The sequence below is a fragment of the Faecalibacterium intestinale genome, assembly GCF_040096575.1.
Lineage (GTDB): Bacteria > Bacillota > Clostridia > Oscillospirales > Ruminococcaceae > Faecalibacterium > Faecalibacterium intestinale.
In genome coordinates this window covers 172,277-229,947 of sequence record NZ_JBBMEN010000004.1, presented here as the reverse complement: position 1 = coordinate 229,947, position 57,671 = coordinate 172,277, and the positions used below count along the sequence as shown (strand labels likewise).

General features: G+C 56.5%; 49 protein-coding genes, 1 tRNA gene and 2 other annotated features (2 of these 52 running past the window's edge). Of the genes, 35 read left to right on the top strand and 15 right to left on the bottom strand.

Annotated elements, in window-relative coordinates; genetic code table 11:
• The 4 genes from WMO20_RS05515 to WMO20_RS05500 form a co-directional block, all read left to right on the top strand.
• Nucleotides 1-360, top strand: the final stretch of a protein-coding gene (locus tag WMO20_RS05515) for a glycoside hydrolase family 88 protein (protein WP_207666267.1). It extends 768 nt beyond the left edge of the window; 360 of the gene's 1,128 nt are visible here — the last part of the coding sequence; the start codon falls outside the window, past its left edge; its stop codon occupies nucleotides 358-360.
• Between the two features lie 32 nt (nucleotides 361-392).
• Nucleotides 393-1,202 (top strand): gluconate 5-dehydrogenase, encoded by an 810-nt coding sequence (locus tag WMO20_RS05510; protein WP_120021037.1) that lies wholly within the window; start codon nucleotides 393-395, stop codon nucleotides 1,200-1,202.
• Nucleotides 1,203-1,217: 15 nt separating this feature from the next.
• Nucleotides 1,218-2,039: a sugar phosphate isomerase/epimerase family protein gene (locus WMO20_RS05505; RefSeq protein WP_120021036.1), complete on the top strand. Its 822-nt coding sequence runs from the start codon at nucleotides 1,218-1,220 to the stop codon at nucleotides 2,037-2,039.
• 193 nt (nucleotides 2,040-2,232) lie between these two features.
• Entirely contained in the window at nucleotides 2,233-4,830 is a 2,598-nt protein-coding gene (locus WMO20_RS05500; protein WP_133303653.1) for an exo-rhamnogalacturonan lyase family protein, read from the top strand.
• A gap of 79 nt (nucleotides 4,831-4,909) precedes the next feature.
• Here WMO20_RS05500 and WMO20_RS05495 read toward each other — a convergent pair whose 3' ends face one another.
• Nucleotides 4,910-6,235 (bottom strand): MATE family efflux transporter, encoded by a 1,326-nt coding sequence (locus tag WMO20_RS05495; RefSeq protein ID WP_120021034.1) that lies wholly within the window; start codon nucleotides 6,233-6,235, stop codon nucleotides 4,910-4,912.
• 2 nt (nucleotides 6,236-6,237) lie between these two features.
• Nucleotides 6,238-6,789, bottom strand: a complete 552-nt coding sequence (locus WMO20_RS05490) for a TetR/AcrR family transcriptional regulator (protein WP_120021033.1) — start codon at nucleotides 6,787-6,789, stop codon at nucleotides 6,238-6,240.
• Between the two features lie 323 nt (nucleotides 6,790-7,112).
• Here WMO20_RS05490 and WMO20_RS05485 point away from each other — a divergent pair, with 323 nt between their 5' ends.
• A complete protein-coding gene (locus tag WMO20_RS05485) occupies nucleotides 7,113-7,736 on the top strand; it encodes a winged helix-turn-helix domain-containing protein (protein WP_120021032.1) in 624 nt (207 codons plus the stop codon).
• 189 nt (nucleotides 7,737-7,925) lie between these two features.
• Here WMO20_RS05485 and WMO20_RS05480 read toward each other — a convergent pair whose 3' ends face one another.
• A complete protein-coding gene (locus tag WMO20_RS05480; RefSeq protein ID WP_120021031.1) occupies nucleotides 7,926-8,258 on the bottom strand; it encodes a helix-turn-helix domain-containing protein in 333 nt (110 codons plus the stop codon).
• Between the two features lie 549 nt (nucleotides 8,259-8,807).
• Here WMO20_RS05480 and WMO20_RS05475 point away from each other — a divergent pair.
• The 6 genes from WMO20_RS05475 (at nucleotide 8,808) to WMO20_RS05450 (ending at nucleotide 13,494) form a co-directional block, all read left to right on the top strand.
• A complete protein-coding gene (locus tag WMO20_RS05475; RefSeq protein WP_120021030.1) occupies nucleotides 8,808-9,299 on the top strand; it encodes a sigma-70 RNA polymerase sigma factor region 4 domain-containing protein in 492 nt (163 codons plus the stop codon).
• A 356-nt stretch (nucleotides 9,300-9,655) separates the two neighbouring features.
• Nucleotides 9,656-9,883, top strand: a complete 228-nt coding sequence (locus WMO20_RS05470; RefSeq protein ID WP_015565159.1) for a hypothetical protein — start codon at nucleotides 9,656-9,658, stop codon at nucleotides 9,881-9,883.
• Nucleotides 9,884-10,016: 133 nt separating this feature from the next.
• Nucleotides 10,017-10,688, top strand: a complete 672-nt coding sequence (locus tag WMO20_RS05465) for a type II toxin-antitoxin system PemK/MazF family toxin (protein ID WP_120021029.1) — start codon at nucleotides 10,017-10,019, stop codon at nucleotides 10,686-10,688.
• Nucleotides 10,679-11,500, top strand: coding sequence for a DUF6551 family protein (locus WMO20_RS05460; RefSeq protein ID WP_120021028.1), 822 nt, complete (start codon nucleotides 10,679-10,681; stop codon nucleotides 11,498-11,500). The genes WMO20_RS05465 and WMO20_RS05460 overlap by 10 nt, the downstream gene beginning before the upstream one ends.
• 126 nt (nucleotides 11,501-11,626) lie before the next feature.
• Nucleotides 11,627-11,875, top strand: a complete 249-nt coding sequence (locus tag WMO20_RS05455) for a helix-turn-helix domain-containing protein (protein WP_120021027.1) — start codon at nucleotides 11,627-11,629, stop codon at nucleotides 11,873-11,875.
• A gap of 122 nt (nucleotides 11,876-11,997) precedes the next feature.
• A complete protein-coding gene (locus WMO20_RS05450) occupies nucleotides 11,998-13,494 on the top strand; it encodes a tyrosine-type recombinase/integrase (RefSeq protein WP_120021026.1) in 1,497 nt (498 codons plus the stop codon).
• A gap of 204 nt (nucleotides 13,495-13,698) precedes the next feature.
• Here the strand turns inward: WMO20_RS05450 and WMO20_RS05445 are convergent.
• Nucleotides 13,699-13,782 (bottom strand) — tRNA-Leu (locus WMO20_RS05445).
• Nucleotides 13,783-14,081: 299 nt separating this feature from the next.
• Here WMO20_RS05445 and WMO20_RS05440 point away from each other — a divergent pair.
• The 6 genes from WMO20_RS05440 to WMO20_RS05415 all read left to right on the top strand — a co-directional run bounded on the left by WMO20_RS05440 (nucleotide 14,082) and on the right by WMO20_RS05415 (nucleotide 25,002).
• A complete protein-coding gene (locus WMO20_RS05440; protein WP_181573048.1) occupies nucleotides 14,082-15,182 on the top strand; it encodes a response regulator in 1,101 nt (366 codons plus the stop codon).
• Between the two features lie 297 nt (nucleotides 15,183-15,479).
• Nucleotides 15,480-16,622, top strand: a complete 1,143-nt coding sequence (locus WMO20_RS05435; RefSeq protein WP_129872303.1) for a ribose-phosphate pyrophosphokinase — start codon at nucleotides 15,480-15,482, stop codon at nucleotides 16,620-16,622.
• Between the two features lie 333 nt (nucleotides 16,623-16,955).
• Entirely contained in the window at nucleotides 16,956-18,863 is a 1,908-nt protein-coding gene (locus WMO20_RS05430) for a CE1 family esterase (protein ID WP_256266317.1), read from the top strand.
• 196 nt (nucleotides 18,864-19,059) lie between these two features.
• The gene (locus WMO20_RS05425; protein ID WP_005927166.1) at nucleotides 19,060-19,764 is read left to right on the top strand and encodes an ABC transporter ATP-binding protein; all 705 of its coding nucleotides are present in this window, start codon (nucleotides 19,060-19,062) and stop codon (nucleotides 19,762-19,764) included.
• Nucleotides 19,758-23,036: an ABC transporter permease gene (locus tag WMO20_RS05420; protein WP_349186068.1), complete on the top strand. Its 3,279-nt coding sequence runs from the start codon at nucleotides 19,758-19,760 to the stop codon at nucleotides 23,034-23,036. Before WMO20_RS05425 ends, WMO20_RS05420 begins: the two co-directional genes overlap by 7 nt.
• A 676-nt stretch (nucleotides 23,037-23,712) precedes the next feature.
• Nucleotides 23,713-25,002 carry an O-acetylhomoserine aminocarboxypropyltransferase/cysteine synthase family protein gene (locus WMO20_RS05415; protein ID WP_349186067.1) on the top strand — a complete coding sequence of 430 codons (1,290 nt, stop codon included), beginning with the start codon at nucleotides 23,713-23,715 and terminating at the stop codon, nucleotides 25,000-25,002.
• Nucleotides 25,003-25,180: 178 nt separating this feature from the next.
• On the opposite strand, the gene WMO20_RS05410 is transcribed toward WMO20_RS05415, so the two are convergent.
• Both WMO20_RS05410 and ftsH read right to left on the bottom strand, forming a co-directional pair.
• Complete coding sequence (locus WMO20_RS05410; protein ID WP_349186066.1) at nucleotides 25,181-25,795, bottom strand: transcriptional regulator, IclR family protein; 615 nt, start codon at nucleotides 25,793-25,795, stop codon at nucleotides 25,181-25,183.
• A gap of 173 nt (nucleotides 25,796-25,968) precedes the next feature.
• Nucleotides 25,969-27,819: an ATP-dependent zinc metalloprotease FtsH gene (gene ftsH, locus WMO20_RS05405; protein ID WP_349186065.1), complete on the bottom strand. Its 1,851-nt coding sequence runs from the start codon at nucleotides 27,817-27,819 to the stop codon at nucleotides 25,969-25,971.
• A 250-nt stretch (nucleotides 27,820-28,069) separates the two neighbouring features.
• Nucleotides 28,070-28,336 (top strand) — a binding site (T-box leader).
• 215 nt (nucleotides 28,337-28,551) lie between these two features.
• On the opposite strand from ftsH, the gene WMO20_RS05400 reads away from it, so the two are divergent.
• The 4 genes from WMO20_RS05400 to leuB all read left to right on the top strand — a co-directional run bounded on the left by WMO20_RS05400 (nucleotide 28,552) and on the right by leuB (nucleotide 33,503).
• Nucleotides 28,552-30,204, top strand: a complete 1,653-nt coding sequence (locus WMO20_RS05400; protein WP_349186064.1) for a 2-isopropylmalate synthase — start codon at nucleotides 28,552-28,554, stop codon at nucleotides 30,202-30,204.
• A gap of 183 nt (nucleotides 30,205-30,387) precedes the next feature.
• A complete protein-coding gene (leuC, locus tag WMO20_RS05395; protein WP_349186063.1) occupies nucleotides 30,388-31,647 on the top strand; it encodes a 3-isopropylmalate dehydratase large subunit in 1,260 nt (419 codons plus the stop codon).
• Between the two features lie 18 nt (nucleotides 31,648-31,665).
• A complete protein-coding gene (leuD, locus tag WMO20_RS05390; RefSeq protein ID WP_349186062.1) occupies nucleotides 31,666-32,148 on the top strand; it encodes a 3-isopropylmalate dehydratase small subunit in 483 nt (160 codons plus the stop codon).
• 281 nt (nucleotides 32,149-32,429) lie between these two features.
• The gene (leuB, locus tag WMO20_RS05385) at nucleotides 32,430-33,503 is read left to right on the top strand and encodes a 3-isopropylmalate dehydrogenase (RefSeq protein WP_308563044.1); all 1,074 of its coding nucleotides are present in this window, start codon (nucleotides 32,430-32,432) and stop codon (nucleotides 33,501-33,503) included.
• Between the two features lie 232 nt (nucleotides 33,504-33,735).
• On the opposite strand, the gene yfbR is transcribed toward leuB, so the two are convergent.
• Entirely contained in the window at nucleotides 33,736-34,323 is a 588-nt protein-coding gene (gene yfbR / locus WMO20_RS05380) for a 5'-deoxynucleotidase (protein WP_349186061.1), read from the bottom strand.
• 138 nt (nucleotides 34,324-34,461) lie between these two features.
• Between yfbR and WMO20_RS05375 the strand changes: the two genes are divergently transcribed.
• From WMO20_RS05375 to WMO20_RS05360, 4 genes are all read left to right on the top strand, one after another.
• Complete coding sequence (locus WMO20_RS05375) at nucleotides 34,462-36,864, top strand: YfhO family protein (RefSeq protein ID WP_349186060.1); 2,403 nt, start codon at nucleotides 34,462-34,464, stop codon at nucleotides 36,862-36,864.
• A gap of 426 nt (nucleotides 36,865-37,290) precedes the next feature.
• Nucleotides 37,291-38,391 carry an ABC transporter substrate-binding protein gene (locus WMO20_RS05370; RefSeq protein ID WP_349186059.1) on the top strand — a complete coding sequence of 367 codons (1,101 nt, stop codon included), beginning with the start codon at nucleotides 37,291-37,293 and terminating at the stop codon, nucleotides 38,389-38,391.
• A gap of 305 nt (nucleotides 38,392-38,696) precedes the next feature.
• Nucleotides 38,697-39,635 (top strand): ABC transporter permease, encoded by a 939-nt coding sequence (locus WMO20_RS05365; RefSeq protein ID WP_118658701.1) that lies wholly within the window; start codon nucleotides 38,697-38,699, stop codon nucleotides 39,633-39,635.
• Nucleotides 39,636-39,642: 7 nt separating this feature from the next.
• Nucleotides 39,643-40,455, top strand: a complete 813-nt coding sequence (locus WMO20_RS05360; RefSeq protein WP_305146330.1) for an ABC transporter ATP-binding protein — start codon at nucleotides 39,643-39,645, stop codon at nucleotides 40,453-40,455.
• 53 nt (nucleotides 40,456-40,508) lie between these two features.
• On the opposite strand, the gene WMO20_RS05355 is transcribed toward WMO20_RS05360, so the two are convergent.
• Nucleotides 40,509-41,168 (bottom strand): GntR family transcriptional regulator, encoded by a 660-nt coding sequence (locus tag WMO20_RS05355; protein ID WP_117929601.1) that lies wholly within the window; start codon nucleotides 41,166-41,168, stop codon nucleotides 40,509-40,511.
• Nucleotides 41,169-41,544: 376 nt separating this feature from the next.
• On the opposite strand from WMO20_RS05355, the gene WMO20_RS05350 reads away from it, so the two are divergent.
• Together WMO20_RS05350 and asnB are read left to right on the top strand one after the other, a co-directional pair.
• The gene (locus WMO20_RS05350; RefSeq protein WP_129872827.1) at nucleotides 41,545-42,030 is read left to right on the top strand and encodes a Fur family transcriptional regulator; all 486 of its coding nucleotides are present in this window, start codon (nucleotides 41,545-41,547) and stop codon (nucleotides 42,028-42,030) included.
• A 13-nt stretch (nucleotides 42,031-42,043) separates the two neighbouring features.
• Nucleotides 42,044-42,306 (top strand) — a binding site (T-box leader).
• Between the two features lie 62 nt (nucleotides 42,307-42,368).
• On the top strand, nucleotides 42,369-43,955 hold the full coding sequence (gene asnB / locus WMO20_RS05345; protein ID WP_316544922.1) for an asparagine synthase B: 1,587 nt from the start codon (nucleotides 42,369-42,371) through the stop codon (nucleotides 43,953-43,955).
• A 265-nt stretch (nucleotides 43,956-44,220) separates the two neighbouring features.
• Here the strand turns inward: asnB and dusB are convergent, their stop codons facing one another.
• From dusB to WMO20_RS05320, 5 genes are all read right to left on the bottom strand, one after another.
• Complete coding sequence (gene dusB / locus WMO20_RS05340) at nucleotides 44,221-45,240, bottom strand: tRNA dihydrouridine synthase DusB (RefSeq protein WP_316539373.1); 1,020 nt, start codon at nucleotides 45,238-45,240, stop codon at nucleotides 44,221-44,223.
• 410 nt (nucleotides 45,241-45,650) lie between these two features.
• Nucleotides 45,651-47,465 carry an arginine--tRNA ligase gene (argS, locus tag WMO20_RS05335; protein WP_349186058.1) on the bottom strand — a complete coding sequence of 605 codons (1,815 nt, stop codon included), beginning with the start codon at nucleotides 47,463-47,465 and terminating at the stop codon, nucleotides 45,651-45,653.
• A gap of 35 nt (nucleotides 47,466-47,500) precedes the next feature.
• Nucleotides 47,501-47,977: a YwiB family protein gene (locus WMO20_RS05330; protein WP_236131825.1), complete on the bottom strand. Its 477-nt coding sequence runs from the start codon at nucleotides 47,975-47,977 to the stop codon at nucleotides 47,501-47,503.
• Between the two features lie 14 nt (nucleotides 47,978-47,991).
• Nucleotides 47,992-48,816, bottom strand: coding sequence for a glutamate racemase (gene murI, locus WMO20_RS05325; protein ID WP_055187013.1), 825 nt, complete (start codon nucleotides 48,814-48,816; stop codon nucleotides 47,992-47,994).
• Entirely contained in the window at nucleotides 48,809-49,903 is a 1,095-nt protein-coding gene (locus WMO20_RS05320) for a D-alanine--D-alanine ligase family protein (protein WP_349186057.1), read from the bottom strand. The genes murI and WMO20_RS05320 overlap by 8 nt, the downstream gene beginning before the upstream one ends.
• Before the next feature lie 309 nt (nucleotides 49,904-50,212).
• Between WMO20_RS05320 and rpmG the strand changes: the two genes are divergently transcribed.
• The 7 genes from rpmG to rplL all read left to right on the top strand — a co-directional run bounded on the left by rpmG (nucleotide 50,213) and on the right by rplL (nucleotide 53,760).
• Nucleotides 50,213-50,362: a 50S ribosomal protein L33 gene (gene rpmG / locus WMO20_RS05315; RefSeq protein WP_005920501.1), complete on the top strand. Its 150-nt coding sequence runs from the start codon at nucleotides 50,213-50,215 to the stop codon at nucleotides 50,360-50,362.
• Between the two features lie 17 nt (nucleotides 50,363-50,379).
• On the top strand, nucleotides 50,380-50,631 hold the full coding sequence (secE, locus tag WMO20_RS05310; protein WP_005920499.1) for a preprotein translocase subunit SecE: 252 nt from the start codon (nucleotides 50,380-50,382) through the stop codon (nucleotides 50,629-50,631).
• Between the two features lie 30 nt (nucleotides 50,632-50,661).
• A complete protein-coding gene (gene nusG, locus WMO20_RS05305; RefSeq protein WP_270193166.1) occupies nucleotides 50,662-51,213 on the top strand; it encodes a transcription termination/antitermination protein NusG in 552 nt (183 codons plus the stop codon).
• 136 nt (nucleotides 51,214-51,349) lie between these two features.
• Nucleotides 51,350-51,775, top strand: coding sequence for a 50S ribosomal protein L11 (gene rplK / locus WMO20_RS05300; protein ID WP_005920496.1), 426 nt, complete (start codon nucleotides 51,350-51,352; stop codon nucleotides 51,773-51,775).
• Nucleotides 51,776-51,832: 57 nt separating this feature from the next.
• Nucleotides 51,833-52,525 (top strand): 50S ribosomal protein L1, encoded by a 693-nt coding sequence (gene rplA, locus WMO20_RS05295; protein ID WP_005920494.1) that lies wholly within the window; start codon nucleotides 51,833-51,835, stop codon nucleotides 52,523-52,525.
• 274 nt (nucleotides 52,526-52,799) lie between these two features.
• Complete coding sequence (gene rplJ / locus WMO20_RS05290) at nucleotides 52,800-53,315, top strand: 50S ribosomal protein L10 (protein ID WP_112090439.1); 516 nt, start codon at nucleotides 52,800-52,802, stop codon at nucleotides 53,313-53,315.
• A 70-nt stretch (nucleotides 53,316-53,385) separates the two neighbouring features.
• Nucleotides 53,386-53,760 carry a 50S ribosomal protein L7/L12 gene (gene rplL / locus WMO20_RS05285; RefSeq protein ID WP_005920491.1) on the top strand — a complete coding sequence of 125 codons (375 nt, stop codon included), beginning with the start codon at nucleotides 53,386-53,388 and terminating at the stop codon, nucleotides 53,758-53,760.
• A gap of 232 nt (nucleotides 53,761-53,992) precedes the next feature.
• Here rplL and WMO20_RS05280 read toward each other — a convergent pair whose 3' ends face one another.
• Entirely contained in the window at nucleotides 53,993-54,862 is an 870-nt protein-coding gene (locus tag WMO20_RS05280) for a patatin-like phospholipase family protein (protein ID WP_349186056.1), read from the bottom strand.
• 365 nt (nucleotides 54,863-55,227) lie between these two features.
• On the opposite strand from WMO20_RS05280, the gene WMO20_RS05275 reads away from it, so the two are divergent.
• Nucleotides 55,228-55,821, top strand: coding sequence for a xanthine phosphoribosyltransferase (locus WMO20_RS05275; protein WP_005920489.1), 594 nt, complete (start codon nucleotides 55,228-55,230; stop codon nucleotides 55,819-55,821).
• A 651-nt stretch (nucleotides 55,822-56,472) separates the two neighbouring features.
• On the opposite strand, the gene WMO20_RS05270 is transcribed toward WMO20_RS05275, so the two are convergent.
• Nucleotides 56,473-57,671, bottom strand: partial view of a peptidoglycan D,D-transpeptidase FtsI family protein gene (locus WMO20_RS05270; RefSeq protein ID WP_349186055.1) — the 3' portion only. It continues 685 nt past the right edge of the window; only the last 1,199 of its 1,884 coding nucleotides appear in the window; its start codon lies beyond the right edge, outside the window; it ends in the stop codon at nucleotides 56,473-56,475.

The window sequence follows — 57,671 nt, the reverse complement described above, 5'->3', positions numbered from 1 at the left end:
ACCTACAAAGCACAGGTTCGTGCGCTGCGTGACCTGCAGGGCGAGGACGGCCTGTGGCACACCGTTCTGGACGACCCCACCAGCTACGAAGAAACTTCCGGTTCTGCTGCCATCACCGCTGGCATCCTGAAGGGCATCCGCATGGGGATTCTGGATGATTCCTACCTGCCTTGCGCCCAGAAAGCCATCCGCGCCATCCTCAAGAACATCGACACCGATGGTACGGTGCTGAAAGTGTCCGGCGGCACCGGCATGGGCTATGACCGCGACCACTACAAGAACATTCTGATTGCTCCCATGGCATACGGCCAGTCGCTGACCATCCTTGCACTGGTGGAAGCACTGGAAACCTTTGAATGATATTTCACTGACCTTTATGGAGGACTACTATTATGGCTATCTGCACTCCCAAATCCTTTGACCTGACCGGCAAGGTCGCACTCATTACCGGCGCATCCTACGGCATCGGCATGGCCATTGCAAAGGCACTGGCCGCGAATGGTGCGACTATCGTGTTCAACGACATCAAGCAGGAACTGGTGGACAATGGCATCGCTGCTTATGAAGAAGCCGGCATCAAGGCTCACGGTTATGTCTGCGATGTTACCGACGAGGACGCCGTCAACGCCATGGTTGCCAAGATCACCGAGGAAGTCGGCCACATCAACATTCTGGTCAACAACGCCGGCATCATCAAGCGCATCCCCATGACTGAGATGAGCGCAGCACAGTTCCGTCAGGTCATTGATGTTGACCTGAACGCGCCCTTCATCGTGGCAAAGGCCATCATCCCTGACATGATCGCACAGGGCGGCGGCAAGATCATCAACATCTGCTCCATGATGAGCGAACTGGGCCGCGAAACGGTTTCTGCTTACGCTGCCGCAAAAGGCGGTCTGAAGATGCTGACCAAGAACATTGCTTCTGAGTACGGTGCTTACAACATCCAGTGCAACGGCATTGGCCCCGGCTACATTGCTACCCCGCAGACCGCACCTCTGCGCGAAATTCAGCCCGATGGAAGCCGTCATCCCTTCGACCAGTTTATCGTGGCCAAGACCCCTGCAGGCCGCTGGGGTGAAGCCGAAGATCTGGGTGGCCCTGCCGTGTTCCTCGCATCCGAGGCATCCGATTTTGTCAATGGCCTGATCCTGTACGTTGATGGCGGCATCCTCGCTTACATCGGCAAGCAGCCCCAGTAAAGAAAGGCACCTGCTATGAAGATTGGCTGCCGTGCCCACGATTATGGCAAGCACCCGGCGCAGGAACTGGCATTGATTCTGCACAACGCTGGTTATCAGGCTGCACAGGTCGCTGTGCCAAAGGCCATTGAGGGCATCAACGATTATCAACATATCTCGCCGGAACAGTTGGAAACCCTTCGGAGTGGTTTTTCCGCCCATCAGGTCGAGATCTCTGTGCTGGGCTGTTATCAGGACTTGAGCGACCCGGACGCAGAAAAACGTGCCGCTGCTGTGCAGAATGTCTGCCGTGTTCTGGGCTGGCAGCATCTTGCAGGCGGTCACTGCGTCGGCAGTGAAACGTCCTATCTGCATCTGGATGCAGAAGAACGCGCCGCACGGCGCGAATGGATGTTCGACAGCATTCTTCGCATCGTGGAAGCTGCTGCAAAAACAGACGCCATCTTTGCGGTAGAGCCGGTCTACTGGCATCCGCTGGACAGTCTGGAGGTGGTGCAGCAGCTCATCGACCATGTGGCCGACCCGGAGCATCTGCACTTCATCTTCGACCCGGCCAATGTGCTGGAAAACCACAACATCCCCCATCAGGCAAAGCTGTGGAATGACTGGCTTTCTCTGATCGGTTCCCGCGTGGATGCCATTCACATCAAGGACTTCACCTACGGTTCTACGGGGACTGACGATACTTATGGGCCTTGCCCGCTGGGAAAAGGCTGCATCCAGTATGATGCCATCTCCAAATGGCTGCACCAGCAGAATCGGGACATTCCGCTCCTTCGGGAAGAAGTCATCCTGAGCTGCGCCGCAGAGGACATTGCTTTTATGTCAGCCCTCTGAACCACATTTCAAACCCATCCGCAATTTGCTTTCTTCATTTTCTCCTTCATCATGCGCCCTCCCCTTTGTGGGAGGGCGTCTTTGTTTTTATCTGCCTGTGATTCTTGATAGAATGAAAAATTATTGATATAGACGCTGGGAAAAGCGGCTTCTATAATGGAGCCAGAAAGAACTTCGGAAGGGAGAATACAGCATGAAAGTACATTGCTTACAAGGACGGACGGCAAGCGGCTTTGTTACCTTCGGCGGTGTCTGGGAAAAAGGCGAGGTCCCGGCTGCATCGTTCCAGCTGACAGCACCAGACGGAAAAACACTGCCATTGCAGAGCAAGCCTATGGCGTTCTGGCCGGATGGAAGCATCAAATGGAGTGCGCATACCACCGATGCGGCACTGCTGAAAGAGGGTGCAGAACTTTTGCCAACTCCAAAAGAGCAGCCGGACAGCGGAATTCAGATCATAAAAGGCCCGGATGCCTGTACACTGGATACCGGCGTACTCCGGCTGACCGTTCCTCTGGGAGAAAACCTGCACTGTGATTTTCTGGTGCAGGATATTTCTGTTTCCGGGCGAAAGGCCGCACACAAGGTCTACCCGGTCTTTCTGCTGGAACGCCGGAACGAAACGGAAGATGTGCTGGAAACACGGGTGCAGAAGTTCCACGGCGTGGTTCAAAAGGCTGTTCTGGAAGAAGCAGGCCCTTTGCAGGCGACCGTTGCATTTTACGGAGAGAACACACACGGCGAGTGTTGCTCCATGCCTTTTGTGATACGGCTCTCGGTCTGGAAGGTCAGCGCAGAAATGCGCTTTGTCCACACCTTCCTGTTTGACGGTGTGGAACAGCGGGATTTCCTCAAAGGAATGGGCATCCGGTTTGAAACGGAGCTTTCCGGTGCGGTATACACCCGCCATGTGCAATATCTGCAAGAGGACAAGGTGTTCCATGAATGTCCGCAGAATCTGGATTCAAGGTTTCCACATCTTGGGCCGAAAGTCTGTCAGGCACAGCTGAACGGCGAGATTTCTGCTGCAAATGCGTCAGAGGATATGAAACAGGCCTCACAGGATATTCCCATCTGGCGGCAGTATCATCTGGTGCAGGACAGCAACCGACATTATGCCATTTTTAAGGCGACCCATACTGCGTGCTGCCGCATCCGCGCACAGGAGGGTGCAAGGGCACCGGGCGTTATGGCACTGACCGGAGAAAATGGCGGCGTGATGGCAGGCATCCGGGATTTCTGGCAGAAATATCCCGGTGGTCTGGCCGCAAATGCGTTGGATCAGGAAAATGCACAGTTGTCCTTGTGGTTCTATTCGCCCTTGCAGGAAGCCTATGATTTCCGGCACTATGACACCAAAAGTCATCCCATGACCTGCTATGAGGGGTTTGAAGATTTACGCCCCAGTGCCTACGGCATCGGAGTGACCAGCGAATGCCGGGTGCAGTTCACGGACAGCCTGCCCTCCGAACAGCAGCTCCGGCAGTTTGCCGACCGACTGCAAAAGCCGCCGGTCGTTGTGGCAGACCCGGCGTATTACCACGAAAAACGTGCATTTGGCTATTGGGGGCTTCCACATCCTGAAACAAAGGCCGGGGAGCAGCTGGAAACCGCTCTTGACCGGGCGTTCTCGTTCTACCAACGCGAGGTGGAAGCGCGGCATTGGTACGGCCTGTTTGACTACGGCGATGTAATGCACACCTACGACCCGATGCGCCATTGCTGGAAGTACGATGTTGGCGGCTATGCGTGGCAGAATACCGAACTGGTGCCGACCTACTGGCTGTGGCTCTATTTCCTGCACACCGGGCGTGAGGATGTTTTCAGCCTTGCCGAAGCGATGAGCCGACACGCATCCGAAGTGGACACCTACCATTTCGGCCCACTCAAGGGGCTGGGTTCCCGCCATAATGTACGGCACTGGGGCTGCTCCTGCAAAGAACCACGCATCGGCATGGCGGGACACCACCGTTTCCTGTTCTATCTGACCGGGGACGCACGGCTTGGCGAGGTCATGGAAGACGTGAAAGATGCCGACGTTTCCATGAGCCAGAACCCGCACAGCATGGAAAAGCGGCCGGATGGCGTTATTGTTCCCTCTGCTCGCAGTGGGCCGGATTGGTCGAGTTATGTGTCGAACTGGATGACCCACTACGAGCGGACACTGGATGAAGCCTACCGGCGCAAAATTGAGACCGGCATCCGTGATATTGCTGCCACACCATACGGCTTTGCATCCGGGCCGGATTATTACTATGACCCGGAAACCGGGCATCTGATCTACCACGGCGAGATTGAGAACACCCCCAACCAGCATTTGCAGATCTGCATGGGCGGGCCGCAGATCTGGCTGGAAACTGCCGATCTGCTGGAGGATGATACTCTGAAAACGCTGCTGACCCGGCTGGGCAAGTTCTATTATCTTCCGGCAGAAGAAAAGACCAGACGGACCCACGGGCAAATCGTGAACCGTCCTTTCAGCTGGCCAATGTTTGCCACGGCAGTTTCGGCATTCAGTGCGGCAAACACCCATGATGCGGAACTTGCAAAGAAAACATGGGCTGTCCTGATGGAAAGTGTTCCGCAGAACGCTGGAACAGATGCCTTTGCACCCCATTCCTATGTGAACGGTTTTGCCGCCGATGGCCCGTATCAGGAGATTCCCGGCATCTCGACGAACTGGGTATCGCAATGGTGCCTGAATACGTTGATGTGTCTGGAATTTATCCCGGATGCAATGCCGCAGGACGGTTTTATAGAACTGAAGTCGCCTGTTTCCTCCAAAAAATAAGATGAAAAAATCCCATGTCCAGACCAAAATATGGTGTAGGACATGGGATTTCTCGTAGATGCACTCGGATAGAAATAGCTTATATCAACTGAAACCTTGTCCACTTCTGAGATTTATAACGCCAAATGAAAATCGCACCGCGGAATACAAGATCCATGCTCATACCTATGGCAACTCCGATAACACCCCAGCCGAAATACAGACCAAACAGGGCCGAGAAAAGCAGCCGTGCGCCAATCGTCAACGAAATGGAAACGACCATCGTAAAGGTGACATCACCTGCTGCGCGCAGGCCATTGCCTAAGCTCCCGGCAAAAGGATAGGCAAGACCGTTAAAGATGTTGTTGATAAGTACCAGCCAGATGACCAGCGACTTTGCCTCCGGCGAAATAGCCGAATACCGCACGATGAGCGGTGTCAGGGCGAACACAAAGGCGTTCCACAAAATCGACAGTACCAGCGTGATACGATTCAGCTTTTTGAAATAAAAATTGGCGGCATCAATATCCCGTGCGCCCATACACTGCCCAATGACCGTGGTATACACGGGAGCCATTGCCAGCCCCATAATAGATGCTAGCGACCAGATACTTTGCGCCACACCGTTTGCTGCGATCTGGTAGGTGCCGAACAATGCAACCATGCTGGAAAGGGCTACCTTGACCAATTGATGCACCCCGTTTTCCAGACCGTTGGGCAGTGCAATCCCCATGATTTTCTTCTGCGTACCGCCATCCCATGCCAGAATATCCGGGCCGTGATACTGCACAGCGTTTGTCTTCTGAAAGCAGAAAGCGGTAACGGCTACCGCTGAAAGGGTGCGAGAAATGAGCGATGGCCAAGCCACACCAGCCGCTCCTAGATGCAGTCCGAACACACCCACGCAGTTGCCCACCACATTGATGATATTGGTCACAAGGGAGATATACATGGTCACATTGGTCTTACCAATGCTGCGGCAGAGGGCGGCACCAGCATCATAAACCGCCAAGGCTGGAAGCGACAGTGTGGTGATAAACAGATAGGATTCGCAAGCCGCCATGACATCCGGCTCGATCTGCCCGAACAGAAGCCGCAGGAGCGGCTTGCGGAAACACAGGATGAGTATGGTCAAGGTCGCTGAAATCAGGCAGGAAATCGTCAGCAGCTGACCGGCAGCTCTGGACGCCATCTTTTTATCGTCACAGCCGATATACTGGCTGATAATGACCGCACCGCCCGCCGAAAGAGCCGTAAACAGGAAAATCATCACCGTGTTAAAGGACGTCACCAGCGATACGCCCGAAACATCCGCTTCGCTGGAAAAGCTGACCACAAAAGTGTCCGCGATTCCCACGAACATCAGAAGAAACTGTTCAATGAACAGTGGAAAGATCAGATTTCTTAAATCCTTGTTGGAAAACATTTTTACGCCTCGTATTCCCTCACAAGAGCTTTCTGGCAGCGGTTCAGCATCCGCTGAGCCTTGCTCATATCCCAATCGCAGTAGTCTGTCGCAATCATGGCTGCGATACCATGGGTGTGCATCCAAAGCTGGTCGTGCAGTTCATCGGCGGCGGCTCGGTCAAGATGGTACTGCTCCATCAGTTCGTCTATGGTACGGTCAATTATGGGCAAAAGCACCTGTTTCATTTCGGCAAATGCCTGTGACCTCATGAATAAGAACCGGAACAGTTCCGGCTGCTGCCTGGCAAGACAAATGTACTCGATGCCGTACAGATGCACCCGTGTTGAACCGCACTCTTTCTGCATCAGTTCGACAAACTTGTTCACTGCTGTTGGAATCAGTTCTTTGCGCAGTGCATCCATATTGTCAAACGACAGATAAATCGGCTGGGTAGAGCATCCCAGTTCTGCGGCAAGGCTTTTTACATTGACAGCTTCCGTTCCGCCTTCCATCAGCACCCGGAGGGCTGCACCAAGGATCATTTCTTTTGTCACCTGTTTCTTTGCAGGCATTGTTCTGTCACTTCTTTCGATAAATCAATTTATCAATAACTGCATTTATTTTATTCTTCTGCTGGATTTTGTCAAGAGGTCTGTATAGCGTTTACGGTTCCGTATGCCAACCTCGCAATCATAGATTCAATAATGTAAATATTAAGTTTGTTCCATATAACCTTTCTGCAATATTTGATAAAATGCAAACTTATTAAAATTGACGGTGACGGTGGTAGCGTTTATACTTATAAAAGATTATTTATCTAAAAGTATTTAATTTGAAGGGCGGTGAATCTCCTAAAATAGCAGCATTATCAAAAGAACCCGGAGGTTAAAAGCAAATGGCATCTCATGTATTGGGAATTGGATATACACAAAGTACGGCCACCATCGCCAAAATCGGCATTTGGAAACAGCTTGGACTGGAACTGGACTGCACAGATGATTTTGATCACGCAGTTTGTATGCTCAGCAACAGGAATTATATCTGTGTTGCGATCTGTACAAGGGCGGTTTCAGAGGAACAGATTGAAACGCTGCAGAAAATCCAGACGATTCCAATCATTGTTACTTCTCCTGATATAATTTGTAACTATGTGCAGCCTACGGAGAGCGAAGTGCGCATTCCCGAAGAATGTCCGTTGCAATGCGAACACAAATCCACTGTGATCAAGGTCAAAAATCTGCAAATCTGCCTTGAACAGCGTTCGGTGAGCATTGATGGCGTGGCTGTTGACCTGACGGAAAAAGAGTTTGATATTCTGGCATTGCTTCTGCTGAACCAGAAGCAGGTATTCACGCATGAAATGATGATGGATGCCATCTGGCATAACGATTCTGCTTTTTACTCTCGTAATGCACTGTCCAGCCATATCAGCAACCTTAAAAAGAAACTGAAACATTTCTCGGATGTTGCAGACCTGATTAAGAGCATCCGTGGCATCGGCTATAAATTTGAACCGTAAGAATTTTCTTGGGCAAACCTTATGCAAGACTAAACCATATCGAAGAATTCATTTGGTATCATCTACCTGAAAATGGGGAGAGTTTTTCCTAATTCACATGATGATACGCCAAGAGCAGCGAAACGTCATGTTTCGCTGCTTTTTTCTTTGCAAAAAGAAAGACACCAGATGCTCACAGCATCCGATGCCTTACTTTGCATGATTCAGTTCGTCGATTCGCCGACAGATGTCGATCAGCTTTTCGGCTTCGCTCTCTGTCTTTCCGCGAAAGAAGTCATAAACACACTTTGGCACTGCATTCGGCGTTGCCGTTTCTGGGAACACGAGTGCATCCAAACTGATGTTCAGTTCCTTTGCCAGAAGAATGACCGTTTCCATCTTTGGATTGCTGCGGCAGATCTCCGCCTGCATAACAGTGCGGTGACTCATGCCCAATTTTTCGGCAAGCTGCTTCTGGGTCAGACCTCTGGCTTCTCGCTCTGCACGAACTTTTGCACCAAACTCATCCAGTGGATTGTTCATCAAAGCTCACCTCATATTCATTCTAATTCGTTCCGGTAGTTTGATAAATCACCACAAGAGTGACTTGAAGTGATCTCAAGATTACTTGCTAAACACGGGCAACCCAAAAAGAGGTGACAAAGGTGAAAATCTGTATAGATTGGATATTTAGGTTCTGCAAAGAACCGAGCAATATTCACATTAAAAATATCTTATGACGGTAAGCTGCAGCTCTTGAAGTGAGTTGCAGCTTATTTATTTGCTATCAAAACTCACACAAAAAATATCGAATGCCTGAGATGCATTAAGGGCTGAGGATACTTATACCGCTTTCCATCTTCGGATGGAAAACAGTGTCGGTACCCTTTTCTTTAGTGCATCTCTTTTTTGTTGCCAAGAAAAGCCCGCAAACTGTCCTGCAGTGAAGTGTCCTCAACCTCCGCATCCGGCGGAAAGGACACTTCATGTTTCTTTTTGCCCGTTTTTCGTGGCTGGAACTGGCCGCACGGTATCCCTAGCAACTTCGAATTTTCGACTTTTCACGTTTTATCGAAAATTTGGAGGTTTAACATGGGCTTCAACTATGGCCTGGAAAAAAAGAACTTTGACCGTCAGTGGACTATCATTCGCAAACAGTATGAGGACGCTGGCATGAGCAGCGAAGCAATTCAGGCAATGTATGAGTATGACTGGTCTGTTTTCAATGCTGCGCGTTCTTACCAGAACCATACGCAGGAGATTGCTGCCCCTTCCTTTGAGCAGGGCGAAGAATCCTATTCGCCCCTTATGAACAAGTATAAGGAAGCCATTTCCATTACCGAACACTACCACGAAACTAAGAGCCGCTTTACATGGATTGGAGGGATTGAAGATGAAAAATTACTCTTTGCTCTCGAAAACCTGAACGATGAGGACTTGGAAATTTTAACCTTGTATGTTTATGAAGGTTATAACACTGTTGAATTATCGAAAGCATATCGCATTGCACAGCAAAATATAAGCAAGCGAATTTTGAAAATCACTAAATTTTTGAAGAACTTTTATTTTCAGGGTGTAGAATGACCATTTTCGATGCCTACCAAGTGAGGGGACAATTTCAAAAGCGGCTCCCACTGCTGGCAAAATGTCCACACTCACGAACCTTGAAAATTGAAGAGTTCAGTTGTTCGGTACTTCGATAATGATACTTCCGTAATTCGCGGCCCGGTCAGAATGTAGGCGGGGTGGCTGAAATGCCAATGAAGCGGTACAAGTCCGCTGCCGAATGATTCCCCACTCGCAGGGAGCCGAGGGCGAATATGCGAGACCTTAACATATTTTATCAGGAGCGGCCGAATGCTGTTTTTGGTCTTCGGTCACTCCTGTTCTTTTACATATTTATCCGCCATTCACTTTTTCAAACACGGAGGACTACTCAAATGGATGAGTTGAATCCTACGGTGCGCGAACAGGAGATATACGAGGAGATGGAACTGACCCCGGAAATGATCAAGTCCATCCGAACCCTCTGTGCGACCTGTCTGCGGCATTTCGTAGAGGCTAAGGCTTTCAAAATCGCTCTTGTGCCGAGCGCAGACAAGAGCATGGATGTATGCACCGTCTGCCAGACCCGGCGCGGTCACGATTACGTTGTCATGCACCGCTGATGCGGGTGCTTCATTCCAATCACCGGGGAGGTGATTCGTACCGTATAAATAAAACCGCTTTCATATTTTAACAGAAGCCCGCTGCCTAGGAGGTACAGCGGGCTTCTTACATATCCAAACGGAGGTTTCGCAATTGGAATCAACTTTAAAATTCCAACGCGGAGACATCTATTTCATTCGACTGGACAGCAGCACAGGTTCCGAGCAAAGCGGAACCCGCCCTGCGGTCATCCTGCAAAACGATGTGGGCAATACCTATTCACCGACTTTGATCGTTGCGACTTTGACAAGTAAGACAGAAAAGAAAGCTGCGCAGCCGACCCATTGTCTGGTGGAACCGGAAAAGCTGGAGCCTTCCATCGTTCAAGCTGAGCAGATCTTCACCATTGACAAGAGCCGTGTCCAGAATTTTGCAGGACACCTCACCCCGGAAGAAATGAGCCGGGTCGATGATGCTGTGAAGATCAGCCTTGCCCTGAACCCGATGGGGAGCATCCAGAAGCTGAAACCAATCATCCGCTCCACAGCAGCTTACGCGCCGCCTGAAACGGTTGATGGAAAGCCGCCTGTCTATCCCTACACGCCCATCAAATCCGATTTTGAGGACGCAGGGACGGTCGAAGAAATGATGTTATACACCGAACTGCAATCCGCTGTTCATGCCATGATCCAGCGGCTCGAATACAGCTTCACCTTTAATCCCAGCCTGCTCACCAGCCCGAAGCGTAAGAAGCAGGTGGCTGAGATTTTGACCGAAGCCGAAAAATACATTTGGCGAATCAAGGAGGAAATGCGATGCGCCTGAAAAACGACACGAACAATTTTGCCGCTTCTTTCAATATCACCCCGCCTTACCAGATGATGGTGATTCACAGTAGTAAGCTGATCTATCCTCGTGAGGTCTATCAGCGGCGAGTACATCGCAGTCAGGTGGAACTGATTGCCACCGACTTTAACGAGTATATCGCCAACGAGCCGAAAGTCAGCTTCCGCAACGGCAGATATTATGTGGTGGACGGTCAGCACACCATCGAGGGGCGCATTCTCCGCAATGGCGGCAAGGATTTGCCGATTCTCTGCAAGGTCTACACCGGCTTGACGATGGAGCAGGAAGCCCTGTTCTTTGCTGAGCAGAACGGCCACTCCGCACCCCTGACGGCGGGCATCAAGCTGCGCGCCAAGGTCGTGGGCGGCGATGCTCCGTCCAAAGCGTTTCTCGCAGCCACCAACCGGGTGGGTCTGGCGTTCAATTATGACAGCCTGCAGCTGAGCGACTACCGTATCAGCTGCGTGGGCACCGCTCTCAAGCTGTACAACCAGATGGGCGAGAAGATCTACTGCGAATCCCTGCGGCTGATCGTGGCTGCGTGGGACGGTAAGCCCGATTCGTTCCGTGCATCTGTCCTGCGGGGCGTGATGCACTTCGTGGAACTGTATCATGGTGAGTTCAGCGAAGAACGGCTCGTCCGTGCGCTGGGCAGCGTCCATCCTATGGAGATCTACCGTGTCGGCAGAGATAATCCCGCCAAGCTGCCCGGATGGAAGAAATACGTTTTCCCCATCTACATGGCCTACAACGGCAAAGGTCGCAAGGACGCTCTGCCGATGAAGTTCTAAAATCAAGCATATCCCCTTGGCAATATGGGCGGCATCTGTATAAATGCCGCCCATATATTACATATAGTATCTTCTTGTGCCTTATAAACATAATGAACATATTGAACTGAAATGGAGCGAACTACGATGAGTGAAATTGCATCCTGCACGTTGATTCAGCAGGACGAACATACTCGTCAGACAGAGAAATATCTGACCATGTTCAAAAAATATCCTGATGTCGTATCGGTTGAGATTCTTCAGGAAATGCTGGGCATCTGCCGCAAGAATGCTTATCTGCTTGTTAAGGAAAACAAGATTCGCTCTGCTCGTGTGGGGCGCAGTTACAAAATCCCGAAACTCTGCGTTGTAGAGTATCTGGTCAATCAAACTTGACCATCAGGAGGGATGCGCGTCCTAAAATCCCTTGCGCCATCCTTGCAAAGCATCCTCGTTTATTCTAAACTATGGGTGCCTAAGAGAGCGGCGTTTAGCTACAGGCAGAAAGGAGCCTTAATATGATAAATGTAGCTGGACACCTGAGAGAACAAAACGGTACATATCAGATGATTCTAAGCTGGAAGGACACGACCGGAAAGCGCAGAACCAAATCAATCAGCACTGGCCTTCCCGTCAAGGGAAACAAAAAGCGGGCTGAATCCCTGTTGCGTCAAACACAAAAGGAGTTCAACCCGGAAACGATGCAGCAGGTCTGCGACCTTCCTGTATCGGAGTATTTCACCCGCTGGCTTCGGGAAAGTGTAATGAGCCTTCCTCCCGAAACTTACGGCAGATATGCTTATGACATGGGTAAAGTTATCATGCCTTACTTTGAAAAGAAGCAGTTGTCCCTGAAAGCTCTCGCTCCGCGCGATCTGGAAACGTTTTTCCGCTATGAACGCCAGCAGGAGGAAGCAACGGTTCAGCAGCTTCTGGATTGGCACAAGGAACTATCCGATGCCTTTCAGTACGCAATTGACAGCAACTGGCTGAAAGTCAACCCCATCAAAGAGGTTGACCCATGCCTTGATAATTCCCCGGTACTTTTCACCGATTTCTTTATGGATTGGTTGAAAATGATGAAGTCGCGTGTAGCAATCACGACCTATGCAAACTATGAAATCGTAATTACACGCAGGATCATTCCTTATTTCAAGCCATTCAATTATACCCTGCAAGATCTTGAGCAGCATCCGAAGTACATCCAAGACTTCTATCAGCATGAGCTGGATCGTGGCGTTACGGCAAACACCGTTATTCACTATCATGCCAACATCCGCAAATGCTTACAGTATGCCTTTCAGATCGGTATGATCCGTTCCAACCCGGCAGACCGCGTTGAACGTCCTCGTAAGGAAAAGTTCAAGTCGGAGGTCTATAAGGCGGAGGAGCTGGAGCAGCTTTTCAAAGTGATTCAGGGTGATCCATCAGAATTTGGTGTCATCATGGCTGCGTTCTATGGACTGCGCCGCAGTGAGATTGTTGGTCTGAAATGGGACGCAATCGATTTTGAGAACAAAACAATCAGTATCCAGCATACAGTCGTTTCCACAAAGGTTGATGGTGTTATGACCGAAGTCGCTCGTGATAGAACCAAAACGAAGTCCAGTTGTCGGACACTTCCCCTTATTCCTGCCTGTGAGCAAATGCTCAATAAGATGAAAAAGGAGCAGGAGTTGAACCGGAAGGTCTGTGGCAAAGACTACTGCACGGACTATCTCGACTATATTTATGTGAACCCTATGGGGCGGCGTATTCGCCCCGACTTTCTGAGCCAACATTTCCCGGATTTTCTGGTAGCACATCAGATGAAGCGCATCCGTTTCCACGATCTGCGCCATAGCTGCGCCAGCCTGCTTTACGCCAATGGCGTAAGCCTGAAAGAAATTCAGGAGTGGCTGGGGCACAGCGATATCAGCACCACCAGCAATATTTATACCCATCTGGATTTTTCCAGCAAGGTGTCCTCGGCGAATGCAATCGTCAATATCTTCCCAGAAAACACCAAAGTATAAGAAACTGAGCAGAAAAAGAAAAACAGCCCAAAATCTTTCGATTTCGGGCTGCTTGCTATGCCGGTGGTGGGGGTCTCCCGCGCACTGAGCAACAGCCCGCAGGGCTGATTGCTCCCCTGCTGTGCAGGGTCGTGCTGTTCGACCCGCTCACACGCCGCAGATAAAAAGAAAGCCCCCCAGACAAGCTGGAGGGCTTCCTTTTTATGCCGGTGGTGGGGGTCGAACCCACACGTGTTATTAGCACAAGGGATTTTGAGTCCCCCTCGTCTGCCATTCCGACACACCGGCGTATCATTTTGTGAGCGGTTTTTATTATACCGGATTTGACAGGTAAAATCAAGAGGGAGTTTTTACGGAAAATGCAGCATAAAACAAACCGTTACACTCCTGTTTATGTGTCGTTTTGTGCGCGGGAGAAAAACAGACTTTGCAAAAACTGCGATAAAACAACCGAAATGCGAAGGATTTTGAATAAACAACAGAGCGCGGCATTGCTTTGCTTCCGTTGACGAGACCGAAAAGGGCGGGGTATAATCAGGCTAAAACAGGAGCTTTGCAGCAGAAGAATGCCCGCAGGAGGTAGGAAAATGGCAGACGAACGCAACAGAATGCTGGAGCAGTTGAACACAGACGACTGGCAGGAATGCCGTCAGAGCGTGTTGATCGTGGACGATTCTGCCATGAACCGCAGGATGCTCACCGAGATACTGGGCGGACGCTTTGATACCGCCGAGGCCACCAGCGGGGAAGAGTGTCTGCACCTGCTGGAGGAAAACAGAGACGGTATTTCCATTGTGCTTCTGGACATCCACATGGAAGGAATGGATGGCTTTGCGGTGTTGGAGGAGATGGACCGGCAGAAAATGCTGGAGGATATCCCGGTCATCATGATCTCCAGTGAGGACAAGGTGGACGCCATGCGCCGCGCTTTTGATCTGGGCGCGTCGGATTACATCAGCCGTCCCTTTGACGCCCGGGTGGTGTGCCAGCGCATCGGCAATACCATGCGGCTGTACGCGAAACAGCGGCGGCTCTGCGCTGCGGTGGAAAAACAGATCCGGGAAGCGGATCAGAACAGCCGGATCATGCTTGCGCTGCTGAACCGGGTAATGGAAAAGCGCAACGGCGAGAGCCGGAACCATGTGCGGCGTATCCAGATCATTACCGCACTGCTGCTGGCACAGCTGGCGCAGAAAAACGGGCAGCACTGGCTTACGGGCTCTGTGCGCCGCCGCATCACACTGGCGGCGGCGCTGCACGATATCGGCAAAATAGAGCTGGAAAACCGGCTGCTATGCAATACCGCCCCGACTGCGGAGGAAGAGACACTGCTGCGGCAGCATACAACGCTGGGTGCACAGATGCTGGAAGAAAACAGTACCCGGCAGGAAGCGGCTTTTGTGCAGACGGCGGCACAGATCTGCCGCTGGCACCACGAACGATATGATGGCTCCGGCTATCCTGATGGGCTGGTGGGAGAACAGATCCCGCTGGAAGCGCAGGTGGTGGGGCTGGCAGATGCTTACGATGCACTGGCCGGCGGCGAAAACGGGCGTCCTTACCCCCACAAGGCGGCGGTGTATCTGCTTTGCACCGCCCAAAGCAGCCAGTTCAGCCCGCTGCTGCTGGAATGCCTGCAGGAGATCGGCGACAGGCTGGCAGAAGCACTCCGTGCACCGGAAAAATAAACATTATAATAAGGTGCGCGGGGATGCTCCAAGGCGTTTGCTGCTGCGATGAAAAAAGTATTACTTTTCTTCAAAAATCAGATAAAATTTGCGAAACGGTAAAGATTTGGTCGGTTTTTTTGTAAGAAACTCACATTCTCTTTAAGGAAAAGGAAAAACAGCTGTGCAAGGCGCAGAAAATCCATACATGAAACAAATTGATATGGAACAATCGACAAAATGTGATAAAATAAAACCAGATATGCGCGCTTGTGTGCATGGTACGGATGGTAAACAGCAATAAGGAGTTATGTGACTATGTCTATTGAAATTTCCCCTAAGTCCTTCTTTGAGCAGCCCAGTGTGGCGGATATGCGGCTGATCGCCTGCCCCGGTGCAGAGGAGCTGACCGGCCTGATCGACAAGCACCTTGTCCGTTGGGCAAAGGCTGCCGGAATTGAAAAAGACACCTTCATTATTTCCTGCGACTGCCCCCGCTTCCAGAGCGGTGATGCCAAGGGTCTGGTCAAGGAGTCTGTCCGCGGCGACGATATCTTTATCGTGGTAGACCCGGGCAACTACAGCGTCACCTACAAGCTGTTCAACTACGAGAACCATATGTCCCCGGATGACCACTTTGCAAACCTGAAGCGCCTGATCCAGGCTGTGGCCGGTAAGGCACACCGTGTTTCCGTTATTATGCCCAGCCTGTACGGCGGCCGTCAGCACCGCCGCGTGGTGCGCGAGAGTCTGGACTGCGCTGTGGCGCTGCAGGAGCTGCAGACCATGGGCGTGCGCAACATCATCACCTTTGACGCACACGATCCCCGCGTGCAGAACGCAGTGCCCCTGATGAGCTTTGATAATGCCATGCCCACCTATCAGGTGCTGAAGAGCCTGCTGAAAAAGGATCCCACCCTGTCCTTCGACAAGGAGAAGTTCACCGTGGTCAGCCCGGACGAGGGTGCTATGAACCGCAATATGTACTTCTCCAGCGTGCTGGGCTGCAATCTGGGTATGTTCTACAAGCGCCGCGACTACACCCGCGTGGTGAACGGCCGCAACCCCATCGTTGCTCATGAGTATCTGGGCGAGAGCGTGGAGGGCAAGACCGTCTTTATCGCGGACGATATCATTGCTTCCGGCGAGAGTATGCTGGAGGTCGCCAGCAACCTGAAGGAGCGCGGTGCTGCCAACATCATCGCCAACGCCACCTTCCCCCTGTTCACCAGCGGTCTGGACAAGTTCGACAAGGCTGTGGCAGACGGCACCCTGACCTACGTTGTGGGCACCAACCTGACCTACCGTATGCCCGAGCTGCTGACCCGTGACTGGTATGTGGACGTGGACGTTTCCAAGTACGCTGCCTACTTTGTGGTGGCACTGAACCACGATATGTCCGTTTCCAGCATCATCGACCCCCTGAAGAAGATCGAGAACCTGCTGGCAAACCGCAAGTAAGAAGCTGTTCCAAAGCCCCTGCACCCTGTGTGCAGGGGCTTTTTGCGTTTTCATAGAGAAAAGGAAGTGTATCATGAGAAACAGCAGCGTTATAGGGAACTTTCGCTGATCAGCTCTTTTTACAAAAAATAATATACTAATATATTAATTGTAACAAAAAACACTAAATACTATTTACAAATCTTGATGTAAATGGTATTATTTGTACAACATTGAAGCAGAAAGGCACCTGCTGTGAGGAAAAAGTCCGAGAAAAAGCAAGCGAGTCCGGCCTTCAAAGCTGGGCATAAAAAAGTACGCAGACACTTACAAGAACAAGAAGGAGAAAACAATATGAAACGCCGCGATTTTATGAAGCTTTCCGCCGCTACCGCGCTGGGCGCTACTGTAGCCGCCATGGCACCCTCGGCTCTGGCTGCAACAGAGCTGAACCAGACCAACGGAGATCTGCACACTACAGTAGACCGCAAGACTGCAGCCATGGGTCTGGGCGATGGCAAGACCTTTGCTTATGACCCGGAAAAACCGTACCTGAACGTGAATGTGGGCCTGTTCCATGATGCGCAGGTAACAGTGGGCGGTCAGAATGTTGGCACTGCTACCTATTACCTGCCCGATGGCATGGATCCTTGGGCGCCGGCAGTTATCGTGCTGACCCCGGATGACACCACCGCAAAGGCGTTCTCCGGCACGGTCACCGGTCGTATGTGGCGTACGGTAGCGTGCAAAAATAAGATCGCAGTTGCATTTTTCGGTCCCGAAAACGGCGGCAGCTGGAACCTTTCCCTGAGCGCTGCCGGTCGCGATGATGCAGCAGCGCTGGATGCACTGTACCAGCTGATGCGCAAGAAGAGCGTTAAACTGTCCGGCGCATTCTCTATGGATAAGTCCCACACTGCACTGGTGGGCTACAAGGAGGGCGGCGCAGCTGCCCTGCTGTTCGGTGCTCGCTGGGCAAGTGATTTCAGTTCCATCTGCGCTGTGGATGCAGCCGAGGTACCAGCAGCCTCTCTGGAGGCAGTGGGCGGTCAGTATGTGCTGCCATTCCCCGGCGACTCCACCCGCGGCGTGCAGGAGGAAGCCATTGCCGCAAAGACGGTGGATACCCCCGTTTGGCTCGTCCGCTCCAATGCTGATTCTACCAATAAGGCAGCGCTGGAGTTCTACCTGAAAGCCAACCAGGCTGTGGCAAAGGGCGACGGTGTTTATGTCAGCGGCCGTGCAGGTTCTGCAGCCGAGGTGTGGGTCACCGAAAAGGCACAGTGCCCGGCAGCCATCTGGGAAAAGTTCTCCGGTCAGTTCAAGCGCTTTATGGCGCTGCAGCTGCCGGGCCGCGTGGCAAAGGCAGAGGACTTTACTCGGCGTGGCTTTGATATTCACGAGGAGTGGGTCAACGGCGAGTTGCGCCGCTGGATGGTCTATGTGCCGTCCACCTATACTGGCAACGAAAAGGTGCCGCTGGTGCTGGTGATGCACGGTTATACCGCCTCCATGTATGCCATTGCAGAGGAGTCCCGCTGGTACGATGTGGCAGAGCAGAACGGCTTTATCGTGGTCTTTGCGCAGGGTCTGGTGCGCCCCGCAGACCTGATGGGCAACATTCCCACCGCCATGTGGCTGGCAGGTCCCTTTGCCGCAATGGCCGGTAAGGATACCGACCCCAGCGTGGATCTGGAGTTCATCAACAGCTTGCTGGACCGCATGGAGCAGGATTACCGCATCGATACCACCCGCGTGTATGCCACCGGTCACTCCAACGGCAGCCTGATGACTTGGGCTACCGCCTGCCGCTATGCAAGCCGGTTTGCTGCTATTGCTCCGGTCGGCTATATGTTTACCCCGCTGCCGGAGCTTGACCCCGCTGTTCTGCTGCCGGCATGGGCTTTCCTTGGTGAGTACGACTCGGCAGGCGTGGCAGAGCTGGTGGAGGATAACGGCACAGTGAAGGCGCTGCAAGGCTGGAATGCCCACAACGCCACCAACGAGGCAGCTGTTGCAGAAAGCTCCTCCTACAACGGCGCTTTTGTGACCAAGAGCTTTATGGGCGGCAACGCACCGCTGGTGAAGTACACCGTGGTCAAGGATACCCCCCACGTTTACCTGCAGGAGGAGAGCGTTGCCATCTGGAACGAGTTCTTCTCCCGTTACAGCCGCGGTGCGGACGGCACCCTGTACTATCAGGGCAATGCCGTAAACGCTGGTCAGTACCAGCCCAGCGCAAACTGGTACGCTGCAAAATAAGCTGACAATGCCCGCCGCGCGGCTTTATATCTCGGGACACCGGAACGTCTGCGGACGCTCCGGTGTCCCTTTTTATGTTTTGCGGCGGCTTGTGTTAAGTTTTTGAAAATTCGCGCCGGGAGCTTTGCAAATTCCGGTGGATTTATGCTATATTTAAATTGAAATATTTTGTATTCTGACAGAAAGGAAAAACGCCATGGAGCATTTTGTGGAGTTTGAAGATGTCTGTAAATATTACCAGACCGGCAGTGTGAAGATCGCTGCTGCAGACCACCTGAATTTCTATGTGGACAAGGGCGAGTTCTGCATCATCGTGGGTCCCTCCGGCGCGGGCAAGACCACATTGCTGAACATTCTGGGCGGCATGGACAACTGCGACGAGGGCAACGTCTGGCTGGACGGCCGCAACGTGAGCCGTTTTTCTGCCCGGGAACTGACCACCTACCGCCGGTACGATGTGGGCTTTGTGTTCCAGTTCTACAACTTGGTGCAGAACCTGACCGCGCTGGAAAACGTGGAGCTTGCCAGCGAGATCTGCCGCGACCCGCTGGACCCCGCCGAGACCTTGCGCAGCGTGGGTCTGGGCGAGCGGCTGAACAACTTCCCGGCGCAGCTTTCCGGCGGCGAGCAGCAGCGGGTGTCCATTGCCCGCGCACTGGCCAAAAACCCAAAGCTGCTGCTCTGCGACGAGCCCACCGGTGCGCTGGACTACCGCACCGGCAAGCAGGTGCTGGGTCTTTTGCAGGATACCTGCCGCAAGACCGGACGCACCGTCATCGTTATTACCCACAACACGGCACTGACCGGTATGGCTGACCGTATCATTCAGGTGCGCAGCGGCCGCATCGTGTCCAATCAGGTCAACGAGCACCCGGTGCCGGTGGAACAGATCGAGTGGTGAGAACTGTGCAGAAAAGTTACCGCAAAAATATCCTGCGCGAGATGAAAAGCAGCATCAGCCGGGTGGTGTCCCTGTTTGGCATCGTGGCGCTGGGGGTGATGATGCTCACCGGCCTGATGTGCATTGCCCCCGATATGCGCACCGCTGCCCAGAAGTACTATGTGCAGCAGAATGTGTTCGACCTGCGGGTGCTGTCCACCCTTGGCCTGAGTCAGAGCGATATCGACGCCATTGCCGCTGTGGACGGGGTAGACGCCGTGCAGGCGGTAAAGTATCAGGACATGGAAGGACACTGGACAGGGGACGAGCAGACCACGGTGGCGCGGCTGTATCAGCTGCCTGCCGACCCGCAGGCCGATACGCCGGAGAATATGAACCGCTTGGTGCTGTTGTCCGGCCGAATGCCGGAAGCTGCCGGGGAGTGCGTGGTGCACGTGATGGGTCATGGCAGCCCGGTGGAGCTGGGCACCCAGCTGACCCTGCCGGAAGAGACCGAGGGGGTCAGCGGGCAGGTGTTCACGGTGGTGGGCACGGTGCAGGACCCGCAGCATTTTTCCACCGATTCCGAGAGCAGCACCGTGGGCGATGGCCAGCTGGACTGCATCCTGTTCGTGCCGGAGGGCACTTTGACCGCAGATTATTATACGGCGTGCTATATCAAGGCGGAAAACGCCGGGCTGTATGATAATTATTCGGATGAATATCAGGCCGCAGTGGATGCCGTAGCGGAAAAGCTCAAGGCCATCCAGAGCGTGCAGTGCACCGCCCGGCGGGAAGAGCTGATGGACACCGCCAACGACAAGCTGACCGAAGCGCGCGCCGAGTACGACAGCCAGAAGGCAGAAGCCGAGCGCCAGTTTGCCGAAGCCGAGACAAAGCTGGCAGATGCGCAGCAGCAGCTGGATGCCGCCAAGGCGCAGCTGGAAGCCGGGGAAAAGGAGCTTGCCGCCCAGAAGGCTGCACTGCCGGACACCATGCAGAGCGGTGCCGACCAGCTGGTGAGCAGCGAGGAGCAGGTGCTGGAATTTGAGGAACAGTTACAGCAGATAGAACTGCTGGTCAACCTGAAAAAGGTGGCAGACCCCCTGCTGACCTACGCGGAAGCCGCCCTGCGCAACGCCGAAAAGGCGCTGGACGAAGCCGAGCCGGAGGACGAGGATTATATTGAACTGCGGGATGCGCTGGCCAAGGCACAGGCCGCTTACGACAACATCTATAACCAGCTGCAGGGCTATCAGCAGCAGCTGGACGCGGGCAAGCGGCAGATGTACAAGCAGGGGCTCATCTCCTCGCCGAACCTCTCCAACGACCAACTGGTGACCGAAGCCAAGGCCGCGCTGCGCAAGATGAAATTGCAGCTTTTGCAGGGACAGTTGCAGCTGACCACCGGCACCGCCAGTGCCTACACCCAGTTTGATGCCGCACAAAAGCAGCTGGAAGAGGGCTGGGCAGAGTATAACGCCGGGCAGACCCAGCTGGAAGAATCCCGCACCGAATACGAGAGCCAGAAAGCCGATGCAGAGCAGAAACTGGCGGACGGCCTTGCCCAGCTGAACGATGCCGAGGAGCAGGTGAGCCAGATCAAAAAGGGCGAGTGGTATGTGCTGGACCGCACCTCCACCATGAGCTGTGTCACCTTTGCCCAGTACGCCGACCGCATGGACGCCATTGCCCGGGTGTTCCCGGTTTTCTTCTTCCTTGTGGCGGCGCTGGTGGCTACCACCACCATGACCCGCATGGTGGACGAGAACCGCCTGCAAATGGGTACCTTAAAGGCGCTGGGCTACTCCAATTTCAGCATCGCGGGCAAGTACCTGTTCTACGCCCTGCTTGCCACCATTCTGGGCAGCATCGTCGGCATGGTGGTGGGCTTTGTGGTATTTCCCATCATTATCTGGAACGCCTATCAGCTGGTGTTCACCCTGCCCACCTTCACCCTGCACTTCTACCCGGGTATGGCAGCTGCCAGCGTGGGCATCAGCGCCGCCGTCATCGGCTTTGCCACATGGTACGCCTGCCGTTCCAGTCTGGCCGAAAAGACCGCAGCCCTGCTGCTGCCCCGGGCTCCGGTGGCGGGCAAACGCATCCTGATGGAGCGCATCACCCCGCTGTGGTCCCGGATGTCCTTCTCCCAAAAGACCACCGCCCGCAACCTGTTCCGGTATAAAAAGCGGTTCTTCATGACCGTGCTGGGCGTGGCGGGCTGCACCGCGCTGCTGCTCATCGGCTTCGGCATTCAGGATTCTCTGCTGCCCATCGTCACAAAGCAGTCTAGCGAGCTGACCCACAACGATATGTCCATCACCCTCAGCGACCCCAAAGCCCTGACCATGGAGCAGGGGCTGGCAGAGGAGCTGGACGGCAACAGCGCCGTGCAGAACTGGGGCGCGGTGTATACCAAATCCACCACCATCTACAATGCCGAAGGCGAGAGCGCAAGCGTGAGCATCGTGGCTGCCGCCAAGGACAGCGACCTGACCCGCTACGTCACCTTCCGTACCCGCAAGGGACACAAGGCCATCAGCTTTGACAGCGGCAGCGCCATCCTGACCGAAAAGACCGCCGAGAATCTGGGTCTGCACACCGGCGATACCTTCTGGGTGGAAAACGCCGAGGGCACCCGGGTGGAACTGACCCTGACCGGCATCACGGAGAACTATATGTTCACCCGGCTGTACCTCCCCCGCGCACAGCTGGAAAGCCTGCTGGGCACGGCGGAGATCCCGTGGAACACGGTCTACGGTCAGACAAGTTGCACCGATGCTGCCGGGTACAACGCCCTGCGCACAGACCTGCTGGACTGCAACTATGTCAGCAGCATCAGCTTTACTGAGGACACCACCGAACTGTTCGATAACCTCATCGTCAGTCTGGGCTATGTGGTGGTGCTGATCATCATCTGCGCGGCGGCACTGGCGGCTGTGGTGCTGTATAACCTCATCAGCGTCAACCTTGGGGAGCGCAAAAAGGAGCTGGCGACCATCAAGGTGCTGGGCTTCTACGATCAGGAGGTGTACCGCTACATCTTCCGCGAGATCGAGCTGTTGGCGCTCATCGGCTCCGGCGTGGGTCTGGCGCTGGGTGTGCCGCTGCACAAGTTCATTGTGTTGACCGTGGAGATGGATCAGCTCATGTTCATCCGCACCATTGCGCCCCGCAGCTACCTGCTGGCGGTGGCGCTGACCATGGTGTTTACCGTGGTGGTCTGCTTTGTGATGCGGCGGCACGTCCGGCGCATCAGCATGGTGGAAAGCATGAAGGCCCCGGAGTAATGTTTACAGCGCATTCATAAAATAAGCATAATTTCGTAGAAATTTTCGGGTATCATAAAATCACCGGGAGGGGGAGAGCCGCAAGCCCCCTCTCAGGGACATGATTCCTCCTATACCCCAAACCAAATACCGCAAAAGGCCGCGCCTTGTCTGAACCAGCAGATGAGACGCGGTCTTTTGTGTGTAGGATACGTCTGCAGTGCACCGGCAGAGGAGATCGTTTTTGCCAAACTGTGCAAAAAATACGGGCAGCGCAGGCGGATATATCATGCAAAAAATACATCCTTGAAAAAAGTGGAATTAACCTATTGACAAACTAGGTAGAACGGGATATAATGCAGACATCCAATCCACCAGTCTTGTAGGGAAATGAAACAGAGGTTCCCCGGCGGGCGGAGACCATAGAGGGATGGAAAAGTTTTACCGGAAGGAGGGCACAAAGATGAAGCTGATCTGGAAAGAACTGCTGCACGCGAATTATCGCTGTGGGCGAATGCATACCCACCGGGCACCGGCATCGGATGTGTACTGTATGTTGCCCTCGGCTGCGCGAATGTGTACCCGAATGTGACAGCAGCTCCGGTAGACCACACTGCCCGGTGCGCCTTTGAAAACGCATCGGGATTTTTTACACACAATAATAATACTGTTAGTATATAAAGAGAGGTAAATAACAATGTCTGAATATAAATTTGAGACCCTGCAGCTTCATGTCGGTCAGGAGCAGGCCGACCCCGCCACCGATGCCCGTGCGGTGCCCATCTACCAGACCACGTCTTATGTGTTCCGCAACAGCCGGCACGCCGCAGACCGCTTTGGTCTGGCCGATGCAGGCAACATCTACGGCCGTCTGACCAACTCCACGCAGGATGTGTTCGAAAAGCGCATTGCAGCGCTGGAGGGCGGCGTGGCAGCACTGGCTACCGCTTCCGGTGCAGCTGCCATCACCTACACCATTCAGGCACTGGCACAGGCCGGTGACCACGTCGTGGCACAAAAGACCATCTACGGCGGCAGCTACAACCTGCTGGCACACACCCTGACCCAGTTCGGCGTCAACACCACCTTCGTGGATGCCCACGACCTTGCACAGGTGGAAGCAGCCATCCAGCCCAATACCAAGGCTGTGTATCTGGAAACGCTGGGCAACCCCAACAGCGACATCCCGGATATCGACGCCATTGCAGCCATCGCCCACAAGCACGGCCTGCCGCTGGTCATTGATAACACCTTCGGCACCCCGTACCTCATCCGTCCCATCGAGCACGGCGCAGACATCGTGGTGCACTCTGCCACCAAGTTTATCGGCGGTCATGGCACCACGCTGGGCGGCATCATCGTGGACAGCGGCAACTTCGACTGGAAGGCCAGCGGCCGTTACCCCAACATTGCTGCCCCCAACCCCAGCTACCACGGCGTCTCCTTTGCGGATGCCGCAGGCCCTGCCGCTTTCGTCACCTACATCCGCGCCATCCTGCTGCGTGATACCGGCGCTACCATCTCCCCCTTCAACGCCTTCCTGCTGCTGCAGGGCACCGAGACGTTGAGTCTGCGCATCGAGCGTCATGTGGAGAACACCAAAAAGGTGGTGGAGTTCCTTGCCAACCACCCGCAGGTGGAAAAGGTGAACCATCCCTCGCTGCCGGATCACCCGGATCACGCCCTGTACCAGAAGTATTTCCCCAACGGCGGCGCATCCATCTTTACCTTTAACATCAAGGGCGGCCGCGAGGAAGCCTTTACCTTCATTGATAACCTCAAGATCTTCTCTCTGCTGGCCAACGTGGCGGACGTGAAGAGCCTTGTTATCCACCCGGCCTCCACCACCCACAGCCAGCTGACCGATGCCGAGCTGGCCGAGCAGCAGATCTACCAGAACACCATCCGCCTGTCCATCGGCACCGAGCATATTGATGACATCCTTGCCGATCTGGAAGCCGGTTTCGCAGCCGTCCGCGGCAAGTAACTAGCGATTCTCTTTCCCGCAAGGGGAGTGTGATCTTCCTTTTATTCCTGTCCAAGCCTCCATAAGCGTACGACAAGACCCCCGGCTGCCCGCCGGGGGTCTTGTCATCATTAAAAAAAGTGGTTCAGAAACGCCTATGGGCGTTTCTGAACCACAAATTATACTGCCGTTTTTCCGATTAGCGGCCGATCAGCAGGTCGCGGCGGCAGCGCAGACCCACAGAGAGGGTGGCGCTGCTGCCCAGATGCCGCAGGGTGACGCGGGTACCGGACTTCTGTCCCTCGCACAGCAGCGAGAGGTTCAGGGTGGTGGTGTTCTTCTCGGTCACCAGCACCAGCGTTTTCACGCCGCTGGCCTGCAGCGCCTGCATATCCTCGATGGTGGTGCGGAAGGTAGCCACCTCGGCGGGCACGTCCAGCGTCAGCACGCCGTCCTTCTGGCGGGCGGTGTACAGCAGCTGCTTGCCCAGCAGACCCTTGACGGTGTAGCGCGCCTCGGTCTTTGCGGTGTCGGCCAGCTCGTCACCGGAGATCAGCATAATGTTGCCCTGAATGGGGTTGCCCTCCGGGGCACCGTAGCCGCCGTAGCTGGGGTCCTTTTCCCCCACGGCAACGTCGGCACTGTGCAGTGCAATGTCGCCCTGCACCATCTGCTCCTGCGGGGGCAGATAGCCCTCCACGCAGGTAGGATCCACCTCGGCGGCAAATGCGCCCACGCTCAGCATGGCAGCAGCGCACACCGCCACAGTGGCACAGCTCAGGGTACGGACAAACTTTTTGTTCAGCATCTTCATAGGAAATACCTCCTGAAAACGGCAGCCGCAGGGACTGCCTTTGTTTTTTGCATCATAATCGTTTTTTAAACCATGGTTCAGCTGCGGCGCATCCACAATGGAAAACCGCCGTATCTGCTTTGTAAACGGATACGGCGGCCGGATTATTGCAAAAGATTCAAAATTTTTTATTTTCAGGGATTTTCCGGTTTGTTTTCTGCGCTGTCGCGGTTGAGGATATCCATGAATTCCTCGCCGGTGATGGTCTCCTTCTGGTATAGATACTGTGCCAGCTCGTCCAGCTTTGCGCGGTTCTCGGTCAGGATGCGGATGGCCTTTTCGTGCTGGGTCTTGACCAGCTCTACCACCTTCCGGTCGATCTCGCACTGGGTCTGGGCACTGCAGGCCAGCGAGGTGTCGCCGCCCAGATACTGGTTGTTCACGGTTTCCAGTGCCACCATGTCAAATTCATCACTCATGCCGTAGCGGGTCAGCATGGCGCGGGCAAGCTTGGTGGCCTGCTCGATATCATTGGACGCGCCGGTGGTGATGGAGTTGAAGGCTACCTCTTCGGCAGCGCGGCCGCCGGTCAGGGTGGCGATCTTGTTTTCCAGCTCGGCCTTGTTCATCAGGTAGTGGTTGCCCTCGTCCACCTGCATGGTGTAGCCCAGTGCGCCGGAGGTGCGGGGGATGATGGTGATCTTCTGCACCGGGGCAGAGTTGGACTGCTTTGCTGCCACAAGGGCGTGGCCGATCTCGTGGTAGGCTACGATGCATTTTTCGTGATCGGTCAGGATGGAATTCTTCTTCTGGTAGCCGGCAATGACCACCTCAATGCTCTCCTCAAGGTCGGCCTGGGTCACGCTCTTGCGGCCCGCCCGCACGGCACGCAGGGCGGCTTCGTTTACAATGTTGGCCAGCTCTGCGCCGGAGGCACCGGAGGCCATGCGCGCCACGGTGTTGAAGTCCACACCCGGGGCGATCTTCACCTTTTTGGCGTGTACCTTCAAAATTTCTTCGCGGCCCTTCAGATCGGGCAGCTCCACGGGCACACGGCGGTCGAACCGGCCGGGACGGGTCAGGGCAGGGTCAAGGGAATCCGGGCGGTTGGTAGCCGCCAGAATGATGACGCCGGTGTTGCCCTCAAAGCCGTCCATCTCGGTAAGCAGCTGGTTCAGGGTCTGCTCGCGCTCATCGTTGCCGCCAAACTGGCCGCTGTTGCGCTTCTGACCAATGGCGTCGATCTCATCAATGAATACGATGCAGGGCGCTTTTTCCTTGGCCTGCTTAAACAGGTCGCGCACCTTGGAAGCACCCATGCCCACGAACATCTCCACGAACTCCGAACCGGAGATGGAGAAGAAGGGAACGTTGGATTCGCCTGCCACGGCCTTGGCCAGCATGGTCTTGCCGGTGCCCGGAGGGCCTACCAGCAGAATGCCCTTGGGCATGGAAGCACCGATCTCTTCATACTTCTTGGGGTCGTGCAAATAATTGACGATCTCCTGCAGGTTCTCCTTGGCCTCGTCCTCACCGGCAACGTCCGCAAAGCGGATGCCGTGGGTGGACTGCACATAGACCTTTGCGTTGGATTTGCCCGCGCCGCCGAACATCATGGCACCCGGGCCGCCGCCTGCCTTTTCCATCAGCTTTTTGTTCATCTGGTTGCCGATGAAGCTGAACAGCAGAATGGGCAGCACGAACCACAGCAGAAAGCTGAGCACCGGCGAACCCTGCTCCACGATCTCGCTGGAGAATTGCGCACCGGCATCGTACAGGCGCTCGGTCAGGCCGGGGTCGTTCATCAGGCCGGTCTTGTAGATCTGCTTGTTGTCCTTATCCGTAAAAATGATCTGGTTGGACTGGATATCTACCTTGCCGATATTCTCTTGCTCGGTCATGCTCATAAAGGTGCCGTAGTCTACCTCCTGCACCTGACGCTCGGCCAGCCACGGCATGACCACAAGGTTGATGACCAGCAGCACCAGCAGCACGATGGCATAATAGATAGCCAACGGCTTTTTGGATGGCTTGACTTCTTTCATGGGATGTTCCTCCTTATAAGGTGGGCTTCCACCCGTTTGCTACGTCCAGTATACCACATCCTGCCGCCCGGCAACAGCGCAGCGAGGGCAACTTTGCAAAAACTTAGCAGTTTCTTAACAAAGAGGGGAGAATCCCCAATTCTGCATGATTTTCCCTATGATATTATGAAATGCTTTCATCTTTATCCTGAACGAAACTTCTTGACACTTTCTGGCGGGCGTGCTAAAATTATCTCACTTTCAACAAAGTGCAAATGCGTTGACGGGGATAAAACGATCTTTTTTCTGCGTGCAGAGAGCCGCCGGGTGGTGCAAGGCGGGTGCAGAGAACTTCGGATACTGGCCCCTGAGCGGCAGAACTGAACGGACAAGTAGGTTCTGACGGACGCCCACCGTTACAGGGGCAACGATTCGCTGTTTTGGCCGATCGTGCAAAGTGGCTGTACCTGACCGTGCAGCAAGGAGAGTGGTACCACGGGTGCCCTGTAAAAGCAATTTACAGGCTCTCGTCTCTCAAGGTTTTCGCCTTGAAAGACGGGAGCCTTTTTGTATGCGGATACCCCTTCAGGCATCGCTACGCGATGCCAGCTCCCCCAAGGGGGCGCCTTTGGGCAATGCCGCAAACTTTACCGTATTCCGGAAAGCCGTCCCCTTGGGGAAGGTGGATGCGAGTGAAACGAGCAGACGGAAGGGGTGCATTTTTATGCACCACAACATCAGGAGGACAACAGGATGATGGACGCTACCAAGTACGCACCGGGGTACTACCCGGTACCCGCCGGTTATGACAGCTGGGTAAAAAAAGACCATATTGAAAAGGCTCCCGCATGGTGCAGCGTGGATCTGCGGGACGGCAATCAGGCGCTGATCGTGCCCATGAGCCTTGCAGAAAAGCTGGAGTTCTTCCAGATGCTGGTGAAGATCGGTTTCAAAGAGATCGAGGTGGGCTTCCCCGCCGCCAGCGAGACCGAGTACGAGTTCCTGCGCACCCTGATCGAAAAGGATATGATCCCCGCCGATGTCACCGTGCAGGTGCTGACCCAGTGCCGCGACCACATCATCCGCCGCACCTTCGAAGCAGTCAAGGGCGCACCCCGGGCGGTGATCCACTTCTACAACTCCACTTCCGTGGCGCAGCGGGAACAGGTGTTCCACAAGTCCAAGGAGGAGATCAAGCAGATCGCTGTGGACGGCGCAAAGCTGGTAAAGCAGCTCAGCGAGGAGTACGAAGGCAATTTCCTGTTTGAGTACAGCCCCGAAAGCTTTACCGGCACCGAGGTGGACTACGCCGTAGAGGTGTGCAACGCCGTGCTGGATATCATGCAGCCCACCCCGGAGCGCCCCATGATCATCAATCTGCCGGTGACCGTGGAGATGAGTATGCCCCATGTGTACGCCAACCAGATCGAGTATTGCGACAAGCACCTGAAGTACCGCGACAGCGTGATCATCTCTACCCACCCCCACAACGACCGCGGCACCGGCGTAGCCTGTGCCGAGCTGGCAGTGCTGGCGGGTGCACAGCGCGTGGAGTGCTGCCTGTTCGGCAACGGCGAGCGCACCGGCAATGTGGACGCTGTAACGCTGGCCATGAATATGTACAGCCACGGCGTAGACCCCAAGCTGGACTTCTCGGATATGCCCGCCATCTGCGCCACCTACGAGCGGGTGACCCAGATGCACATCTACGAGCGCACCCCCTATGCCGGGCAGCTGGTATTTGCCGCCTTTTCCGGCAGTCATCAGGATGCCATTGCCAAGGGTATGGCGTACCGCAAGCAGACCGGCGAGCACCGCTGGACCTGCCCCTACATCCCGGTGGACCCCCACGACATCGGCCGCACCTACGACGCCGACGTCATCCGCATCAACAGCCAGAGCGGCAAGGGCGGCATCGGCTTTGTGCTGGAACAGAACTACGGCTACAACCTGCCCCCCAAGATGCGGGAGGCACTGGGCTACAAGGTCAAGAGTGTGTCCGACCACAGCCACAAGGAGCTGAGCGCCGCCGAGGTGCTGCACATCTTCGAGGATACCTACCTCAACCGCGCAAAGCCGCTGAACGTGGTGGAAGCCCACTTTGCACAGGTAAACGGCATTACCGCCACGGTCACGCTGGAACTGAACGGCCAGCGCAAGGTGGTCACCTCGGTGGGCAACGGCCGTCTGGATGCTGTAGCCAACGCCATCCAGAGCGCCACCGGCATGGACTTCCATCTGGAAAACTACTCTGAGCACAGTCTGGATGAAGGCTCTACCTCCCGCGCGGTCTCCTATGTGGGCCTTGTCTGGGGCGACAACACGGTCACATGGGGTGCTGGTACCGACACCGACATTATCGTGGCCGGTATCCGTGCCCTCGTCAGTGCGATCAATAATCGATAAGGAAAACTCCCCCAGTCTGCTACGCAGACAGCCCCCTCTGGGATGGGGCCTTTGGCAAAACCAGAAAGTTTTCCTTCTCGCCAGAGGCTCCCTCACCGAGGGAGCTGGCAGCACCGTCAGGTGCTGACTGAGGGAGTTTGGAAAGCGTACTCATGTTTTGAAAGTAAAAAGGAGAAAACTACCATGGGAATGACCCTGACGCAGAAGATCCTTGCCGCACACGCCGGACTGCCGGAGGTCAAGGCAGGCCAGCTGATCAACGCAAAGTTGGACATTGTGCTGGGCAACGATATCACCACCCCGGTGGCCATCAACGAGTTTGAGCGCGCCGGTTTTGACCGCGTGTTCGATAAAGAGCATATCGCCATCGTGCTGGATCACTTTGTACCCAATAAGGATATCAAGAGCGCTACGCAGTCCAAGCAGTGCCGGGAATTTGCCAATAAATACGATATCCTCAACTTCTACGATGTAGGCCAGATGGGCATTGAGCACGCCCTGCTGCCAGAAAAAGGCATCGTCACCGCCGGCGACTGCGTGATCGGCGCGGACAGCCACACCTGCACCTATGGTGCACTGGGCGCCTTCTCCACCGGTGTAGGCTCCACCGATATGGCCGCAGGCATGGCCACCGGCATGGCATGGTTCAAGGTGCCCTCTGCCATCAAGTTCGTGCTCACCGGCAAATTCAATCCCCGGGTGTCCGGCAAGGACCTGATTTTGCACATTATCGGCATGATCGGTGTGGACGGCGCACTGTATAAATCCATGGAGTTCACCGGCCCGGGCGTGGAAAGCCTTACCATGGACGACCGCCTGTGCATCTGCAACATGGCGATTGAAGCCGGTGCCAAGAACGGCATCTTCCCGGTGGATGAGGTGACCAAGGCTTATCTTGCAGGCCGCAGCCAGCGCCCGCCGGTGTTCTACGAAGCCGACCCTGATGCTGTGTACGAAAAGACCATCGAGATCGACCTCGGCGCACTGGAGCCCACCGTCAGCTACCCCCATCTGCCCGAGAACACCCATGTTGCCAGCGAGGGCAAGGGCATCAAGATCGATCAGGTGGTCATCGGCAGCTGCACCAACGGCCGTTTGGAGGACATGGAAGCCGCATACAACATCCTCAAGGGCAAGCACATCGCCAAGGGCGTGCGCGGCATCATCATTCCCGCCACCATGGCAGTCTATAAGGAGTGCATCCTGCGGGGCTGGACCACCGCCTTTATCGACGCAGGCTGCATCGTATCCACCCCCACCTGCGGCCCCTGTCTGGGCGGCTACATGGGCATTCTGGCAGCGGGCGAGCGCTGCGTTTCCACCACCAACCGCAACTTTGTGGGACGCATGGGTCATGTGGACAGCGAGGTTTATCTGGCCTCTCCCGCCACCGCCGCCGCCAGCGCCCTGACCGGCTGCATCACCGACCCGCGCACGGTCTGACCCGAAAGGAGCATGAGCATGAACGCAAGAGGTTCTGTTTTCAAATACCCGGATAACGTGGATACCGACGTCATCATTCCGGCGCGCCACCTGAACACGCAGGATGCCAAGGAACTTGCCAGCCACTGCATGGAGGATATCGACAAGGACTTTGTGAACCGGGTGCAGCCCGGTGATATCATGGTGGGCGGCTGGAACTTTGGCTGCGGCTCTTCCCGCGAGCACGCGCCCCTGTGCATCAAGACCGTCGGTATCGCGGTGGTCATTGCCAAAAGCTTTGCCCGCATCTTCTACCGCAACAGCATCAACATCGGCCTGCCCATCATGGAGTGCCCGGAGGCTGTGGACGCCATTGAAGCAGGGGACACCGTTCAGGTGGATTTTGACACCGGCGTCATCACCGACGAGACCAACGGCAAAGTGTTCCACGCCGAGCCCTTCCCGCCCTTTATCCAGAACATCATCTCCGCCGGTGGTCTGATGAAGGCCATCCAGAAATAACCCCATCCGTGAAAATGTGTTTGGAGCGACCCGCGTTTGCGCAGCAATGAAAGCCCCAGTGGGGCTTTTAAGCGGCAGAGCGGTCTGCGTTAGCAGATGGAAGGGCTTTCGCCCTGACAAGCTCCGCAGGCCGTGACAAACACGAAATATAAATAAAAATTCTGCTGATCATGCGCAGAGCAACGCGGAGCGCATTTTAAATCGTCCATCCCCCAAAGAGGACGTAAGGCTTTGAGAGAGTGGGGCTATCAGGGGCGTTTTGAGCATAGAAGGAGTACCTCATGGAAAAAAATATTGCTGTCATCTGGGGCGATTGCTCCAGCCCGGAGATCGTAAAACAGACCCTCCGGGTGTTGGATAAGGTGGCTGAAAAGTACGGCCACACCTTCCACTATACCGCTGCCGCCATGGGCGGCGAAGCCATTGATAAATACGGCGACCCGCTGCCCCAGCACGAGCTGGATAAGTGCCTTGCCGCCGACAGCGTGCTGCTGGGCGCGGTGGGTGGCCCCAAGTGGGAGGGTCTGCCCGGGGAGCAGCGGCCGGAAAAAGGTCTGCTGCGGCTGCGCGCCGGGATGGGACTGTACGCCAACAACCGCCCGGCGAAGATCTGGCCGCAGCTGGCACCTGCCAGCCCCCTGAAGCCCGAGATCGTGGCACAGGGCATTGATTTTATCATCGTGCGGGAACTGATCGGCGGCGTGTACTTCGGCAATCACGAGACCCACACGCTGGAAAACGGCGAAAAGCAGGCCGTGGATACCATGCCCTATGCAGAGCACGAGATCGAGCGCATTGGCCGCATCGGCTTCGAGACCGCCCGCAAGCGCCGCAAAAAGCTGTGCTGCGTGGACAAGGCCAACGTGCTGGACACCAGCCGTCTGTGGCGCACTGTGATGCACCGGCTGCAGGCCGAGTACCCGGACGTGGAGTACAGCGAGATGTTCGTGGACAACTGCGCCATGCAGATCGTGAAGAACCCCGCCCAGTTTGACGTCATCGTTACCGAGAATATGTTCGGCGATATCCTGTCGGACGAAGCTTCCATGATCACCGGCTCTATCGGCATGATCCCGTCCTCCAGCCTTGGTGACGGCACCCGGGGTCTGTACGAGCCCATCCACGGCTCTGCCCCGGACATTGCAGGCAAGGACATCGTAAACCCCACCGCCTGTATCCTTTCTGCCGCCATGATGCTGCGGTACTCCTTTGGCATGGCAGCAGAAGCCGATGCCATTGAGAACGCCGTGAGCCGTGTGCTGGACAAGGGTCTGCGCACTGCCGACAACATGAGCGACGGCTGCACCTGCCTTGGCTGCACTGCCATGGGCGATGCCATTCTGGCAGAGCTTTAAGCCGCAGCGCGGGACGATTTGAAATGCGCTCCGCTTTTTACGGGTTGCGGCACCCAGCATCCGCTTCGTGCCTTGGGCGGCACTCGCGTCTTGCTGGCCGCTGCCCCAACAACTCCTCCCTGTTTCCGCCACTGGCGGCGGTCGTCGTCGTTGCACTTTGCGCATAGATAGCGGAAAACATATTTTTATCAGAGCAATGCCGGACAGCCAACAGGCTGTCCGGCATTGCTTTTTACGGCTTCGTCAGCTCGTCCAGATTCTGGGTGTAGCAGGGCAGGCAGTGTTCCAGAAACCAGTCGGCTTCCGGGCAGTGCATGGCCTGCAGCGCAGTGCGCTGCTGCGTGAGTGCGGCGTCAAATTCGTGGTTGCCGCTGCGCTGCTCTTCGGTGCATTTGATCAGCGCGCTCAGCCGGTCGGCGGCTTTGAGCAGCCGGTGCTCCTCTGCCGTCAGGGCGCTGCCGTCCATGCAGGGGGTCAATTCTGCGGCCAGTTCTGCGGGCAGCAGGGCTGCCATGGAGCGCACGCTCTCGGTCTCCAGCGCCTTGTAGGCGTCCCGCAGCGCCGGGGAGTGGTACTTGACCGGCGTGGGCATATCCCCGGTAATGATCTCCGGTGCGTCGTGGTACAGCGCCGCCATCGCCACCACCTCGGGGCGGCAGGGCGTGCCGGTGTAGTGTTTGGCAATCAGGCACAGCAGGTGCGCCAGCAGCGCGGTGTCGCAGGTATGCTCGCTGAGGGATTCCGCCCGGGTGGAATGCATCAGGCTCCACCGGGTAATGTACTTCATGCGCGCCAGTAAGGCGCTGAAGGGATACAGCATAACAATACGCCTCCTTTTCTTCACCATACCCGCCGGGCGCTTGGTTGTCAAGCCCTTTTTTCTTGTACGCCGCCGTGCTATACTACAAGGTGTCATCAAATCCACTTCCGCGCCGGTGCGCGGAGAAAGAGGAACGCTATGGAAAAGTTTATAAAGCCACGGCTGCTCACACCAAGCGGGCAGAGCCATAAAAAATTCTGGCAGGCGGTGGGGCTGTGCGCCCTGACGGCGGCCATCTTCTTTTTACCCTTCTACCTCCTTGACGGTGGTTTTTTCCACTATGCCGGCGATTTCAACAGCCAGCAGATCAGCTTTTACCGGTATATGAACGGCTTCGTCAAGGGCGCGGGCTACCCGGACAGCGCCTTTGCCGGTGCGCCGCGCAATACCTTTTCGTGGGCGACTGACCTTGGCAGCGGGGTGATGAACGCCTACTCCTTCTACCTGTACGGCTCGCCGTTTTTCTGGCTGTCGGTGCTGCTGCCGCAAAGCTGGCTGCCCTATATGATGGTGCCGCTGCTGGTGCTCAAGTTCGGCGTGGCGGGTGGCGGCGCGTTCCTGTATCTGCGCCGCTACGTCAAAAATGAGAACTACGCGGTGCTGGGCGCCTGCCTGTACGCGCTTTCCGGCTTTGCGGTGTACAATGTGTTCTTCAACCACTTTGTGGATGTGGTGGCGCTGTTTCCATACCTGCTCTGGGCGCTGGACGAAGCCATTTATGAGGATCGTCACGGCCTGTTCGCCTTCTGGGTGGCGGTGAACCTGCTCAATAACTACTTCTTCTTTGTGGGACAGGTGCTCTTTTTGTGCATCTACTTTGTGTGCAAGCTTTCGGCGCGGGACTTCCGGCTGACCGGGCGCAAGTTCGGCCATCTGTTGTGGGAAAGCGTGCTGGGCGTAGCCATGGGCTGTCTGCTGCTGTTCCCGGCGGTGCTCAGTCTGCTGCAGAACCCGCGCACCATCGACCTTTCCTCCGGGTGGGGCTTCCTGACCTATTCCAAGGTGCAGCAGTATCTGGCCATCCTGCTCAGCTGGATCCTACCGCCGGACTCCCCTTATCTTACCTCGGTCTGGTCGGAGGGCGTCATCAAGTGGACGAGCATGACGGCCTATCTGCCGCTGTGCAGTCTGGCCGGTGCCATGGCCTACTGGCGCAGCCGGAAGGCAGACAGCAAAAAGCGCATCGTGGCGGTATGCGCCGTATGCGCACTGGTGCCGGTGCTGAACAGTGCCTTCTATGCTCTGAATTCCAGCTACTACGCCCGCTGGTATTATATGCCCACCCTCATCCTTGCCGCCATGACCGTGAACGCGCTGGAGGACCCGGACGTTGATCTGGATGCACCCGCCCGGGGCATCGGCTGGATCATGCTGGCTACGCTTGTTTTTGCGGTGGTGCCCGTGCGGGACGATACCACCGAGACATGGTCGCTGGGCGTGCTGAAAAACCCGGGACAGTTCTTTGTCGTGCTGGGCTTCGGTCTGCTGGGGCTTATGCTGTACCGCGTTCTTTGCAGCAAGTGGCGGCAGGACAGCCGCTTTGCCCAGCGCATGACGGCGGCAGTGCTGGTGTTTGCCTGCGCATTCACCATGGTGCACATCGGCATTGGCAAGTTCGGGCAGTGGTACACCGACAGCGACCTTGTGGAGCAGGACACCAACGCTCTGCTGCTGAAAAACGACCTGCCGGAGGGCGACTACCGGATAGACACCTACAAGATCCACGACAACATCGGGATGTGGCTGGATAAAAGCTGCCTGCAATACTTCGGCAGCACGGCTGCCCCCAGCATCCTCAGTTTCTACCCGGCGCTGGGGGTCAAGCGGGATGTGCGCAGCGAGCCGGAGATCGCAAACTACGCGTTGCGCGGCCTTTTGAGCGTGGAGTACCTCATCACCACTCCGGAAAAGCGCGAGAACTTTGAGGACGAAGCAGACGCAGGCTGGACCTACCTTGCCGATGTGGACGGCTACGCGCTGTACCACAACGACAACTATGTGCCCATGGGCTTTACCTACGACTACTATGTGACCAAAGCTACCTACGAAGCTTCGGTCAAGACCCTGCGCTCCAACCTGCTGATGCGGGCGCTGGTGCTGGAGGAAGAGGATGTGGCGCAGTACGGCCAGTACCTGACCGAGCTGCCGGACGCCATGCTGGATGACCTGCACTACGACAGCTACACGCAGGACTGCGCCGACCGCCGCGCCCACAGCTGCTCGGTGTTCCAGATGAATAATGCCGGTTTCCATGCCGAGATCACGCTGGACAAGGCAAACCTCGTCTTTTTCTCCGTGCCCTACGACGACGGCTTTACCGCCTACGTCAACGGCGAAAAGGCCGATATCCTTCAGGTGGACGAGGGACTGATGGCGGTGCTCTGCCCGGCGGGTGCAAGCAGCATCGACTTTGTGTATCAGGCCGCCGGGCTTTCCGCCAGCCGGGTGGTCACCGCCGTGGCAATTCCGGTGTGGGTGGTGTACGTTGCCTGCTTTGTGCGCCGCAAGCGCCGCAGCACCGGCACCCCGGCAGAAGAATGACTTTGACCGGGCAGAAAAATAAAAATTTTAAATTTCCTCTTGACTTTACGAAGATAAAGTGTATAATGCAATCAAACCGATGAGGCGGAAGAGAACCTGCACAGCGCATCTGCAGTGAGCCCGGACAGTGCAAACGGGCGAAAGCGGGGCAGAGATTCGTGGGCCGCCGAGGGCCGGGCAAACGGGCAGAAGCCCTAGTAGCTTTGGACGGAAGTCTCCGTTATAGGACAGGGGAGTGTTGGCTCTCCGTGAGTGGCTCTGCTGTATTGGATGCAGAGCAAGCAAGGTGGCACCGCAGAATCGTAATTTACCGATCCTGTCCTTGTGGATAACACACAGGGACAGGGTCGTTTTGTTTTAAGACCCGTCCCGCAAAGGGAGCGGGTCTTTTGATTTGCCGCCCGCTCCGGGAAAGGAGTTACCACTATGAAAAACCTGAACATGATCTCCCGCCGCAGCTTCCTGAAGGCCGCTCTGGCCGCTTCTGCTGTTTCTGCTATGGCACTGACCGGCTGCGGCAGCGCTGCTTCCGGCACCGTCTCCAGTGCAGCGGTCTCCTCCTCCGCAGCGGCTTCCGGCAGCGCCGCTGCCACTGGCGAGACCTTCAAGGTGGGCATCGTCAACTATGTGGACCACGCTTCCCTCAACCAGATCGTAGAATCTGTGGAGAGCCGTCTGGACGCCATCGGCAAGGAGAAGGGTGTCACCTTTGACTACGCCGATTACTATGCCAACGCACAGGCCGACCAGTCCAACCTGAACCAGATCGGCGCAGACCTTGTGGCTGACGGCGTAGACGTGATCGTAGCCGTGGCCACCCCTACCGCCGCTACTATGCTGGCCGCTGTGGAGGACACCGACATCCCGGTGGTCTACTCCGCTGTGACCGATCCCGCCGCCGCAGGCTTTGACGGTGAGGAGAATATCACCGGCACCTCCGATGCCCTGAACACCGACGCCATCATGAACCTGATCGTGGCGGCAAACCCCGGCATCGACACCATCGGTCTGCTGTACGACCTGAGTCAGGATTCCTCCACCCAGGCCATTGCGGACGCCAAGGCCTTCTGCGAGAAGAACGGCATCAAGGTGGTGGAAAAGAACGGCACCACCACCGCCGAGGTGCAGATGGCTGCCGAAGCACTGGTCGCCGCTGGGGTCAAGGCCGTGTTCACCCCCACCGACAACACCATCATGACCGCCGAGCTTTCCATCTATGAGAGCTTCATCGAGGCCGGTGTGCAGCACTACACCGGTGCCGACAGCTTTGCGCTGAACGGCGCAATGGTGGGCTACGGCGTGGACTACGTCCAGCTGGGCGAAGCCACCGCCGATATGGTCAGCCAGCTGCTGTGCGACGGCAAGACCCCCGCAGACCTGCCCTACCAGACCTTTGATAACGGCATCGTCACCATCAACACCGAGACCGCCGAAGCGCTGGGTCTGGATCTGGCTGCCCTGAAGGAAGCCTTCAAGCCCTACTGCACCGAGATCTGCGAGGTGACCACCGCCGAGAACTTCTCCTGAACGCCCCGCTCTGTCAAAGCCTGACGGCTTTTCCGGCTCTCCCGCAAGGGAGAGCTTTTGGCAGTTCTGGGGAAAAGGTTCTGCTGCGCAAGGGCAGCATCCTCGCCCTCTCCGTCACCTGCGGTGACACCTCTCCCAAAGGGAGAGGCCTTGGCAAAGAGATGAACTTTGCGTGGACTGCCAAGGGCTCCCACTTTGGGGGAGCTGGCAAATCCGTAGGATTTGACTGAGAGGGCGAGCCCGTTTACCTTTACGACCCCTCCCGTGAAAAGGGGATTCAAAAAAACATAAAAGGAGCATACACCATGCTGGCGAGTATTTTTTCCCTCAACGTTTTGCAGACAGCGCTGGAGCTGGGCTGCATCTACGGACTGGTGGCGTTGGCACTGTTTCTGAGCTACTCCATCCTGAATATTGCCGACCTTTCCACCGACGGCTGCTTTACGCTGGGCTGCGCCGTGGCCTGTCAGGTGGCGCTGACCGGTCACCCCATCCTTGCACTGGCGGCAGCCATGGCTGCGGGGGTGTGCTCCGGCTTTGTCACCGCCTTTTTGCAGACAAGGCTCGGGGTGGAAAGCATTATGGCCGGTATCATTGTCAACACCGGCCTATACACCATCAATCTGGCAGTGATGGGCTTTTCCTCCACCATGTCACTGGTCAAGACCCCTACCATCTTCTCCATGGCAAAAACTTCGCTGGGCTTTCTGGGCAGCTGGTACAAGCTGGCGCTGGCGGCAGTCATTATCGCTATCGCCTGCGCGGCGATGCTGGGCTTTCTGGGCACGCGGCTGGGTCTTTCCATCCGTGCTACCGGCGATAACGCCGCCATGGTGCGGGCTTCCAGCATCAACCCTGCCTTTACCATCACGGTGGGTCTGTGCGTGTCCGGTGCGCTGTGTGCGCTGTCCGGCGGGCTGCTGGCACAGTACCAGAAAAGCTGCGATATCAATGTGGGCACCGGTATGGTGACCATTGCACTGGCTTCCCTCATCATCGGCGAGACGCTGGTGGGCAAGCGCACCATGCTGCGCCGCATCCTTGGCGTGGTGTTCGGCAGCTGTTTGTACCGCTTTATCGTGGCCGTGGCGCTGCGGTTCAACGTGCCCGCTGCCGCCATGAAGCTGGTATCTGCCATCATTGTGGCAGTGGCCATCTCCATGCCCGCTATCCGGGAGCACTTTGCCTTTGAAAAGCGCCGTCACGCCGCACGCCGCACCGTGACCAACAGGGAGGGACAGTAAAATGGAAATGCTGCAGCTGAACGACCTGCACAAGACCTTTAACCCGGGCACCGTCAACGAAAAGGTGGCGCTTGCCGGAGTGAGCCTGCAGATGGAAGCCGGAGATTTTGCCACTATTGTGGGCTCCAACGGCGCGGGCAAATCCACCCTGTTCAATGCCATCACCGGCGGCTTTATCGCCGACGAGGGCAGCATTCTGCTGGGCGGGCAGGACATCACCTTTGCGCCGGAGCACCAGCGCAGCAAGGTCATCGGGCATCTGTTCCAAGACCCGCTCAAGGGTACCGCCCCCAACATGACCATTGAGGAAAATCTGGCGCTGGCCTACCTGCGGGCGGGCACTGCGCCCAACGCCATCTTCTCCCGCATTTCCCGCAAGGACAAGGCGCTTTTCCGCGAAAAGCTTGCTTTGCTGGACATGGGGCTGGAGGACCGCATGAAGCAGCCGGTGGGGCTGCTCTCCGGCGGTCAGCGGCAGGCGCTTACCCTGCTCATGGCTACCCTTGTCACCCCCAAGCTGCTGCTGCTGGACGAGCACACCGCTGCGCTGGACCCTGCCACTGCCGAAAAGGTGCTGGCGCTGACCAAGAGCATCGTAGCCGAGAAAAAGATCACCTGCCTGATGGTGACCCACAATATGCATCAGGCGCTGGAGCTGGGCAACCGCACCCTGATGATGGACGCCGGGCGCATCGTATTTGACGTAAAGGGCGCAGCACGCAGCAAGATGACCGTGGACGATTTGCTGGAAAAGTTCCGCGAGAACGCGGGCAAAAACCTTGATAACGACCGCATCCTGCTGAGCAAGGTGGAGAAATAAGAAAAGGTCTGCTGCATCATACCGGTGCAGCAGACCTTTTTACTTTTATTTCTTTACCACAGGCGAATGACCTTGATGACGCCCTCGGCCTTATCGCGGGCCAGCTCCAGATGGTGCTGCAGCGCCATGGCTGCACCGTCCCAGTCCTCGGACAGGGCGGCATCCAGGATCTGCAGATGCTCCTCACAGGTCTGCTCCTGATTGATCATGCTCACCTTGCCGGTCATGATGCGGAAACGGGTGTTCAGACCGGTGATGCGGTCGTAGGCAGAGCGCAGATACTTGTTGGGCAGGGTGCTCATCAGCAGCTCATGGAAGTCATCGTCCGACTCGCAGAAGTCCTCGATGCGCTCGCTGTGGTGCATCAGTTCGGCATAGGCTTCCAGCTGCTCGCGGGGGATGGCATTGCCGTAAGTACGCAGAGCGTAGGGCTCCACCAGCAGACGCATTTCAAACATACTGTGCACGTCCTCTTCGGTGATGCCGGAGACCATCAGCCCCTTTTTGGGCAGAATGGTGATCAGCCCCTCCTGCTCCAGACGCCCCAGCGCATCCCGCATGGGGGTGCGGCTGATGTTGCCCATCTCGGCGCAGAGCTTCTGCTCATTCAAAAACTCGTTGGGGCGGTATTCGCAGTTCAGGATCTTGGTTTTGAGGTACTGGTACGCCTGCAGCTTCAGGCTAAGCTTTGCCTGTGCGTCCTGCTCTTTCATAAGCACATTCTCCTATTCTTCTTTGTCTTCTTCTCCAAAAACGTTCCAAAACGTCCGAACCGGCAGCGCAAACCCACCGCTGCCAGTTCGCTTCTTCTTCATGTTCAGCCAGCTTGTATCCCGGCTGCAATCCAACCACTTTATCTAGTATATTATTTCACATTAGGGCGTTTTTTACAAGACTTTTCGCTTAACTTTGGCGTGTTTTCCGTTTTATACAAAGATTACGCCCCGGTTTTGCTACTTTTTACAATGTTTTTTGTGCTTGTCGCCAAACAGACCGACTTTTTGCCCTCTTCTTTTGCATCCAAGCGCAAACTGTGCTACAATAGAGCTGAAAAACAACACATCTACACCGGAAAGGACCGTATCTCTCATGGCACGAAGCGATGGCTATAACACCCGCACCCGGCAGCTCATCTTGGATTACCTCATCAACAACCGCCAGCACGCAGTAAGCGCCTCCAACATTCTGGAGCATCTGGAGGAGCAGGGCGCAAGCCCCAATCCCACCACCGTGTACCGCTATCTGGATAAGCTTGCGGGCGAGCAGCGCATTATGAAATATGTAGCTGACAAGGGCGAACGGGCAGTGTTCCAGTATGTGGACGAGGGTCGCCACTGCCGGGAGCACCTGCACCTCAAGTGCGTGCAGTGCGGACGCATCTATCATCTGGACTGCCATTTTATGGACGAGGTGCGCGCCCACCTGATGGCAGAGCATGGCTTTACCCTGCAATGCGAGGGCAGCGTGCTGTACGGGCTGTGCCGTCATTGCGCGCAGAACGCGGCACCGTCCGCAGCAGAAGAACAGCCTGCAAAAAAATGCGCCTGCTGTGTTGACACAGACAAAAACCCGTGATACAATGCAGACAATAAAAGCGTTGACCGGGAAAAGTAAGGTTTCACCCTTTTCTTACAGAGAGTGCGGGATGCTGGAAACCGCGCAGAAAACGAGACCCGAAGAACACCCGTGAGCCGCTCCCTGAACCTGCGTGTGCAGCAGTAGGGGCAGACGTGCGCCGCTCGTTATCGCGGCAGTGCTTTCAACGGGGAGAGCGCACAAAAGTGACCGGCGTATTGCGTATGCCGGTAATTTAGGTGGCACCACGGATACGGCAGCATATTCGTCCTAGGACTATGGGATGAATGTGCTGCCGTATTTTTATTTTTATCGTTTTTACAAGAGGGGTAAGAAGTATGTGTTGTGTTATGGGTTATACGGGGCATGATTTGCCCGCCGAAAAATTCAAAGAGTATCTGCTGCGCACCGTGGACCGCGGGCCGGACGACCAGCGGGTGGTGGAGGGTCCCTACGGCCTGATGGGCTTTGGGCGGCTTGCCATCATGGGACTGACCCCGGAGGGGATGCAGCCCTTTTACCGGGGCGCTGACTGCGTGGTGTGCAACGGCGAGCTGTACGGCTTCCGGTTCGAAAAGGAGATCTTAAAGCGCCGGGGCTACAAGTTCTGCTCCGACTGCGACTGCGAGATCCTGCTGCCGCTGTACTACGAGTACGGGCTGGATATGTTCCGCCACATGGACGCGGAGTTTGCGCTGATCCTGTACGATTCCCGCAAGGACCGGCTCATTGCCGCCCGCGACCCCATCGGCATCCGTCCGCTGTTCTACGGCTACTCCAAGTCCAGCCACAAGATCGCCTTCTCCTCCGAGATGCGCAACCTCATCGGCTGGTGCGATGACATCCGTCCCTTCCCCATCGGCAGCTACTACTGCGACGGCCGCTTTGTACGCTACGAGGACATTGCCGATGTGCCCGCCCCCATGCAGGACGATATGCCCACCATCCTGCAGAACATCCGCGAGAAGCTGATCGCCGGTGTGGAAAAGCGGCTGGATGCCGATGCACCCGTGGGCTTTCTGCTTTCCGGCGGGCTCGACTCCTCCTTGGTGTGCTCCATTGCCGCCAAGAAGCTGGGTAAGCCCATCCGCACCTTTGCCATCGGCATGGACACCGATGCCATCGACCTGAAATACGCCCGCCAGACTGCGGACTATCTGGGCAGCGAGCACCACGAGATCATCATCAACCGTGAGATGGTGCTCAGCAGCTTGGAGGAGGTCATCCGGCTGCTGGGTACATGGGATATCACCACCATCCGCGCCAGCATGGGAATGTACCTGCTGTGCAAGGCCATCCATGAGCAGACCGATGTGCGTGTGCTGCTGACCGGCGAGATCTCGGACGAGCTGTTTGGCTACAAATACACCGACTACGCCCCCACCGCCGATGCCTTCCAGCAGGAGAGCCAGAAGCGCATCCGTGAGCTGTATATGTACGATGTGCTGCGGGCAGACCGCTGCATCTCCTCCAACAGCATCGAGGCGCGCGTGCCCTTTGGCGACTTGGATTTTGTGCGCTACGTCATGGCCATCGACCCGGAAAAGAAGCTGAACCGCTACGGCAAGGGCAAGTACCTGCTGCGCAAAGCCTTTGAGGGCGACTGGCTGCCGCCGGAGATCCTGTGGCGCGAAAAGGCCGCTTTCTCGGACGCTGTAGGCCACAGCATGGTGGACGACATCAAGGAGTATGCCGAGAGCCTGTACACCGACGAGGAGTTCCAGATGCGCCGGGCAAACTACTCGGCACATTGTATGCCCTTTACCAAGGAGAGCTTGTTCTACCGCGAAATTTTTGAAAAGTACTACCACGACCAGAGCCGCACCATCGTGGGCTTCTGGATGCCCAACAAGGCATGGCCGGGCTGCAACGTCAACGACCCCTCTGCCCGCGTGCTGGCAAACTATGGTGCTTCCGGCGTGTAACGCCAGACCGTTTTATACAGCGGAAGGAATATTCTATCTTTTGTAAACCGGGAAGATCTGCGGATTTTTCCGGTTTCCTTTTTCGCGAGAGGGTTCAGCCTGCTGAGAGCAACAAAAATCTGCCCCGCAGCGCGACTGTTTCCGCAGGAAACGAGCGCGGCAACTGCCGTTTGCCATCACGACTCCTCCCGTGAAAATGGAATACCGGAGCGTCCGCAGACGCTCCGGTATTCCGGAACTATAAATCGTTGTTCAGCCTGTGGGCTTACGGGAACGGCACTTCCCGCACATCATCGGGGTCCAGCCCGGCCTTGCGCTGTTCTTCAAATACGGCGGCGATCAGCTCGTCCAAGTCCTCCAAGTGGGTCAGGGTGCAGCAGTAGCGGCGCAGGGCGGCTGCGCCCTTCAGCCCCTTCATGTAGTGCATGGTCTGGGCGCGTGCCTGCGGCATGGCCACAAACTCGCCCTTCTGCTCCACCATCTCCTCCACCTGACGGCGCAGCGCGTTCATCCGTGCCTGCAGGTTCGGCTCCTTGGGGGCGGGCAGGCCCTCCAGCGCGGCGTTCACCCGCTCAAAAAGCCACGGGTCGCCCAGTGCGCCCCGGGCGATCATCACGCCGTCGCAGTTTGTCTGGCGCACCATGCGCAGCGCGTCCTCGGCGCAGTGGATATCGCCGTTGCCCAGCACCGGCACTTTTACCGCATCCTTTACCCGGGCGATGATCTCCGGGTCGATGCCCGGGGTGTACATCTGCTCCCGGGTGCGGGCGTGCACCGCCACCAGCGCCGCGCCCGCCTGCTCGCAGGCTTTGGCGCATTCCACGGCGGTGATGTGGTCGGCATCCCAACCCTTGCGCATTTTTACGGTGACCGGGCGCTTAGTGTGCGCTACCACCTGCTCCACGATGCGCCCGCAGCGGTCGGGGTCCAGCATCAGCTTGCTGCCCGCCCCGCCGGAAACGATCTTGGGGGCAGGGCAGCCCATGTTGATGTCCACAAAGTCAAATTCGTACTGCTCGATGGCGGCGGTGGCTTCGCCCATGATCTCCGGCACCTCGCCAAAGATCTGCACCCCGTAGGGTGCGCCGTTAGGCTCTGCCTTCAGCAGGCTGACGGTCTTGTGGTCGCCGTACACCAGCGCCCGGCTGGACACCATCTCGCTGACCGTAAAGCCCGCGCCGTGCTGTGCCATCAGGCGGCGGCAGGGGGCGTCCGTAAAGCCCGCCATAGGGCCGAACACCGCCCGGTGGGGCAGGGTGATATTGCCGATCTTCAAAGGTTCCATGGGTTCTCCTTGTATCTGTTTTGGGGTAGACGATTTTGAATGCGCTCCGCGTTGCTTTGCGCATTTTCACGGGAGGGGTCGTGACGGAAAGCGGCAGCTGAAGCGCCGCTTTCTGCGAAAGCGCGGCGCTGTGGTCAGCGTCCTCGCCCTCTCCGTCACCTGCGGTGACACCTCTCCCAAAGGGAGAGGCCTTGGCAAAGAGATGAACTTTATGTGGACTGCCAAGGGCTCCCACTTTGGGGGAGCTGGCATCGCGCAGCGATGACTGAGAGGGCGAGCCCGCTAAAATAAAGGCATCTGCAACAAAAAGCAGACTTGTACCGAAATTCAGCGGCGGCTGCTTTCCTGCCATATACCGTAAAAAGGGGCTGCTGCACATTGTTTGGTGCAACAGCCCCTGTGGTTTTATGTTACATCTTCTCAGGCACGTTGATCTTGAACATGGTGAGCACGTTGAAGATGGCGTTCTTCACGCCGATGCACAGGGCCAGACGTGCCTGCTGCACGGCGGGGTCTGCGCCCTGAATGCGGCAGTTGCCGTAGAAGCGGTGGAAGGCGCTTGCAAGGTCGATGACAAAGCGGTTGATGCGGCTGGGGTCGTACTTCTCGGCAGCCATCACGATCTCCTGCGGAAAGGCAGCCAGCATACGGATCAGATCCATCTCGGAAGGTTCGGTGAGCAGGGTGGCGTCGATGTTCTCCGCACCGGCAAACTGCACGCCCTCGCTCTCCATCTTCTTCAGGATGGAGCAGATGCGGGCGTGGGCGTACTGCACATAGTACACCGGGTTGTCGTTGTCGGTCTTGACGGCCTGATCCAGATCAAAGTCGATGCCGCTGCCGGCGTCGTGCATATTGAACAGGAAGCGTGCGCTGTCGATGGGCACCTCTTCCAGCAGGTCGGTCAGGGTGATGGCATTGCCGGTGCGCTTGGACATACGGACAGGCTGTCCGTCCCGCATCAGGTTGACCATCTGCATCAGCACAACATCCAGATCCTCGCCGTGCAGGCCGATGGCGTCCATCGCGCCCTTCATGCGTGCCACATGGCCGTGGTGGTCTGCGCCCCACACATCGATGGCCTTGGCAAAGCCGCGGGTTGCCAGCTTATTATAGTGGTAGGCGATATCGGCGGCAAAGTAAGTGGGGATGCCGTTGGCACGGACGAGCACCTCGTCCTTGGCTTCTTCCTCGGTGCCGTCTTCGGTCTTTTTCTTATTCACGGTGCCATACTTGGCAGCGTACTGGGCGCTGCGGTACATAATGGCACCGTCCTCGGCCTTGTAGCAGGCACCCAGTTCCAGCAGTTTGTCCACCACAGCCAGCACTGCGCCGGACTCGTGCAGGGTGCTCTCGTGGAACCAGACATCGTAATCAATGCGGTACTTGCCGAGGTCACGCTTCAGGGCAGCGATGTTCTTGGGCAGGGCGTAGGCCACCAATGCGTCCTTCAAAGCGGCAAAGGCCTCGCTCTCAAACAGAGCTTCCTCGTCCATACCCTTGCAGGCGGCAACGTACTTGTCACCGTTCAGCTGGGCAAACTCACCGGCCAGCACCTTGATGTCGCCGCCCTGATAGCACTCCTTGGGCAGGGGATGGGCATCCTCGCCGCAGAACTGCTGCAGGTAGCGCACAGCCAGACTTTTGCCGAACTTCTGAATCTGGTTACCGGCATCGTTGATATAAAACTCGCGGGTCACATCGTAGCCGGACCAGTCCAGCACAGCGGCCAGACAGTCGCCCAGTGCGCCGCCGCGGGCGTTGCCCATGTGCATGGGGCCGGTGGGGTTGGCAGAAACGAACTCCACGTTGTACTTTGCGCCCTTGCCGTGGTCGGTGCGGCCATACTCCTTGTTGGCGCAGGCACCCAGCACCACGCCTGCCCAGAAGCTCTGGGCTAGGAACAGGTTGATGAAGCCGGGACCGGCAACCTCCACTTTGGAGAACACGCTGTTCTCGATGGAGGGCAAATGTGCCAGCAGGGCATCTGCGATCATCTTGGGTGCCTTGCGCCAGGTGCGTGCACCCGCCATGGCGAGGTTAGAGGCGATGTCGCCGTTCTTCACGTCGGCGGGGATCTCCACGATAAAAGCGGGCAGCTCTGCCTCGGGCAGGGTGCCGTCTGCCATAGCAGCCTTGGCGGCTGCGGTCAGCAGAGCGCGTGCCTCGTCCAGTGCAGCCTGCCGGGGGTTGTAGTTCTGGTAGGTCTTTTCAAAATCAGTCATGGGTCGGATTCCTTTCACAGTCTCAGGGAACTTCATCAATTCACATGGGTCACGGTAACTTCCAGACGGTTGCGGCTTACCAGCTCGGCGCTGTCGGCATCCAGCAGGTAGGCAAACCGGGCGGTGCCGCCCTTTTCGGTCAGCTGACAGTCGATCTCGTCCGCGGTCACGCCCAAGGTCATGGAGCCGAAGCCGGTCTCGTAGTGGCACAGGTTGCGGCGGCCTTTTTCGATCAGCAGCTGGGTGCCGGCTCCGCCGCCCTTGCCGAACCGCAGCATCGCTACCCGACTGCCGTCTGCGGCGATCTTCAGGGTAGTGGTGCAGCCCTCGTAGCCGGTGGTCTCGGTCTCGCGGTAGGTCACATAGTAGCTGCCGCCCTTCAGCACAAAGCTGCCCCGGGTCATCAGCTCTACAAATTCTTCTTTTTCTTCCTCCGCAGCCGGTTCGTCCAGCCGCTGCTCAATGCGGCTTTTGATGCGGATGATATAGTCTTCCTTCAGTGGCTTGCTCACGTTGTTTTTCCTTATCAATATTTATCAATGGCGATCTGCTCCACCGGGCCGCCCTTGTACTCGCCCAGAAACAGGTCTGCCGTCTGCACGAAGCTGTCCGGCACATCGCTGACGTAAAAGTGCGCCTGCCCGTTCTCGTGGCTGGCGCGCAGTCCGCGCTCGGCAAGCATCCGCTCCAGATGATGGGCGGCGGTCATGGCGGGGTCCACCAGCGTGACGCCCGGGCCCATAAACTCCCCGATCATGCTTTTCAGCAGCGGGTAGTGGGTGCAGCCCAAAATCAGGGTATCCACCCCGGCTTCGCGCACCTCGGTCAGGTACTGGGCAATGACCAGCTTTGTGATCTGCTGCTTTCCGGCTTCGCTGTGATCCACATACCCGGCCTCCACCAGCGGTACGAACAGCGGGCAGGGGCGGGCGGTGATCTCCACCCCGGGCACCAGCTGCCGCAGCAGCTTTTCGTAGCTGCGGGAGCGGATGGTGGCGGCTGTGCCAATGACGCCGATGCGGCGGTTGCGGGTGACAAAGGCTGCTTCCCGGGCGGCGGCATCCACTACGCCAAGATAGGGCACCGGCAGCTGCGCTGCTTCCGCAGCCGGGTAGGTGCTGCTCACCGTACCGCAGGCCGCCATGATGCACTTGACGTTTTTGGAAAGCAGAAAGGCCACGTCCTGCCGGGCGTACTGCAGAATGGTCTCCGGGCTGCGGCTGCCGTAGGGCACCCGGCCGGTATCGCCGAAGTAGATGATATCCTCATGGGGCAGGCGCTTGCGCAGCTCCCGCACGCCGGTCAGGCCACCCAGACCGCTGTCGAACACACCGATGGGGCGATTATCCATGCTGCTTTTCCGTCCTTTCCACCGCCAGTGCGATCAGGCGGTCGATGAGCTGCGGCACCGGCAGACCCTCGTGCTCCATGAGCTTGGGGTACATACTGATGGCGGTAAAGCCGGGGAAGGTGTTGATCTCGTTGATGAGCACCCGGCCGGTGTTCTTTTCCACAAAGAAATCGCACCGTGCCAGACCTTCGCAGTTCAGTGCGGTGTAGGCCATGGCGGCGTAGGTCTTTACCTCGTCCAGCTTGGCTTCCGGCAGATGTGCCGGGATGACGGTCTGGCTCACGCCGTTCTTGTACTTATCATCATAGGTGTAGAACTCTGCACCGGCAAGGATCTCACCGGGGCGGGTGGCAACAGCGGGATCAGAGCCGATGACGGCGCACTCCACTTCCTGTCCGTCCACAAAGGCTTCAAATACCACCTTGCGGTCGTTTTCCAGCGCAAGGGCGATGGCAGCCTTCAGCTCCTCCTGACTGGACACCTTGGAGATGCCCACACTGGAGCCTGCGTTGGCGGGCTTGACGAATACCGGCCAGCCCAGCTTTTCTTCAACGCCGGCGCACACGCCCTCCAGATCCTTCTCGATCTCCCAGCAGTTGGCAGCCACCCACTTGGTGTGGGGCACACCGTTGGCTTCAAACAGGGCGTTGGCCACAGCCTTGTCCATGCACACGGAGCTTGCCAGCACGCCGCAGCCCACATAGGCGATGCCTGCCAGCTCCAGCAGACCCTGCACGGTGCCGTCCTCGCCCCACAGGCCGTGGAGCACCGGGATCACCACGTCAAGGTGCATCTTTTCCACCCGGCCGTCCGGGGTGAACAGGATCATGCCGTGGTCGGCGCGGTCCGGGCTGATCACGCAGGGCATATTGCCGGGCAGCTCTTCCCAGCTGCCGTCGGCCATCTGCTCCGCCGTGGCCTCGGTGTAGAGCCAGCGGCCCTCCTTGGTGATGCCCACGGTGAGCACCTCGTATTTGCTGCGGTCGATGTTGCGGACAAAGTTGCCCACAGAGACACAGCTGACCTCATGTTCGCTGGACATACCGCCAAACAGCAGAGCCACGCACATTTTATTTGCAGACTGCATGATATCTCACTCCTATTTATAAAGCCCCGGTAAAGGGGCGGCTTCAAACCGGTAAAATGCCGTTTCGATTCATTATACAATATCTACGCCCGCGATGCAAGCAGAATGCAAAAAAGCTGCCTTGGGACAAAAAGACAGCGGCTGCGAAAAAAGTTTCTCAAAATCGCTTTTTTCTGCTTGACGGATTGAAAAACGCGTGGTACAATGATATCACCTCTTTTGCGGGGTTATTAAGTGCGCCTGTTTTTACAGCTGCCACCCGCACCCGAGGGAGGTTCAAAACAACCGTTATAATGGAGGTGTCAACAAATGACCGTTAAAATCACTCTGGCCTGCACCGAGTGCAAGCAGCGCAACTACAACACCACGAAGAACAAGAAGAACAACCCCGATCGTCTCGAGATGAAGAAGTATTGCCGTTTCTGCAAGAAGCACACCGTTCATCGCGAAACCAAGTAAAAGAAAGGCGGAGCATAATGGCAGACAAAACCGAGAAAAAGCCGGGCTTTGTGGCCAAAGCTAAAGCCGCTGTGAAGGGCTTCTGCGCACGGGTCGCAAAGTTCTTCCGCGATACCAAGAGCGAGCTGAAGAAGGTGGTCTGGCCGTCCAAGCAGGACGTCAAGACCAACACCATCGTCGTGCTCGTGACCGTCGCTATTGCAGCGGTTGTGATGATCCTGCTGGATGCCATCTTCGGTGGTATTCTGGGCCTGATCATCGGCGCCTGAGAATCATCTTGAAACGGAGGGTCAACCAAAATGGAAGAATCAACCAAGCTGGTAGATGAGTCCACTGAGGCTCTTTGGTATGTTGTGCATACCTATTCCGGTTACGAGAACAAGGTCGCCAACGACCTGCAGACCATGGTGGAGAACCGCCACCTGCAGGAGCTGATCTGCGACATCAAGGTTCCCGTCGAGATGGTTCCTGAGATCGACAAGAACGGTAAGCAGAAGATGGTGGAGCACAAGCTGTTCCCCGGCTACGTTCTGGTCAAAATGGTGATGAACGACGATACCTGGTATGTCGTGCGCAATACGCGCGGCTGCACCGGCTTCGTTGGCCCCGCCTCCAAGCCCGTTCCGCTGACCGCTGAGGAAGTGGAGAAGATGGGCGTGGAGAAGGCTGCACCGCTCAGCGTCGATTTTGCTGTCGGCGATACCGTGCAGATCACCGCCGGTCCTCTGGAAGGCTTTATGGGCCTTGTGGAAGAGATCGACACCGAGAGCTTCAAGGTAAAGCTCAAGGTCAATATGTTCGGCCGCGAGACCCCCGCAGAGGTGGAGATCGGTCAGGTCGAGCTGCCGTAACCAACCGGCAAGTTCCGTTTACCAAGGTAAGACCGCAGTGCGGTTCTTATAGAGCGTGTGCAGCGTGCACGCGCTCGTGGGAGGCGCAGAGACACTGCGCCGCAACTCACCACAGATTTTTGGAGGTGCATTTATCATGGCACAGAAAGTTACTGGCTACATTAAGCTGCAGATCGAGGCCGGCAAGGCGACTCCGGCTCCCCCTGTTGGCCCTGCTCTGGGTCAGAAGGGCGTCAACATCATGGCGTTCACCAAGGAGTTCAACGAGCGTACCAAGAACCAGATGGGTTATGTGATCCCCGTCGTCATCACCGTGTACGCTGACCGCTCCTTCAGCTTCATCACCAAGACTCCTCCGGCAGCTGTTCTGATCAAGAAGGCCGCTGGCATCAACACCGCTTCCGGCAAGCCCAACAAGGAAAAGGTTGCTTCTCTGACCGCCGCTCAGGTGGAGGAGATCGCCAAGACCAAGATGCCCGACCTGAACGCTGCTTCTCTGGAAGCTGCCTGCAGCATGGTTCGCGGCACCTGCCGTTCCATGGGCGTCACCGTCGAGGGCTGAGACATAAACAGTGGGAGGGCATAACACTGCCCGCATGACCACACAGGAGGATATACAATGAAACATGGCAAGCACTATGTCGACGCTGCAAAGCTGGTCGATTCTACTAAGGCATATGATGTGAACGAGGCTCTGGAGCTGGCTTGCAAGACCGCTTCCGCCAAGTTCGACGAGACCGTCGAGCTGCACGTCCGTCTGGGCGTTGATGGCCGTCACGCTGACCAGCAGGTCCGCGGCGCTGTCGTTCTGCCCAACGGCACCGGCAAGACCGTCCGCGTCTGCGCCATTGCTAAGGGCCCCGCAGCTGCTGCTGCCGAGGCTGCTGGCGCTGATATCGTTGGCGATGACGAGCTGATCGCAAAGATCGCCGGCGGCTTCATGGATTTTGACGTCGTCGTGACCACCCCCGATATGATGGGCCGCGTTGGTCGTCTGGGTAAGGTTCTGGGCCCCCGCGGCCTGATGCCCAACCCCAAGGCCGGCACTGTGGCTCCCGATCTGGGCAAGGCTGTCAGCGAGGCTAAGGCTGGTAAGATCGAGTACCGTCTGGACAAGCAGAACATCATCCATGTGCCCGTGGGCAAGGCTTCTTTCGGTGCAGAGAAGCTGTACACCAACCTGGACACTGTGATGGAGGCTATTGCCAAGGCAAAGCCCGCTGCAGCAAAGGGTACCTACTTCAAGAGCGCTACCATCGCCACCACCATGGGCCCTGGCATCCGTCTGAACACCCTGAAGTACGGTGTCTAATTTGAATTTCTGATGTTTTTCTGCCGTTCTGCGGAATGGCAGAAAAATTTTGTCGGAAATTGAAAAAAGTACTTGACAACGCCGCACGTTTGCGGTATTATAACCATGCTGTTTTTAAGACAGCAGGCGCTGGAGTCCAGTGTAAAGTTTGACCGCCTGCCGAGAAACGTGCGTAAAGTTGCTTTATGCCTCTCTCTCGGCGCAGTGCGCGGGAGAGAGGCTTTTTTCATTGCTCCGGCTTTCGATACAAGTTTTTGAAACGAGGTGAAACCGAATGCCCAGTGCAAAGATTCTTTCTGAAAAGCAGGCTTACGTCGCTGATCTGAAGGCAAAGTTTGAGAGTGCGGTTTCCGGCTGCGTCGTCGCTTACGGCGGCATTAACGTCGAGAACGACACCAAGCTCCGTAAGGAGCTGCGTGAGGCAGGCGTTGATTACATGGTCGTGAAGAACACCATGCTGCGTCTGGCAGTTAAGGGTACCGCTCTGGAGGGTCTGGCTGAGAACTTCAAGGGCGACACCGCTGTCGCTTTTGCTCACGAAGAGGATCCCATGGCTGCTGCCCGCATCCTGTGCAAGTATCAGGATGGCGATAAGTCCAAGAAGTTCGTCGTGAAGGCTGGCTTCATGGAAGGCAAGGCTATGAACGCCGCCGAGACCAACGCCATCGCAAAGCTGCCCAACCGCGAAGGTATGCTGTCCATGTTTGCAGGCGCCCTCACCAGCACCCTGTCTGGTCTGGCCGTTGCAATGCAGGCTTATGCCGACAAGCAGGAGGAGCCCGCTGCCTAATGGCTGCGTGACCGCCGCTTAACAAAAAACTGAAACAAACTAAAACCATTGATATTGGAGGGTTATTACCATGGCTTCTGAGAAGATTACTGCCATCATCGAGTCCGTCAAGGGCCTGACCGTTCTGGAGCTGAAGGAACTGATCGACACCTACTGCGAGGAGTTCGGTGTTTCTGCTGTTGCTGCTGCTGCTCCTGCTGCTGCTGGCGCTGCTGCTGCCGCTGAGGAAGAGAAGACCGAGTTCGACGTCATCCTGGCTGAGGCTGGCGCTACCAAGATGCAGGTCATCAAGGTTGTTAAGGAGATCACCGGTCTGGGCCTGAAGGAGGCTAAGGCTATCGTTGATGGCGCTCCCAAGGCTGTCAAGGAGAAGGTCTCCCAGGCTGAGGCTGACGACATCAAGAAGAAGCTGGAAGAGGCTGGCGCTAAGGTTGAGGTTAAGTAATTTAACCCCTTCTCTTACCGTTCTTTCTTGAACATCAAGAGGTCTGCACCGCAAGGTGCAGGCCTCTTTTTTATCCCGTGAAAATGCAATCCCGGAAAGTCCGCAGACTTTCCGGGATCGCTCAATAAAAATATTTTTCCGCTGAATATGCCCAAAGCAAAGCGGAGGACATTCCCGATCGTTCTCTTATCAAAAAAGGCTGCCGCACAAACCTGTGCAGCAGCCTTTCGTGTTATTCTTCCGGTGCAGCCTTGCACTCTTCCACATAGGCTGCAATCTTGTCGATCTGGATCTGTGCCACGGCACGGCCGGTCTCGTAAACGCGGCGCAGCTGGGCGGGGTCGCGCTCCATAGAGGGAATCTCCAGCGGGATGGGCGGGCGGATGACGAAGGCCCGGCCGGACTGCTCCAGCATGGAAATATAGGCCAGCGTCTCATTGTAGCGCTGGTGCCGGTCTGCCACGGCCTCCACAAAAGGGGGATAGCGCACATACCTTGCCCGGATAAGGGGCAGCATCTTGTTTTTCTGCTTTACAAAACCCTTGGGCTGGGTCAGGATGATCAGATTGCGCTTGTAGCCGATGGACTCGAAAAAGCGCACAGGAATGGAATCTGCCACACCGCCGTCCAACAGCTGATAGTGGCCGATCTTTACGATCTTTGCCGCCAGCGGCATGGATGCCGAAGCCTGCATCCACCGGATGTCCTCGGCGTCGCCGGTGCGGCACTTGTGGTAGATGGGCTCGCCGGTACGCACATCGGTGCACACCACAAAAAAGTCCATGGGGTTCTCCCGGAAAGCCTTGGTATCAAAGGGGTCCAGCTTTTCCGGCACGGTATGGTAGCAAAACTGCTCGCTGTACAGGTTGCCGGTGCGCAGCAGATTGCCAAAGCCGGCGTAGCGCTTGTCATTGCAGTATTCCGTGTTGTAGCGGATGGTGCGCCCGATCTGGTGCGACTTGTAGTTGCAGCCGAACACTGCCCCCGCCGACACACCAATGGCACCGTCCAACTGGATGGTATGCTCCATCAGCACATCCAGTACGCCAGCGGTGAACATTCCGCGCATAGCGCCGCCTTCCAGCACAAGTCCTGTTTTCATACCATTTTCCTCCTCGTCCGGTCAAAAATCCCGAATATTACCCTTCTCCTACAAGAATAGTATACTCGAAAACCGCGAAAGAACAAGGGAGGATAAGCCAAAAATGACCTGACAACCTCGCGAAGTTTCGGTATTTTTGGACAAGGTCATACTTTTAGAAAAAACGAAGAGGTTTGGTGCCGTATTTTTACGAATTTTGGCAAGAAAACCCCTTGTCAAAGCGGGATGCTTCCGGTATACTAGGTGAAACATTATATGATGGGCGCGTGTGGCGCGCGCCCGGGAATGGAAAACAGGCGGGCGCTTTTCGCGGCGGGCGAGCCGGAGACAGAAAACGCACCTGCAAGGGTTGGAGGATATACTTTATGAAGATGCTGGAAGATCGTATCCGCAAGGACGGCATTGTGCGCGAAGGCAACGTGCTCAAGGTGGACAGCTTTATCAACCACCAGATGGACATCCCGCTGTTCCGCGAGATGGCACGGGAGTGGAAGCGCCTGTTTGCGGGCAAGCCCATCAACAAGGTGCTCACCATCGAAGCCAGCGGCATCGGCATTGCGGCTGTGGTGGCCAGCGAGCTGAACGTGCCGGTGGTGTTTGCAAAAAAATCCATGAGCATCAATCTGGACTACGATAATTACAAGACTCAGATCCAGTCCTTCACCCACAAAAAGATCTACAACGTCATCGTCTCTAAAAAGTTCCTCACCCCGGAGGATCATGTGCTGATCATCGACGATTTTCTGGCCAACGGCTGCGCCCTGATGGGTCTGCTGGAACTGGCCGAGGAAGCCGGTGCCACCGTAGAGGGCATCGGCATCGCCGTGGAAAAGGGCTTCCAGCAGGGCGGCGAGCTGATCCGCAGCAAGGGCATCCAGTTGGAAAGCCTTGCCATCGTGGACGCCATGGACAGCACCACCGGCGAGATCACCTTCCGCCCCCAGCCGAACCAGAACTAAAAATCATTATACATTTCAGCGTAACGGAATGTCTGCGGACGTTCCGTTATTTTTTTGCGGCTGAATAGCAGCATTTGCAGCGGCGCTGCGGGTAAAGGTATCTGCTTGCCGCAAGCGTGCAAAGACGCTCCGCTGGGCCAGAGGCAGGGAGGGGTGTTCCGAGTCCCCCCTCCCTACCTCTGGACTACACCCACCCTGCAACGCAACAACTGCGACCGCCGCCAGCGGCGGAAACAGGGAGCAGTTGTTGGGGCAGCGGCCAGCAAGACGCGAGTGCCGCCCAAGGCACGAAGCGGATGCTAGGTGCCGCAACCCGTCGCCAAGGGCTGCTCGCCCTTGACAATCCTAAAACAGAAGTCGAAGCACAAAAAAGCTAGCGCTGCGCCAGTCGGCGCTAGCGCTTTAACGCTTTTTTCGCTTCTCCATTTATAGCCCCTCAGTCGCTGCGCGACAGCTCCCCCGAGGGGGAGCAAGCGCTCGCCCGCAGCGCCGCGCTTTCGCAGAAAGCGGTGCTGCAACTACCGTTTCCCGCCACGCCCCCTCCCGTGAAAAGGCAATTCTGGAAAATCCGCAGATTTTCCAGAATTGCAAATTAAAAATCATTCTTCCGCTGTTTATGCGCAAAGCGAACGCGGCGCGCATTCCAAATCATCACGCTCCGTCAAAGCTGTCCCCATCGGCGGGCAGGGCAGCGGCTTGCGCGTCTGCGCTGCCGGTGTCCGCTGCCCGGGGGACGCCCTTGTACACCAGCGTCTGCTCCAGCACTTCGGCGCAGACCGGTGCTGAAAGACTGCCGCCGGCGGTGGTCCAGCTGTGTGGCTCATCCAGACAGACCAGACACAAAAACTGCGGATCATCAATGGGCGCTACCGCCACAAAGCTGGCGATGCGGGCTTTCTCGTCGGCGCTGTCCAGCTTCTGGCTGGTGCCGCTTTTGCCGCCCACCCGGTAGCCCGCGATCTGTGCGTTGCGTCCGCCGCCGTACAGCACCACCGCCTCCATCATCTCCCGCATGGCGGCGGAGGTGGCGGGCTGGATCACCTGCCGCTTGCACACCGGGGCATTGTGCTGCAAAACGCTGCCGTCCGGCGCAAGGATGTCCGATACCAGATACGGCTGCATCAGACGCCCGCCGTTTACCACCGCGCAGACGGCAGCAGCCATTTCCAGATAGGAAATTTTGCTGCTCTGCCCGAAGGCACAGGACGCCAGCTCTACCGGCCCCATGCGGTCGGCGATGTAGTACAGGCTCTTTTTCGGCTCGGCGGGCAGGTCGATGCCGGTGGGCTCCCGTAGGCCGAAAGCGGCAAAATAATCGCAGAAAGCCTGCTTGCCCAGCCGCGCCCCGATCTGGATGAAGCTCTGATTGCAGGAGTTTTCCAGCGCCTGTGTCACGGTCTGGCTGCCGTGGCGTTTGTGGTTGGCGCAGTGGAACCGCGTGCCTGCCACCGAGATGGAGTCTCCGCAGTAAAAGGTGGAGTGCCGGGTGATGGCACCGGCATCCAGCGCTGCCGCACAGGTGATGAGTTTGAACACACTGCCCGGCTCGTATAAGTCGCTTACCGCCTTGTTGCGCCACTGGGTCTGCTGTGCCAGCTGCAGGGCGGCGGCGCGCTCTTTACCGGAAAGAGCGTCCACGGTGGCGCGCGCGGCCTTGTCGGCGATCACCCGGGGCTGGTTGGGGTCGTAGGCCGGGGTGGTGGCCATGGCCAGCACTGCCCCGGTGTTTACATCCATCACGATGCCCACGCTGCGGGCAGCTACATGGTGCTCCTGCACCGCATAATTCAACGCATTTTCAAGGTAATGTTGAATATTTGCATCGATGGTCAGCCGCAGCCCGCTGCCCT

Excerpts from the sequence above, each read along its gene's own strand:
- rplA (WP_005920494.1), top strand. The coding sequence starts at position 51,833 with ATGAAACATGGCAAGCACTATGTCGACGCTGCAAAGCTGGTCGATTCT.
- WMO20_RS05440 (WP_181573048.1), top strand. The coding sequence starts at position 14,082 with ATGGCAGACGAACGCAACAGAATGCTGGAGCAGTTGAACACAGACGAC.
- rplL (WP_005920491.1), top strand. The coding sequence starts at position 53,386 with ATGGCTTCTGAGAAGATTACTGCCATCATCGAGTCCGTCAAGGGCCTG.
- secE (WP_005920499.1), top strand. The coding sequence starts at position 50,380 with ATGGCAGACAAAACCGAGAAAAAGCCGGGCTTTGTGGCCAAAGCTAAA.
- WMO20_RS05505 (WP_120021036.1), top strand. The coding sequence starts at position 1,218 with ATGAAGATTGGCTGCCGTGCCCACGATTATGGCAAGCACCCGGCGCAG.
- leuC (WP_349186063.1), top strand. The coding sequence starts at position 30,388 with ATGGGAATGACCCTGACGCAGAAGATCCTTGCCGCACACGCCGGACTG.
- WMO20_RS05510 (WP_120021037.1), top strand. The coding sequence starts at position 393 with ATGGCTATCTGCACTCCCAAATCCTTTGACCTGACCGGCAAGGTCGCA.
- WMO20_RS05275 (WP_005920489.1), top strand. The coding sequence starts at position 55,228 with ATGAAGATGCTGGAAGATCGTATCCGCAAGGACGGCATTGTGCGCGAA.
- WMO20_RS05370 (WP_349186059.1), top strand. The coding sequence starts at position 37,291 with ATGAAAAACCTGAACATGATCTCCCGCCGCAGCTTCCTGAAGGCCGCT.
- WMO20_RS05455 (WP_120021027.1), top strand. The coding sequence starts at position 11,627 with ATGAGTGAAATTGCATCCTGCACGTTGATTCAGCAGGACGAACATACT.
- WMO20_RS05360 (WP_305146330.1), top strand. The coding sequence starts at position 39,643 with ATGCTGCAGCTGAACGACCTGCACAAGACCTTTAACCCGGGCACCGTC.
- WMO20_RS05500 (WP_133303653.1), top strand. The coding sequence starts at position 2,233 with ATGAAAGTACATTGCTTACAAGGACGGACGGCAAGCGGCTTTGTTACC.
- murI (WP_055187013.1), bottom strand. The coding sequence starts at position 48,816 with ATGGATAATCGCCCCATCGGTGTGTTCGACAGCGGTCTGGGTGGCCTG.
- WMO20_RS05425 (WP_005927166.1), top strand. The coding sequence starts at position 19,060 with ATGGAGCATTTTGTGGAGTTTGAAGATGTCTGTAAATATTACCAGACC.
- ftsH (WP_349186065.1), bottom strand. The coding sequence starts at position 27,819 with ATGAAAGAAGTCAAGCCATCCAAAAAGCCGTTGGCTATCTATTATGCC.
- WMO20_RS05375 (WP_349186060.1), top strand. The coding sequence starts at position 34,462 with ATGGAAAAGTTTATAAAGCCACGGCTGCTCACACCAAGCGGGCAGAGC.
- WMO20_RS05435 (WP_129872303.1), top strand. The coding sequence starts at position 15,480 with ATGTCTATTGAAATTTCCCCTAAGTCCTTCTTTGAGCAGCCCAGTGTG.
- nusG (WP_270193166.1), top strand. The coding sequence starts at position 50,662 with ATGGAAGAATCAACCAAGCTGGTAGATGAGTCCACTGAGGCTCTTTGG.
- WMO20_RS05495 (WP_120021034.1), bottom strand. The coding sequence starts at position 6,235 with ATGTTTTCCAACAAGGATTTAAGAAATCTGATCTTTCCACTGTTCATT.
- WMO20_RS05350 (WP_129872827.1), top strand. The coding sequence starts at position 41,545 with ATGGCACGAAGCGATGGCTATAACACCCGCACCCGGCAGCTCATCTTG.
- leuD (WP_349186062.1), top strand. The coding sequence starts at position 31,666 with ATGAACGCAAGAGGTTCTGTTTTCAAATACCCGGATAACGTGGATACC.
- WMO20_RS05470 (WP_015565159.1), top strand. The coding sequence starts at position 9,656 with ATGGATGAGTTGAATCCTACGGTGCGCGAACAGGAGATATACGAGGAG.
- WMO20_RS05490 (WP_120021033.1), bottom strand. The coding sequence starts at position 6,789 with ATGCCTGCAAAGAAACAGGTGACAAAAGAAATGATCCTTGGTGCAGCC.
- WMO20_RS05460 (WP_120021028.1), top strand. The coding sequence starts at position 10,679 with ATGCGCCTGAAAAACGACACGAACAATTTTGCCGCTTCTTTCAATATC.
- WMO20_RS05355 (WP_117929601.1), bottom strand. The coding sequence starts at position 41,168 with ATGAAAGAGCAGGACGCACAGGCAAAGCTTAGCCTGAAGCTGCAGGCG.
- WMO20_RS05410 (WP_349186066.1), bottom strand. The coding sequence starts at position 25,795 with ATGAAGATGCTGAACAAAAAGTTTGTCCGTACCCTGAGCTGTGCCACT.
- WMO20_RS05475 (WP_120021030.1), top strand. The coding sequence starts at position 8,808 with ATGGGCTTCAACTATGGCCTGGAAAAAAAGAACTTTGACCGTCAGTGG.
- asnB (WP_316544922.1), top strand. The coding sequence starts at position 42,369 with ATGTGTTGTGTTATGGGTTATACGGGGCATGATTTGCCCGCCGAAAAA.
- yfbR (WP_349186061.1), bottom strand. The coding sequence starts at position 34,323 with ATGCTGTATCCCTTCAGCGCCTTACTGGCGCGCATGAAGTACATTACC.
- WMO20_RS05430 (WP_256266317.1), top strand. The coding sequence starts at position 16,956 with ATGAAACGCCGCGATTTTATGAAGCTTTCCGCCGCTACCGCGCTGGGC.
- WMO20_RS05365 (WP_118658701.1), top strand. The coding sequence starts at position 38,697 with ATGCTGGCGAGTATTTTTTCCCTCAACGTTTTGCAGACAGCGCTGGAG.
- rpmG (WP_005920501.1), top strand. The coding sequence starts at position 50,213 with ATGACCGTTAAAATCACTCTGGCCTGCACCGAGTGCAAGCAGCGCAAC.
- WMO20_RS05320 (WP_349186057.1), bottom strand. The coding sequence starts at position 49,903 with ATGCAGTCTGCAAATAAAATGTGCGTGGCTCTGCTGTTTGGCGGTATG.
- WMO20_RS05280 (WP_349186056.1), bottom strand. The coding sequence starts at position 54,862 with ATGAAAACAGGACTTGTGCTGGAAGGCGGCGCTATGCGCGGAATGTTC.
- rplJ (WP_112090439.1), top strand. The coding sequence starts at position 52,800 with ATGCCCAGTGCAAAGATTCTTTCTGAAAAGCAGGCTTACGTCGCTGAT.
- dusB (WP_316539373.1), bottom strand. The coding sequence starts at position 45,240 with ATGGAACCTTTGAAGATCGGCAATATCACCCTGCCCCACCGGGCGGTG.
- rplK (WP_005920496.1), top strand. The coding sequence starts at position 51,350 with ATGGCACAGAAAGTTACTGGCTACATTAAGCTGCAGATCGAGGCCGGC.
- WMO20_RS05485 (WP_120021032.1), top strand. The coding sequence starts at position 7,113 with ATGGCATCTCATGTATTGGGAATTGGATATACACAAAGTACGGCCACC.
- leuB (WP_308563044.1), top strand. The coding sequence starts at position 32,430 with ATGGAAAAAAATATTGCTGTCATCTGGGGCGATTGCTCCAGCCCGGAG.
- argS (WP_349186058.1), bottom strand. The coding sequence starts at position 47,465 with ATGACTGATTTTGAAAAGACCTACCAGAACTACAACCCCCGGCAGGCT.
- WMO20_RS05450 (WP_120021026.1), top strand. The coding sequence starts at position 11,998 with ATGATAAATGTAGCTGGACACCTGAGAGAACAAAACGGTACATATCAG.
- WMO20_RS05415 (WP_349186067.1), top strand. The coding sequence starts at position 23,713 with ATGTCTGAATATAAATTTGAGACCCTGCAGCTTCATGTCGGTCAGGAG.
- WMO20_RS05400 (WP_349186064.1), top strand. The coding sequence starts at position 28,552 with ATGATGGACGCTACCAAGTACGCACCGGGGTACTACCCGGTACCCGCC.
- WMO20_RS05480 (WP_120021031.1), bottom strand. The coding sequence starts at position 8,258 with ATGAACAATCCACTGGATGAGTTTGGTGCAAAAGTTCGTGCAGAGCGA.